Below are 57,671 nucleotides of genomic sequence, written 5' to 3' on the forward strand. Positions count from 1 at the left end.
GGAGTCATGGCGCCCGTCCCGCCGAGCACCAGCAGGGCGGCAACCAGCGTCCAGACCGGATGCTTCTGGGTCTTGCTGAGGATCGGCAGGTACGCGCGCTGGAGCGGGCTCTTTTGTTCCGCTTCGTGGGCTTTGGCCAGGGCAGCGGCGGCCGCTTCACGTGCGGCGGCTGAACCGGGTGCGGCGGTGGCCGGGCTCTTGAGGAACCAGTAGGCGAGCACGGGGACGATGGTCAGGGACACCAGCAGGGAGGCCAGCAGGGCCATGGTGACTGTCAGCGCGAACGGGCGGAACAGTTCGCCGGCCAGCTCGCCAACGAAGGCGATGGGCAGGAAGACTGCCACTGTGGTCAGCGTCGAGGCGGTGATGGCGCCGGCCACTTCGCGGATGGCGGTAAGGATGGCGGCGACCTTCTCCTCGCCGTAGCTCAGGTGCCGCTTGATGTTCTCGATCACCACGATGGAGTCGTCCACCACCCGGCCGATGGCGATGGTGAGCCCGCCCAGGGTCAGAATGTTCAGCGAGTAGCCGGTCGCCGAGAGCCCGATGAAGGTCACCAGGAGCGAGAGCGGAATGGACACCGCCGTCACCAGGGTGGAGCGGGTGGACATCAGGAACACGAGGATGACGGCCACAGCAAAGCCAAGCCCCAGCAGACCCTCGGTGGTGAGGTCCTTGATGGACTTCTCGATGAACGGCGCCTGATCGAACACGGCCGTGAACTTGGCGTTGGATCCCAGCTCGGCCTCAAGGTCGGCCAGCGAGTCGTTCACTGCGTGGGAAATGCCCACCGTGTCGCCTTCGGGCTTTTTGGTGACCGAGACTGCCAGGGTCTCCTCGCCGTTCGTCCGGGTGATGGACGTGCGTTCGTCGTCGCGCAGGCTGACATCCGCCACCGTGCCGATCGTGGCACCGTTTTTCGCGCCGCCCAGTGGCAGCGACTTGATGGTGTCCAGCGAATCCACCGGGCTGCCGATCTGCAGGGACAGGGTTTTGCCCTGCTCCTCGATGGTGCCCGCCGGGATCAGGGAGCCGTTGTTGCCCAACGCATTCCGGATGGACTCAATGGTGGCGCCGGACGCGGCCATTGCCTCGGGCCGGGGGAGGACCTCGATGTGCAGGGTCGCTCCGCCGGTCACATCGGCGCCGCGGACGCCGTCGATTTTCTGGAGCCGGGGAACGGAGAGCCGCTGGAGGTCGGCGTTCAGCTCACTGAGCGGTTTGTCCGAGGACACCGCCAGGAACACGATGGGGAAGTCGCTGATGCTGCCGGCGAACGCCTGCGGCTGCACGTCCTCGGGCAGGGCACGCTTGGCGTTGGAGATGGCCCGGTCAATCTGGTTCCGGGCCCGGTCCAGGTTGGTCCCGTAGGTGAAGACCATGGTGATCTGGGAGGAGCCGTTACGGGATGTCGAGGACGTTGACTCCAGGCCCTCCACCCCGTTCAAGGCGGTCTCCAGCGGTGCGCTGACCTGTTTGTCAACCACTTCCGGCGAGGCGCCGGGCATGGCGGTCAGGACGGTTATCTGCGGAAACTCGATGGACGGAATGAGTTCCTGCTTCAGCGATGACATGGTGATCACGCCGAACACCGATGCGAAGACGGTGATCAGCGCGATCAGCGCCCGGTTTGCCAGTGAAAGTTGTGCCAGCCGGAACATCGCAAGGTCTCCTGTGGGGTTGACGGACTGCTGGGACACGACCTGCCCGCCAGGCCTGATTCGCCCGCCAGACCGGCGCTGCGTCAGTGGTTGGCGGGAACGCTTTCCAGCTGGAGTGACTTGGCGGTAGCCGCCTCGATCGCCGCAGCCAGTTCCGGGTTCTCATCAAGCTTCACACCGTAGCCGGGCATCATGTCCTTGAGCTTGCCCTGCCAGCCCTTGAAGCTCTTGGGGAAGGCCTTCTGCAGCAGTTCAATCATGATGGGCACCGCCGTGGACGCGCCCGGCGAGGCGCCCAGGAGCGCACCGATCGAGCCGTCGCGGCCGGCGATGACTTCAGTGCCGAACTGCAGCACGCCGCCCTTTTTCGGATCCTTCTTGATGATCTGTACACGCTGACCGGCGGTGATCAGTTCCCAATCGCCGTCCTTGGCCTCGGGGTAGTACTCCCGAAGCGCCTCGACCTTGTCGCCGTGGCGCTTGGCCACCTCCTTGACGAGGTACGCGGTGAGGTCCATGTTGTCCTTCGCCACGGCGAGCATCGGAATGATGTTGCCGGGGCGGATGGACAGGGGCAGGTCCAGGTACGAGCCGTTCTTCAGGAAGTTGGTGGAGAAGCCGGCGTAGGGGCCGAACAGGAGGGAGCGCTTCCCGTTGACGTAGCGCGTGTCCAGGTGCGGCACGGACATGGGCGGGGCGCCCACGGAGGCCTGGCCGTAGACCTTGGCGCTGTGCTGGGCCGCGAGGGCCTCGTCGGTGCAGCGGAAGAACTGGCCGGACACGGGGAAGCCGCCGTAGCCCTTGCTCTCCGGAATGCCGGATGCCTGCAGGAGGTGCAGGGCGCCGCCGCCCGCACCAACGAACACAAACTTGGCGTGGATCCTGCCGTGTTCACCGGACCGGGGGTGCTTCAGCGAAAGGTCCCAGCCGCCGTCGGACGCCTTTGAAATGCCGGTCACGTCGTGGCCGTAATTAACCTCGACGCCGTTGTTCCCAAGGTACGTGGTCAGCTCACGGGTCAGTGCCCCGAAGTCGACGTCGGTGCCCTCGGCGGCGCGGGTGGCAGCGATGCGCTGCTTGGGGTCGCGGCCCTTGACGATGAGAGGCGCCCACTTGGCGATCTGTGCGTGGTCCTCGGAGTACTCCATGCTGCGGAACAGCGTATGAGGCTTCAGTGCCTCATAGCGGGTCTTGAGGAACTTGGTGTTGTTTTCGCCGATGACGAAGCTCATGTGCGGCACGGTGTTGATGAAGCCCTTGGGCGAACCGATCAGCTGCTCGTCCACCAAGTGGGACCAGAACTGCCGGGAAAGCTGGAACTGCTCGTTAATCAGCAGGGCCTTGGCGGGGTTGACCGAGCCGTCTTTGGCTGCGGGGGAGTAGTTGAGCTCGCACAATGCGGCATGGCCGGTTCCGGCGTTATTCCAGGGGTCGGAGCTCTCCAATCCCGGCTGGTCAAGGCGCTCGAACAGGGAAATGGTCCAGTTCGGCTCAAGCTGCTTGATGAACGCACCCAGGGTGGCGCTCATGATGCCGCCGCCAATCAGGACGACGTCGGCATGTTGGGTCTTTGATATGAAGGTCACAATCAGTCTCCGATAGCAGCGGCTCTGGCTGTCAAAGAATATCCCTGCCCGGCCCGCATACTGAAATTGGGCCCGGCCGTCAAGGCTTTAGCTGCACCTTCGTGAAAACTTCACTCAGGACCGGCGACGCCGGATAACTGCTGACGCGGTCTGACAATGCAAGTGCCGAGATGGGAAAGGCGATGGGAACGGCCGGGACCGTGGCAGCGATCTGGGCGTTGATGGTGTGGTAGAGCTCGTCGCGTTCTTCGCCGGCGGGCAGGCCGCGGGCCCGGTTGATCTTGGAGAAAACCTGCGGGTCCTGGTAGCCGAACTCACCATTCTTCTCGCCAAAGAGGGGGCCTACAAAGTTTTCGGCGTCGGAGTACGCGCCGTTCCAGCCGAGCAGATGGAGGGCGTGGTCGCCGGGGGACTGCACTTTCTGGAGGTACCCGTCGGCCCAGTCCACCGGGACAGGCTTGACGTTGAAGCCGACGGCGGTCAGTTGCCGGCTGAGCTCGGCATAGATCTTCTCGGGCGTGGGGAGGTAGGGGCGGGTGGCGTTGAGCGGATAGTAGAACCGGAGTTCTTCCCCCGCATAGCCCGCCTCGGCCAGGTAGGCCTTCGCCTTGGCCGGATCGTGGCCCAACGCCGGAGCCTCGTTGTTGAAGCCGCTGATCTTTGGCGGAACAAACTGGGTGGCCTTGGCGGTGTTGTCGATAAAGAACTTGCGGATCAGGGTGTCTTTGTCGATGGCAAGCTCGATGGCCTGCCGGACTTTGGTGTTTTGGAGGATGGGGATTTCCTGGTTGATGCCCAGGTACATCACGGAGAACGGGTCGCGCTGGACAATCTGCATGCCGCGCTTGACGAGCTGATCGAAGTTCCCCACCGTGACGGCGTCGTAACCGTCGATCTTGCCGTCCAGCAGCGCCTGAAGCCGGGTCTGCGGATGATCGTACGTAACGAAGTTAATGGTGGAGATTTGTCCGCGTTCACCCCAGTAGTCCCCATGGGTGATCAGGCGGACGCTCGTTTCGTCCCAGGCCGCCAGTTTGAACGGTCCGGTTCCCACCGGATTGGTGGCGAAGGACGAGACGGCGTTGCTGTGCCGCGTCTGGTCCAGCACGTCGGCTGTGCCCGAGGCCAAAGCTGCCGGGGAGGCCATGGCGAAGGCCGGCAGGGTCAGGGCCTGGAGGAAGGCCGTGAAGGGCTGGGTGAGGTCGATCCGGACGGTGTCCGGAGAGACTGCGGTGCAGCTCTTGAAGATGGAGAGCGCGGCGTCGTCGGAGTGCGCTTTGAACACGCTTTTGAACGTGATGCCCGGCGCCTTCGTCCGCAGTTCCGGGGAGAACGCAAACCAGCGGTTGAAATTCTGGCATACGGCGTCGGCATTAAAGGGTGTGCCGTCCTGGAAGGAGACACCGCTGCGGAGCTTGAAGGTGTAGCTGCGGCCCTCGTCCGATTCGGTCCACTCCGTGGCCAGCAGCGGGGTGGGTTTACCGGTGGTCTGGTCCACACCCACCAGGCCTTCGAGGATTTGCCGGGTGACGCGGTGACTTTCAACATCACTTGAGAGCGCCGGGTCCAGTCCCAGCGGCTGGGAGGCGGTGCCGAAGGTGAAGGTCTGGGTGGGCTCCCCGCCGGCGGCCGCCGTGGAGGGAGAGGTTGATGAAGGTGATGGCGACGGGTTACCGGTACAGGCCGTCAGGCCTAACGCCATAAAAACGGCGCCGGTCTTGATGACCGTTCGCCGCGATGTACTGCTGGGCACTCGTCTATCACCTCTGGGCTGTCACTGGCCGGCGCCGCGGGGTGCGGGCCAGTGACACAGTCTAATTGACCGGTCTTGGTGTTCCCTGTACCCGCGCGAGGGGACAACTGCCCATGGGCCTGAACATCCCGGCGCCCCGTTCCTGCTGGAACCGGCCGCCGGGATGTCATGGTGCTGCCTGGACGTGAGCCCGGGTGACGGGCGGGCCCGGGTTACTTGGGCATCAGGACGGTGTCAACGAGGTAGACCGTAGCGTTCTTGGTCTGCACGCCGCCGCAGATGACGTTGGCGCCGTCGACCTGGAGCGCGTCCCCGCTGCCGGTGACGGTGACCGAGCCGCCCTGGACCGTGGCGTGGGTTCCGGCGATCTTGTCCGGGGCGATCTGGCCGGGCACCACGTGGTACGTCAGGATCTTGCTCAGCAGGGCGTCATCGGTCTTCAGGGTCTCGATGGTGGCTGCATCGATCTTGGCAAACGCGTCGTCCACCGGTGCGAAGACCGTGAATTCCGCTCCGTTGAGCGTGTCCACCAGGTCAACCTTCGGGTTCAGCTTGCCCGAAACAGCTGACGTGAGGGTGGTCAGGAGGGGGTTGTTGGACGCGGCGACTGCTACCGGGTCAAGCGCCATGCCGGAGACGGAACCGGCGCCGGTGGGGACCTGCTCGGCGTAGCCGGCGCAGCCCGGGCCCACGAGGTTTGCGGCCGGATCCATAGTGGAGGCGCTGGCTGACGCTGACGGTGATGGAGCCATGCTGGACGGCGCGGCGGCCGGAGCGGAAGAGCTGGGGGTCGTTGTGGCGGTTCCACCGCAGGCGGTAAGGCCCAAAAGGGCTGCAGCTGCAACGCCTGCGACGGTGAAGGATGTGCGCTTGAATGACTGCATTTCAGTTCTCCTAGGTTGTGCCGATTTCTTGCCTGCCGCGGACGTGGCGCCTGCGGCCTGACCTGTTCCGACTGTGGGCACCTGCCCTTGGCTGGTGTCTCACGGGGTATTCGGGAGGAGCGCCGAAATAGATGGGTGGATCAAAAATTCTTTTTTCGAATCGCTGTTTTTGGGTTAACGGCAGAGATCCCGGGCCGTGGGCCCGGGATCTCTGAATGTTGTGCGCAAGGGGGGACTTGAACCCCCACGCCCGAAGGCACAGGAACCTAAATCCTGCGTGTCTGCCAATTTCACCACTCGCGCTTGGCAGGTGCCGGTGTCCTCTTCTCCTCCTCACGGCCAGCGGCTGGACAAGGAAGGGAAGCGTACGACGGCGTATGCCAGTAACCATTGTAGCCTCGGGGGAGGGCAGCTCCTGTCTGTCCCTGCCGCCTCCGGTTCGCCGGTGGCTGGCTGCCCTACGCGTCCAATTTGAGGTCGCGCCGCAGTTTCGCCACATGCCCGGTGGCCCGCACGTTGTATTGGGCCAATGACACCCGGCCGTCGGGATCGATCACGATGGTGGACCGGATCAGGCCTTCGTAGGTGCGGCCGTAGTTTTTCTTTTCGCCCCAGGCCCCGTAGGCCTCAGCCACCGCATGGTCCTCGTCGGAAAGCAGCGGGAAACCAAGATCCTCCTTGGCGGCAAAAGCGGCCAGCTTTTCCACGGAGTCGGGGGAGACCCCCAGGACGCGGTAACCGGCCGACGCGAAGGACGCCAGGTTGTCGCGGAAGTCACACGCCTCTTTGGTGCAGCCGGGTGTGGACGCAGCCGGGTAGAAGTAGACGATGGTGCTGGTGCCCTGTCCTGAGGCCAGGCTCACGTCCTGACCCGACGAATCCTTCAGGGTGAAACCGGGCGCCACTGCACCGGTCAAAAGTCTTTCAGCCATTGTTTATCTCCTTGTTGCAGGCGTGACACACCAGTCTAGTAAGCATCCGGAAACCGGTGCGAAGCAGCCTTAGCTATACTTGCTTGTATGCCTGACATGGATCGCTGGCCCACGGGGCGCTTACTATCGACTGCGGCGCGCCTTGTGGAACACTCCTGGAACGAAAAGCTCAGTGCTATCGGCCTGACCCATGCCGGCGTCATCGCCATCGAAGTTCTGGCAGCCCAAGGGCCCATGACACAGGCCCAGCTGGCCCAGTTTGTCCGTGTCCAGGCCCAGACGATGGGAAAGACGCTCACGCGGCTGGAAGCCCACGGGCATGTCGTTCGCGTTCGCAGCACTTCTGACCGCCGCAGCCAGGTGGTTTCCCTGACCGACAGCGGCCGGGAAGCAGCGGTAGCAGCTGTGGAAATGGAACGGTCGGTCCTGGCCGCAGCGACCATCGATCCGGACGTCCTGCGCCAGGAGCTCCAGGCAGTGGTTCGTGAGCTGGCCAGCCAGTTCGCGTCGCCTGCTGCCCGTGCCCTCGTGGACGGCGCACCGCTGGGCTAAGAGTTACCCGGCTTTCGGAAAACAAGCACGGCATCACACCTGCAGGCAATGCAGCGGTGGTGCCTCTTTTTTGTCCGTCCCGTCTTAGCTGTGGAGCCAGTGCAGGCATTCGTCGCCCAGGGTCCGGGCGGAACCGGGCATAAACTGGCACAGGCCGTCCGAGCCGCAGACTTTTCTTGGGGGAAAACAATGAAGCGACTGGCCCTCGTGGTCCTGGCTGTACCACTCTTCCTGACCGGCTGTGTTGTGCCCTATGGCGGCGCTGACTCCGTCACCACTCCTACCGCCGCAGCTGACGGCTATGCGCGCCTGGATAAGGCCGGCATTGAACAGATCAAGGCTTCGAAGGCAGTGCGGTTGAATATGTCCTCGGGCCGGCTCACCAAAGAGAGTGTCGGCCTGGAAGACGGCAGCAGCCAGGCGCCGGACGTCCAGACACGCGACGGAGAGATGACACTCGATATCCAGGGGCCCGCCGGTACCGTCAGCGCCCGGACGGACCGGCTCCGGCTCAACGGCCTGAACACCCGATCCGATTTCACTGAGGTCACGTACTTCCTCACAGCCCGGACCCTGGAGGAGTACAAGGCCCTGATTCGCGCGGGCGTCGACCGCTATGGCATCGACAGCGGATCAGCCGAGGGCTGGATTGAGTCAATCTCCAGCCGGCCCGGGAAAGAAAGCGACTTCGCCCTGACCCCGGGCACGTCAACAGGACTTCAGGTCACGTACGATCTCCGCTATGACGGTTCGAAAGATGTTCAGGTCATCATCGTGCACGTCAATCCGGTGCCGGCTGGGAGCTGAACGGTTCCTTCAGCGGTGGCCTGGCCGAACGTCAGGCGCCTGCCGGAAGAAACTAAATGGCCCGGAAATAGTCCGGTCCTGAATTTCAGGGGAAAGCGAAACCCCGCCTTCAGGCTTGTGGCCTATGAAGACGGGGTTTCCGTGGTGCACCCCCCGGGACTTGAACCCGGAACCCATTGATTAAGAGTCAATTGCTCTGCCAATTGAGCTAGAGGTGCATCTCTTCGCGGTGATCTTCGTGGCTTTTTCTTTCCCCGTTGATCTCCGCAACGACATGAAACTCTACACGAACTTTATGCCCATGTGAAATCGACGCCGTCGGCGTTCCTTCGGTCAGGCCGGAGGGGCCAAAACCAGCACAAAATCAGGGTTTTGGTTGTTGCTGAGAAGCCAGAATCCGCCCTCCGGGGTGCGGATGACGTCCCGGATCCTGCCATACTCCCGTGTGAAATGGGCCACAGGCGCGTGGGCTTCTTCGCCGCTGAGGGCGACAGTCCAGAGGCGTTGGCCGCGAAGCGCCCCGAGGAAGGCCGTGGATCCCACGATCTCCAAACCGCTGGGGGAGGATTCCGCCGTCGACGGCCACACGACTTTCGCATCGAGGAACTCCCCGCGGTGCGGTGCGCCGGTCACTGCGGGCCAGCCATAATTGCCGCCCGGCACGATCAGGTTGAGCTCATCATTGACATCCGGGCCGAATTCGCTGGCCCCACAGCCTGCCTTCGCTGTCCCAGGCCAGGCCCTGAACGTTCCTGTGGCCGAGGCTGTACACCGCGTTGCCGAAGGGGTTGCCGGGTGCGGGGCCGCCGTCCGCAGTCAGCCTCAGGATCTTCCCGCCCAGCGCATCCGGATTCTGCGGCTGGTCCCTGCGCTGGGAATCACCCGTGCCCACATAGAGGAAGCCGTCCGGGCCAAACCGGATCCGGCCGCCGTTGTGGGTTCCTGCCTTCGGGATGCCAGTGAAAATAACGTCCGGATCGCCAAGCGTCAGTGACCCGTCAGGTCCTTCGGTCACCGTGACACGGGCAATGCGGTTGTCCTCGGCGGACGTGAAGTACATGTAGAGGTAGCTGTCGGCGGGAAATTGTGGCGAGAGCGCCAGCCCTAGCAGGCCCCCCTCGCCGCCCGGGGTCACACCGGGGACCTGCCCGATAGTGGTGGCCCGGCCGTCCTTGACTGCCTTGAGAAGCGCAGAATCACGCTCGGAAATGATGGCCGTGCCGTTCGGCAGGAACACGGCGGCCCATGGAATATCGAGCTGGAGATCGAGCCGGGTCTGAACCGCCGGAGCGACGGCGGCGCTTGGCCCGGGCCCCGCTGTCCCGGTCCCGGCAGTCCCGGGGGCGGGACGTGCCGGGCCGGGGCCTGTACCCGTCACGCTGCCGGTTGGCGCGTCGTTTCCGCCCCCTGTGCAGCCGGACAAAACCAAGGCCACGCAGAGAGCCAGGGCGCCGGCACGGGGTGCAGCGGCCGCCAGGGACCGGCCAGCTGCACCGGTGCCGTCAGCGGCGGTTTCGGCGGGGAGCCCGGAACCCGGCGGCCTCGGCGTGGGCCGCCGACTCGAACCAGACATCGGCCGTGGTCTGCTCATAGTCCGGGTGCCCCTCCTCGTAGTAGACCATTGCGCTGGCGTCACCCTTGACATCGAAATCGGCCGGGCCACTGCCATCCGGTCCGGGGGACGCGGAGCCGGCGCCGTAGGGCTGGTCAGCGGCAAGATGGCCCATCGGTTCGGCCCCTTGCTCGGAGCGGCCGCCGGCAGCCGCTGCCGGTTCGACCCCCTGCTCGTGCCTGGCGGGAGGCGTTTCGCGGGTATTTCCCCCGGGATATACCGCTGCGTCGTCCGCTGTCAGGGCATCAGCAGCTGCTGTTTCTGCGCCAGGAAGCGTCGGGGCGTGCGGGTCTGTGTACTCCGCGTGATGAACGTAGCCAGTGTCCTGGCCAGCCTGGCGGCCGGTCTCGTTGACTTCCTGCGCATCCGCACCCGGTATGGCGGCGGCACCGGTAGTCGCGGCTCCAGTACTTGCCGCTCCGGTGGCTGCGCCTGTGTGTGCATCGGAGCCAGCCCTGTGGCTGGCCGCCGGAGTTGCCCCGCCGGCTTCAGACCACTGCGTTTCCCACTCGTCTTCCGCTTGCCGCGCCGAATCAGTCCGGCTGCCGCCAGCCTGCGTACCGGCAGCATCCGCGTCGGGCGCCGTGGTCTCTCGGGGTGATGTGGGCCCTGCAGCGGCAGCGGGCCCTGCAGCGGACCGCCCGGCGGCCAGCGGCTCCCCGGCTTCTTCCGGTTCCAATGTCGCCGGCATCCCAGGTGAAGGCAGGGTCTCCTGTCCGGACACGGCATCCGTTCCGGTGCCGGTCTCCGGAGCTGCGTCCATTCTCCGCGCGGCGGCCGGCTCGCCGGCAGCCTCAACGGGGGTGCGGGTTTCCGGGCTTGCCACAAAGTCCTGCTGACCAGCCGCTGTTCCAGTCCGCGCGGGTGTTTCGTCCGCAGTTGTTGGGGGCGCGGGTTCCGCCGCACCGCCGAAACCGGCCGCACCCGGGAGGCCCGCCGTACCGGCGGCCTCCGCAGAGGCAGCCGCGCTCCCACCAGACAGGCCGCCGTCGTGCCGGACTGTGTCTGAGCCGCGGGTATTGCCGGAGCTGTTGCGGTTCAGGAGCCACCACACAACCCCCACAATCAGCACAATTGCAATGATCCAGAAGATAAAATCCATAACAGGCCCTTCAGTCCGGATGGCATGGTTACTGTTCCCTGACGGTACGTCGGGGCCAATGTGGCTGTCTAGGCTCCCGGAGGTCCGGTGCGGGGATCGAAGCAGGTCAAAGCCATGGCTACCAGCGGCGGGACCCCTCGAAAGGTGCCATTCTTACCGGACAGGCCGGGTGTATGGGGCAGCGAAAGCAGTCCGGGAGGGCCTGACCAAACCGATTCCCGGGAGCCGCAAGACCGTGCGTCTCAATATATGAGACGCCAGTCCACTATTTGAACGAAATAATGCCGAAAATGGGCTTCTGCGGCGGTTTCCGGTTCGTTCGCTCCCGCTCGGAGTCATAGACTTTGAGCCATGAGTGCCGACAGCCAAACACCAACTGAGAACAAGCCTGACATCAAGCCCCGCAGCCGGGTTGTCACCGACGGGATTCACGCCGCCCCCGCGCGTGGCATGTTCCGTGCCGTCGGTATGGGCGACGACGACTTCGCGAAGCCGCAGATCGGCGTCGCAAGTTCGTGGAACGAAATCACTCCCTGCAACCTGTCCCTGAACCGGCTTGCCCAGGGTGCCAAGGAAGGCGTCCACGCGGGTGGCGGGTTCCCCATGCAGTTCGGCACCATCTCCGTTTCAGACGGCATTTCGATGGGCCACGAGGGCATGCACTTCTCCCTGGTCTCCCGCGAAGTCATTGCCGACTCCGTGGAAACCGTGATGCAGGCAGAGCGCATCGACGGCTCGGTACTGCTGGCCGGCTGCGATAAGTCCCTGCCCGGCATGCTAATGGCCGCGGCCCGCCTGGACCTGGCCAGCGTTTTCCTCTACGCCGGTTCCATCATGCCGGGCTGGGTCAAGCTGGAGGACGGTTCCGAAAAGGAAGTCACCCTCATTGACGCCTTCGAGGCTGTGGGCGCCTGCGCCGCAGGCAAGATGAGCATGGAGGACCTGACCCGCATCGAAAAGGCCATCTGCCCGGGCGAAGGCGCCTGCGGCGGCATGTACACCGCCAACACCATGGCCTGCATCGGCGAAGCGCTGGGCATGTCACTGCCGGGTTCCGCCGCTCCGCCCTCTGCGGACCGCCGTCGTGACGAATTCGCCCGCAAGTCCGGCGAAGCGGTAGTCAACCTGCTCCGACTGGGCATCACAGCCCGCGACATCATGACCAAGAAGGCCTTCGAGAACGCCATCGCCGTGACCATGGCCTTCGGTGGTTCCACCAACGCGGTCCTGCACCTGCTGGCCATCGCCCGCGAAGCCGAGGTCGAACTGAGCCTCGAAGACTTCAACCGCATCGGTGACAAGATCCCGCACCTGGGCGACCTGAAGCCGTTCGGCCGCTACGTGATGACCGACGTCGACAAGATCGGCGGCGTGCCGGTCATCATGCGCGCACTGCTCGACGCCGGCCTGCTGCACGGGGACTGCCTCACCGTCACCGGCAAAACCGTCGCTGAAAACCTTGCAGCGATCAACCCGCCGGATTTGGACGGCAAGATCCTGCGCGCCCTGGACAACCCGATCCACAAGACCGGCGGTATCACCATCCTGCACGGTTCGATGGCCCCCGAAGGCGCCGTGGTCAAGAGCGCAGGCTTCGACGCCGACGTCTTTGAAGGGACCGCCCGGGTATTCGAGCGCGAGCAGGGCGCACTGGAAGCGTTGGACAACGGCAAAATCCACGCCGGTGACGTCGTGGTGATCCGCTACGAAGGCCCCAAGGGCGGCCCGGGCATGCGCGAGATGCTCGCCATCACCGGAGCCATCAAGGGTGCCGGGCTGGGCAAGGACGTCCTGCTGCTCACTGACGGCCGCTTTTCCGGCGGCACCACCGGGCTGTGCATCGGCCACGTCGCCCCCGAAGCTGTCGACGGCGGCCCCATCGCCTTCGTCCAGGACGGCGACCGGATCCGTGTGGACATCGCCGCCCGCAGCTTCGATCTCCTGGTGGACGACGCCGAACTCGAAGCCCGCAAGGTCGGCTGGGAGCCGCTCCCGGCCCGATACACCAAGGGCGTGCTCGCCAAGTACGCCAAGCTCGTGCACAGCGCCTCCACCGGCGCCTACTGCGGGTAGTACCCGAGTACCTCAAGCCTCCGGCGGCGGCGACGCTACTGCCGGAGGCGGCAGGGCTTAATGAGGGCCGATCCCGGGGCCCCGAGCGGACGGCGCTTGCGCCGGAGGTTCGGGGTAGGATCAGCCCGTGGACAATGAAGTCCATATGGTGAGATCGGATGTCGTCTCGTTGACACCCGTCACACCAGAGGGAAAACTGAACGCATGACTTTCGTTACCGTCGGCACCGTCGTCGTCCTTACCAAGCGCGTGGCACACTAGCCCCGGCAACGAACTGTCACGCGCAAACCCCTCGAAGAGCCGCCAAGGCTGAGGGGTTTTTTTATTCCCCGCAGTTCCAAGAAACACAAGTGATCCACAAGGAAGAGTCCGATGAGCAAAGGATCGCCGATCAGCCCCTCGCTGATGGCTACTAAGTCCGCTGGAGCCCCCAAGGCTCCGGAACGTGCCGATCGAACGGCCGACCACGCCGCCGTCGTCACTGATCTTGCCGCTGTCTCTCCTGTCCTTGGGCCGAACACCGTTGTACCCCCAACGGTGATGACCGGCTCAGAAGCTATTGTCCGCTCGCTCGAAGAACTCGGCGTGGACGATATATTTGGTTTGCCTGGTGGCGCGATCCTGCCTACCTATGACCCCTTGATGGCCTCCAGGATGAATCACGTCCTGGTCCGTCACGAACAGGGAGCCGGCCACGCCGCGCAAGGCTATGCCATGGTTACGGGCCGGGTGGGCGTCTGCATCGCCACCTCGGGTCCTGGTGCCACCAACCTCGTTACCGCCATCATGGACGCCCACATGGACTCCGTGCCGCTGGTGGCCATCACCGGCCAGGTATCCAGCGGTGTGATCGGCACCGACGCGTTCCAGGAAGCCGACATTGTTGGCATCACCATGCCAATCACCAAGCATTCGTTCCTGGTGACGAACCCCAATGACATCCCGCACGTGATGGCCGAGGCCTTCCACCTGGCCTCGACCGGCCGTCCCGGTCCGGTGCTGGTGGACGTGGCGAAAGATGCCCAGCAGGGCCAGATGACGTTCTCCTGGCCGCCGAAAATCGACTTACCCGGCTACCGTCCGGTAACCCGGGGGCACAACAAGCAGGTCCGCGAGGCGGCCAAGCTGATTGCCGCCGCCAGCAAGCCTGTCCTCTATGTGGGCGGCGGTGTGGTGAAAGCCCACGCCGCGGCTGAACTCCGCGAACTGGCGGAGCTGACCGGAGCCCCGGTGGTCACCACCCTCATGGCGCGCGGCGTGTTCCCGGACTCGCATCCGCAGCACGTGGGCATGCCGGGCATGCACGGTACGGTTTCGGCCGTGACCGCCCTGCAGCAGTCCGACCTCCTGATCACCCTCGGCGCACGCTTCGACGACCGTGTGACCGGCGTGCTGAAGACCTTTGCCCCGAACGCCAAGGTCATCCATGCCGACATCGATCCTGCGGAGATTTCCAAGAACCGCACCGCCGATGTGCCCATTGTGGGTTCGGTCAAGGAAATCATCCCCGAGCTCACGGAGGCCATCCGGTCCCAGTTCGACGCGTCCGGCACCCCGGACCTCACCACGTGGTGGGCTTTCCTGAACAACCTCAAGGAAACCTATCCTCTGGGCTGGACGGAACCGGAAGACGGGCTGACCGCCCCGCAGCGCGTCATCGAACGGATCGGCGCGCTGACCGGCCCCGAAGGCATCTACGTTGCCGGCGTCGGCCAGCACCAGATGTGGGCCGCGCAGTTCATCAAGTACGAGCGCCCGCATGCCTGGCTGAACTCGGGCGGTGCCGGCACCATGGGCTACGCCGTGCCGGCTGCAATGGGTGCCAAGGTGGGGGAGCCGGACCGCGTGGTCTGGGCGATCGACGGCGATGGCTGCTTCCAGATGACCAACCAGGAGCTGGCCACCTGCGCCATCAACAAGATCCCCATCAAGGTTGCCGTCATCAACAACTCCTCGCTGGGCATGGTCCGGCAGTGGCAGACCCTCTTCTATGAGGGCCGCTACTCCAACACCGACCTGAACACCGGCCACGAGACCGTCCGGATCCCTGACTTCGTCAAGCTGGGGGAGGCCTACGGCTGCGCTTCGTTCCGCTGTGAGCGGGACGAAGACATCGATGCGACCATCCAGAAGGCCCTCGAGATCAACGACCGTCCCGTGGTCATCGATTTTGTGGTGAGCCCCGACTCCATGGTGTGGCCGATGGTGCCCGCCGGCGTGAGCAACGACCAGATCCAGGTTGCCCGCAACATGACCCCGGAATGGGAAGAGGAGGACTGAGCATGACCCGCCACACACTGTCTGTTCTGGTTGAAGACAAGCCCGGTGTCCTGACGCGCGTCGCGAGCCTTTTCGCCCGCCGCGCCTTCAACATCAACTCCCTGGCCGTCGGCCCGACGGAAGTTCCGGGCATGTCCCGGATGACCGTCGTCGTCGACGCCGATGGTGACCTGATTGAACAGGTCACCAAGCAGCTCAATAAACTGGTCAACGTGATCAAGATTGTTGAGCTCACCTCCGAATCTTCCGTACAGCGAGACCACATCCTGGTCAAGGTACGTGCGGATGCCGCAACTCGTCTGCAGGTGACCCAGGCTGCAGACCTGTTCCGTGCTTCAGTGGTTGACGTCTCCACAGACTCCGTGGTCATTGAAGCAACAGGCCACCCCGAAAAGCTCACCGCACTGCTGTCAGTGCTTGAGCCCTTCGGCATCCGCGAAATTGTGCAGTCCGGCACCCTGGCCGTTGGACGGGGATCCCGCTCCATGAGTGACAGGGCATTGCGCAGCGCTTGATTCCCAAGCGCGGCACAACGCCCGTGCAGTACGCAGCACCACATTTACACCAGAAGAATCCACTCAAAAGGAGTTACGCAAGTGACTGAAATGTTTTACGACGACGACGCCGACCTTTCCATCATCCAGGGCCGCAAAGTCGCCATCGTCGGCTACGGCTCCCAGGGCCACGCCCACGCGCTGAACCTGCGCGACTCCGGCGTTGAAGTTGTCATCGCCCTCAAGGAAGGTTCTTCCTCGATCGCCAAGGCCCAGGATGCAGGCTTCACGGTCAAGACTGTTGCCGACGCTGCCGAATGGGCCGACGTCATCATGATCCTGGCTCCGGACCAGCACCAGCGTGCCATCTTCAACGACTCCATCAAGGACAAGCTGACCGCCGGCAAGGCCCTTGCCTTCGCCCACGGCTTCAACATCCGCTTCGGCTACATCGAAGCTCCCGAAGGCGTTGACGTCATCCTGATCGCGCCGAAGGCTCCGGGCCACACCGTCCGCCGCGAGTTCGAAGCCGGCCGCGGCATCCCGGACATCATCGCCGTCGAGCAGGACGCCACCGGTTCCGCCTGGGACCTGGCCAAGTCCTACGCCAAGGCCATTGGCGGTACCCGTGCAGGCGTCATCAAGACCACCTTCACCGAAGAGACCGAAACCGACCTCTTCGGCGAGCAGTCCGTCCTCTGCGGCGGCGTGTCGCAGCTGGTCCAGTACGGCTTCGAAACCCTGACCGAAGCCGGTTACCAGCCGCAGATTGCCTACTTCGAGGTGCTTCACGAACTGAAGCTCATCGTTGACCTCATGTGGGAAGGCGGCATCGCCAAGCAGCGCTGGAGCGTTTCCGACACGGCCGAATATGGCGACTACGTCTCCGGCCCCCGCGTCATCACCCCCGAGGTGAAGGAAAACATGAAGGCTGTCCTCGCGGACATCCAGAGCGGCGCCTTTGCCAAGCGCTTCATCGACGACCAGGACAACGGCGGCGTAGAGTTCAAGGCCCTGCGCGCCAAGGCCGAGCAGCACCCGATCGAGGAAGTCGGCCGCGAGCTGCGCTCCCTCTTCGCGTGGCAGCAGCAGGACGCGGACTACGTAGAGGGCTCGGCAGCCCGCTAAGGCTGCTGTGCCGGTACCCGTTCGGGGTGCCATGGTGGGGGCCGGGTTCACTTAACAATGTGAGCCCGGCCCTTCCGTCCGCCTAGACTTGTTCCATCCCAAGGACTGCAACGCAGAGGATCACCCGTGTCAAAACCCGTAGTACTGCTCGCCGAAGAACTTTCGCCCGCCACGATCGAGGCCCTGGGCCCGGACTTCGAAATCCGCCAGACCGACGGCGCCGACCGGTCCCAACTGCTTTCCGCCATCGCGGATGTGGACGCCATCCTGGTCCGCTCCGCCACCCAGGTGGACGCCGAAGCCATTGCCGCAGCCAAGAACCTCAAAGTCATCGCCCGCGCAGGAGTTGGCCTGGACAATGTTGACATCAAGGCCGCCACCCAGGCCGGCGTTATGGTTGTCAACGCCCCGACGTCGAACATCATCTCGGCGGCCGAATTGACCGTTGGCCACATCCTCAGCCTCGCCCGCCACATTCCGCAGGCAAGCTCGGCGCTCAAGGACGGCGAGTGGAAGCGCTCCAAGTACACGGGCATCGAACTGTTCGAGAAGAAGATCGGCATCATCGGCCTCGGCAGGATCGGCGCCCTGGTCGCCGCCCGCCTCAAGGGCTTCGACACCAAGATCCTCGCCTACGACCCCTACATCACCTCAGCCCGCGCGGCGCAGCTTGGCGTGCAGCTGGTGACCCTCGACGAGCTTCTCGCCCAGTCGGACTTCATCACCATCCACATGCCCAAGACGCCCGAGACGGTAGGCATGCTCGGCGCTGACGCCTTCAAGAAGATGAAGAGCACCGCATACGTGGTCAACGTTGCCCGTGGCGGTCTGGTGGACGAAGAAGCACTCTTCACAGCCCTCCAGGACCGCGAAATCGCAGGTGCCGGTGTTGACGTCTTCTCCAAGGAGCCCAGCACAGACCTGCCGTTCTTCAAGCTGGACAACGTCGTGGTCACGCCGCACCTTGGAGCGTCCACCGACGAGGCCCAGGAAAAGGCCGGCGTCTCCGTCGCCAAATCGGTACGCTTGGCCCTGGCCGGCGAACTCGTTCCGGATGCGGTGAACGTGGCCGGCGGCGTGATTGCCCCCGACGTCCGCCCGGGCATCCCGCTGATCGAGAAGCTGGGCCGCATCTTCACCGCCCTGACCCACGCGTCGCTCACCCAGTTCGACGTCGAGGTGGCCGGCGAAATCTCGTCCCTTGATGTCAAGGTGCTCGAACTCGCCGCCCTGAAGGGAATCTTCGCGGACGTCGTGACCGAACAGGTTTCCTACGTCAATGCGCCGGTCATCGCCGAACAGCGCGGCATCAACGTCCGCCTGATCACCACGCCGGACACCGAGTCCTACCGCAACCTCCTCACCCTGCGCGGAGCCCTCAGCGACGGCACACAGATTTCCGTCGCCGGTACCCTGACCGGGCCCAAGCAGGTCCAGAAGCTGGTGGGAATCAACGGCTTCGAGCTCGAGATCCCCATCAGCGAGCACCTCGTTGTGGTCTCCTACGCGGACCGCCCGGGCGTGATCGGAACCATCGGACACATCCTGGGCATGAACAACATCAACATCGCCGGCATGCAGGTGGCACGCCAGGACGAGGGCGGCCAGGTGCTCGCCCTGCTCACCATCGACAGCTCCGTGCCCCAGCAGGTGCTGGATGCCATCAAGGCCGGCATCGGTGCCGAGATGGTCCGTGAGGTCGATCTCGAGGACTGAGATCCGCAACACCGAGAATGACGCGCGGCCCGGGTTTTACCCCGGCCGCGTATGATTGGCCGGTCTGCTTACAATGGCTAGGTCCTGATTCAGGACACCGCCGGCAGGCCGGCCAATACTTTTTGCACACCCGGCAGGAATTCCATGATGTCCGCTGTCCGCGGACCGTGGTGTGCGCACGCAATCCAGGTTTCAGGGAGCCCAATGAACGCCGTCCAGAGGTTCATCAGAAGCAAAGTGCTGCTGCTGACCGCGGCCATCTTGATCGCAGCAATGTGCTTGTCGGTCCTCGTCCAAGGTCAATCGCAAGCAGCATTGAAGCGAACGGTTGATGAAAACTCGCGGGGTCTCTACGACGTCCTCGTCCAGGCCAAGGCCGGATCCTCACCGCTGATGCAGCCGGAGATCGCCAACGGCGGGGGAGGCATCAGCTTCGACCAGCTCGAGTCCATCGGCAAACTGTCCGAGACGTCCGTTGCCGCCCCTATCAGCCTCGTGTCACGCGTGACGCAGAACCTTGAAGCTCCCCGCCTCGATGCCATGGACTTCCTGGGCTACAACGCAGGCCTTGCCGGCACGGCCACCACGGACCAGGCGGCCGGAGCCACCGACCCCGCCAAATGGCCGGCGGCGGAGTCCGTGCTGAGTGACACGCCCAAGAAGTACCGTCTGACCGCCAGTGCAGTCAGCTCCGACGGCGTCTCCGAGCAGGTCCTGTTCAAGTCCTCCGCCGAGGGCACACTGGGCAAGGCAAAGCTCGTCGAGGAACAGACGGCCGGCGGCACCAGCATCCGGATCGCACCTCCGGCAGGCGAAACAGGCATCAAGTTCCCCGCCCCGGCCGGCGGTTCCGAACACAACCTGTTCAACCTTTCTGTGTCGCTGCCACTGTCACCTGAGGTGACTGAGTCCGTTGTCGCCGTCGACCCCGTGGCTGAGCGCGCGCTGCTGGGTTCGGCAGGCGATTTCCTGGCTCCGCTGGAGAAGGCACCGCCCGCGGATGCCCGCAATGCCGGTGCCATCGGGCGCCACTTCGAAAGCCTCTTCACCAACGGCATCAGCATGGAAGACCTGGAAGAAGGCCCGGACTTCCTGGGCGTCAAGCTCAAGTACTGGGCGCCGCTGATGACCCAGTACCAGCAGGCCAAGCGGACCGGTCAGCTCACCGCTGACTCCCAGGGCATCCCCCTGATTGTGCGCTCCGGCACCTCCCTGGACCTGAAGTACAACGTCAAGATCGAGGAAGTGGACGCCTCCGGCAAGGTGGTCAAGGAAGTGGGCACGGCGTCGCGCTCACTGGACAAGGACTACCTGCCGTTCGTCTCCAAGGATCCGTTTGCACTGTCCTGGCCGGGTTCCACCGACCATTCCTCGCTTCTCGGCGCCCAGGGCAACTTCAACCAGGGCCTGTACACCCCGGCCACGTGGAGCACCGACTTTGCCGCCGCACCGAAGTACGCCGACGGCGAGGCAGCCGCCAACGGGGCCGTCCAGAAGACGGCCACCCCGGGGGACTGGGTCACGGTCAACCGGCTGCCGGAAAAGGGCGCCAACGGAGCCCCGGTTGACCAGACGCAGCGTGAACCCGTGGATGAAAGGTCCTACCGCGAGGATCTGGCTACGGGGGAGAAACTCGCCGCCCCGCTGGCCATGGTCTACGGAACGTTCGACCCCTCGGCCGTTGAAGCAGCCGCCGGCGACGTCAACCGCCTTCCCCTGGGCGGCTACGATCCGACCCCGCTGACCCTCACCAAGGATGCAGACGGCAACGCCGTGGCCGCCACGGACCTCAAGCCCTCACTCAGCGCCACCGGGCTGGCCAGCCAGTCCGCCGGCGCCATCACCGACTACTACGGCCTTGCTGCGGCCCGCGGCTACAAGGACAACGCGGCCGTGATCGACGCTGTCCGCGTCCGGGCGAAGGCCCCCGGCAGCTGGAAGGAAGCACAGCCCGACGTCGAAAAGCTTGCCTCCGAGATCCGCGCGATGGGCCTGGAAGCCACCGTGGTGGCCGGTTCGGCGCGCGAGGACGCCAGCATCTTCGTCCCCGGATACTCCAAGGATGACGCCGGCAAGGAGTCTGACCTGGGCACCGTCCAGCAGTCCTGGGTCCGGCAGAACGCTGCCGACGCCGTCACGGGGTCACTGACCGGCACCAACGTCACGCTGCTGTTCCTGACCCTGTGCGGCGCCGCGCTGCTCACCGGTGCGTCCACGGTCAGCTACATCCGGAAACGCAAACGCGAAGCCGGGACCCTGCGCGCCATGGGCTGGACCCAGCGGCGGATCCGCAGCTGGGTGCTCGAGGAATTCGGGGTTGGCGCGGCACTGCTTGCGGTAGCCGGGATTGTGCTGAGCCTCGTGAGTTGGAGCCTGACCACGGCAGTTGTGTCCGCCGCCGTCCTGGCCCTCTATGCGGCGGCAGCCTTCTTCGCCGCCCAGCAGCTTCGCCACCGCGACGAAGTGGACCAGGAACCACAGCACGATGAGCGGCTGATCCCGGTGGATTCACCGCTGACCTTTGCCAACCGCCAGCTCAGCACCAACAAGTTCAACACCTTGTCCCTGGCAGTCGCAGTAGGTGTCTTCGGCGCCGCGGTGGGCGGCCTGGTGGCGTTGCTGATCGACATTCCCCGCGCTGCCGGCGCGAGCGCCCTCAGCGGACTTGCTGCGGCCAGCGTCGCCCTGCCGAGTATGATGCTGGCTCTCGCCGGTGTCGCCGTCGGCCTGATACTCACCCTGGTGACGGGCAGGTTTGAGCTGAACGCCAAACGCCAGTACCTGGGGATCCTCGAAGCGATGGGCTGGAACCCGGACATGCTCCGCCAGGTCCGCCTCTTCGAAAATGCGCTGGTGGGGACCGTGGCACTGCCACTGGGCGTCCTCGGCGCGCTGGGCATCGGGCTCCTCCTTGCCCCGTATGCCGCCCTATGGGCCGGCGTCGCCGGCCTCGTGGCTGTACTTTGCTGGATACCGATTGCAACGAAAGTGGTCCAATGACAAACCAGACGAATGTTCACCGGAGCCGGAGGTCCGGCGCTGCTGATGCGCCCCTGCAGACCCGCGCCAACACCATCGTCAAGGCCGCGGACCACGGGACCCCGCTGGAGCTGAGCGATATCACCATCCGCTACGGCGGCGGCAAGGGCGGAGCGGAGGCCGTCAGCGTTGTCGAAGGTTTCGACCTCACCCTGCACGCCGGCGAGATGCACTGCGTCGCCGGCCGAAGCGGCTCGGGCAAGACCAGCATCCTGACCGTCGGCGCAGGACTGACGCTGCCGACGTCGGGGCGTGTCTTCTGGGAAGGCGATTCGCTCGAAAGCATGGGCGACGACGAAATCGCCGACCGCCGTCGGGCCCTGATTGGTTACGTGGACCAGGGCGGTGCCCTGATCGACGGCATGAGCGCACTGGAAAATGTCCTGCTGCCCGCCGTGCCCGACGGCGAGGTGGACCAGCGCCGCGACATGGCCAAGGACCTCCTGGACCTGGTGGGCCTGGGCCGCCGGATGCGCCACCGCCCCGCGCAGCTCTCCGGCGGTGAACGCCAGCGTGTGGCGATCGCGCGTGCGCTGATCCTGGGGACCCGCGTGCTGGTGGTGGATGAGCCCACTGCCAGCCTCGACCGGGCCTCCGCCAACCGCATCATCAGCATCCTCAAGGACACCACCTCGGACGGCATCGCGGTGCTGGTCGCCTCGCACGACCACGAACTGGTCCGCCTGAGCGATACGCTGACAGAACTCATCTAGCCCGTCCCTCCGCACCGAAAGTACCGTCCGCACGTGACTGCTTCAGAGAAATCCCCGTTCTACATCACCACGGCCATCACCTACCCGAACGGCGTGCCGCACATCGGCCACGCCTACGAGTACATCGCCACTGACGCCATGGCCCGCTTCAAGCGGCTGGACGGGCATGAGGTGATGTTCCTGACCGGCACCGATGAGCACGGCATGAAGATTGCGCAGGCGGCCGAGAAAGAAGGCGTTACGCCCAAGGAACTGGTGGACCGCAACGCCGAGGTGTACAAGGCCGCGCACGCAGCCCTTGGCATCACCTACGACCGCTTCATCCGGACCACGGATGCTGACCACTACGCGGCATCGCAGGCCATCTGGAAGAAGATGGAAGCCAACGGGGACATCTACCTGTCCAAATATGAGGGCTGGTACTCGGTCCGTGACGAGGCGTTCTACGGTGAGGATGACACCGTGGTCAAGGACGACGGCGTGCGCTACTCCAAGGAGACGGACACCGAAGTGACGTGGACGGCGGAGGAAAGCTACTTCTTCCGGCTGTCCGCCTACCAGGACAAACTGCTGGCCCTTTACGAGGCCCAGCCGGAATTCGGTGCACCCCAGTCCCGGTTCAACGAGGTGATCAGCTTTGTCCGGCGCGGCCTGGAAGACCTGTCCATCAGCCGCACCACGTTTGACTGGGGCGTCCCCGTGCCCGGCAACGACAAGCACGTGATGTACGTGTGGGTGGACGCGCTCACCAACTACCTGACCGGCGTGGGCTATCCCGACGTCGAGTCGGAGTCGTTCCGCAAGTTCTGGCCGGCCGACGTGCACATCATCGGCAAGGACATCTCGCGGTTCCACGCGATCTACTGGCCTGCGTTCCTCATGAGCGCCGGCATAGAGCTGCCCAAGCGGGTGATGATCCACGGCTTCCTGCACAACAACGGCGTCAAGATGTCCAAGTCCCTGGGCAACGTGGTGGCCCCGGCCGACTTCGTGGCGCAGTACGGCCTGGACCAGGTGCGCTTCTTCTTCCTGCGTGAGGTCCCGTTCGGCGCGGACGGCAGTTACAACCACGAGGCCATAGTGGGCCGGATGAACTCGGACCTGGCCAATAACTTCGGCAACCTCGCGCAACGCTCGCTCTCCATGGTGGCGAAGAACTGCGAAGGCAAGCTCCCTGTCCCTGGCGCCTTCACCGCCGAGGACACCGCAATCCTGTCGCAGGCCAACGGTCTTCTGGAAACCGCCCGGGCGGCCTTTGAAAAGCAGGAGTTCAGCCGCGCGCTCGAAGCGATCTGGGGTGTCCTGGGTGACACCAACGCCTACTTCGCCGAGCAGGCCCCGTGGGTGCTGCGGAAGACCGACGTCGAGCGCATGAACACTGTCCTGTACGTCACCCTGGAAGTGCTGAGGATTGTGTCCATCCTGGCGCAGCCGGTGATGCCCAACGCCGCGGCCGCGCTCCTGGACACGCTGGGTCAGCCGGAGGGTGACGCGCGCCAGTTTGCCGCGCTGACGACGCCGATAGTCGCCGGGACTGCCTTGCCCGTACCTTCGCCGGTGTTCCCCAAGTATGAGGAACCCGCCGAAGGCTAGCGCCGTCCGGCCCGCCTACCTGCCGTCTCATGACTGAGTACGGTTGGCGACAGCCCAGTACTGCTGACCCCGGAAAGCGGGTAACGAGTACTGGAGACACAGGTCAAGCCGCTGCATAGCCTTTTTCTCGTTAGCAAGCTGATGATTCGCATCTGGGAGAACCGTCGCTCCGATGCCAGCTGTTTGCCTTTTTCGCCCTTGCGTCGGGGCGCCGTTCCTCCACACGTCTGATCAGTTTTAACCAGACAATGGATGGAGACGGAAATGAAACGGATCCTTGCCGCCATAGGTGTCACCGGTCTCGTGTTACTCGGTGCCACGGCTCCGGCTGCAGCAACGGACGATGAAGAAAAGGGTGATCACAAGGTCACCATCTGCCACGCCACCGGCTCGGACACAAACCCGTATGTTCAGATTACGGTTGACTGGCACGCCCTGAAGGCCCACCACTCCGAACACTGGGGAGACATCATCCCCGGGGGCCATAAGTGGGGCGGCCAAAACTGGGATGTGGACGGACAGGCAATCTACTACAACGGCTGCGTGCCCTGCCCCCCTGAGGAGGAGCCGGAGCCGGAGCCGGAGGAGCCGCCAGTTGTCGAGGAACCGGAGCCGCCGGTTGTCGAGGAGCCGGAGCCGCCGGTTGTCGAGGAGCCGGAACCCCCGGTCGAACCTGAGGCTCCGCCGGTCGCTCCGGAGGAGCCGCCGGTTGCCCCCGAGGAGCCGACGGTAGTCACTCCGCAATCGCCCATCGGGGCGGTCCAGCGGCCGGTCGTTGCAGCCCCCGTGGTTGTCAACAATCCGGGCTTCAACGTCCAGACAGCGGTAGCACCCTCCGACGGCGGGCTGGCCCCCTGGGCAGCAGGCCTCATCGTGATGGTCCTGGCAGCGGGAGGAGTCGCAGCCCGCAGGCTGATGCCGGCAGACGGTGCAGTGTCCCGGGAGGGCAACGACTGACACCATCTGGCTGTCGCCCGCAGGGCGGTAGATAAACTGATGCAGGCGCCGTGGCCGAAAGGGCACGGCGCCTGCAGCCACATCAGCACATTCCCACCAGCACGTGAGGGGAAACTATGGACAGCGACCACAGGCAGGCGTCCGCCGGCGTGCCGGCCGGCACCGATCCGCCAGTGAACCCGAAGACGCCACCCCACGCCGGTCCGCCCAAGCATGCACTTCCCCGCCGGCGGAGAATGTTCACTCTCAAAAGCACGCTCTTTGTACTTCTCTGTGGAGTACTTGCCTACGTTGCCGTCGCCTTCCTGCCGCAACTGACCGCACCGGGGCCCACGCCGCCACCCGTCATTGCCCGGCAAACGCAGACCGCGCCGGCCGCGCCGGCACCCACGCCCTCTGCAGTTCCGGCGGTGGACGTCCCGACGGCGGCAGTTCCGGCCGGTCCGGCCGCCTCGCCGCCGCAGCGGCTGGTGTATCCCGCGGCGGATATCGACGTGGTGATCCATCCGCTGGAACCCAGCGGTGCGGACCAGGCCAGCCAGACAATTGTTCCCCCGCCCACCATGGACGGCTACTGGCTGACCCCCTACGGCGTTCCCGGCGCAGGCTCCCTTAATACCACCTACGTGGTCGGCCACAGCTGGGTGGACAGGGACGCCCCCTTCAACCGGCTGAGCTCCAGGGCGGCAGCCGGCGACCCGTTCACCGTGACTACTGCCACCGGCGAACTCGCCTACGTGGTGGACTCGGTGACAACATACGAGAAGGAAGGCCTCAAAGACAGCCCTATCTGGCAGGGATCACCCAACCGCCTGGTCCTTATTTCCTGCTACACCGGGGACTTCTGGGGGACAAACGTTGTGGTTGTCGCCTCGCCCGCCGCAGTGGTTCCGGCACGCTGACTGCTACGGACGGCTGTCATCTCAGTAAGTGAGACGGATTGTCCGGCATTCGGATTCAGTTAATATTCTTGGACCATGAGCGCATCCATCAATCTCGCAGTTATTCCCGGTGACGGCATTGGCCCCGAGGTCATTGCCGAGGCCCTGAAAGTCCTCGAGAAGGCGGTAGCCGCTGAGGGCGTGGATCTCCAGCAGACCCACTACAAGCTCGGTGCCGAGCACTGGCTTGCTACCGGTGAAACCCTGCCGGACGAGGTCCTGGCGGACCTGCGCACACGCGACGCCATCCTGTTTGGTGCTGTGGGTGCTGCCCCCGGCGATACAAGGATTCCCTCGGGCATCATCGAGCGCGAGATGCTCCTCAAGCTTCGCTTCAGCCTGGACCACTACGTCAACCTGCGGCCGTCACGTTTGTATGGAACCGTAGGCAGCCCGCTGGCAAACCCCGGAGTCATCGACTTCATCGTGGTTCGCGAGGGAACCGAAGGACCTTACGTCGGCAACGGCGGCACCCTGCGCGGCGGCACGCCGCACGAAGTGGCCACCGAGGTCTCGCTGAACACGGCCCACGGCGTAGAGCGTGTAGTGCGGGATGCCTTCCGCCGTGCCAGCGCCCGCGAACGCAAGCACGTGACCCTGGTGCACAAACACAACGTCCTCGTCTTTGCCGGCCACCTGTGGAAGCGCACCGTCGAAGCCGTAGCCCGGGAGTTCCCCGAGGTCACCCACGATTACCTGCACGTGGATGCTGCCACGATCTTTATGGTCACGGACCCGTCCCGCTTTGATGTCATCGTCACGGACAACCTCTTCGGCGATATCCTGACCGACCTCGCTGCAGCCATCACAGGCGGCATCGGACTGGCCGCTTCCGGCAACATCAACATGGACCGCACCGCCCCGTCCATGTTCGAGCCGGTCCACGGCTCCGCCCCCGATATCGCCGGCCAGCAGAAGGCCGATCCCACCGCCGCCATCCTCTCGGCATCGCTCCTGCTGGACCACCTCGGCTACACCGCGGCGGCCCGGAAGATCGAGGCCGCGGTTGTTGCCGACGTCGAAACCCGCGACGGCGGAGCCCGCAGCACCAGCGCCGTCGGAGACGCCATCGCCGCAGCGCTCTAGGCCGTCCCGCGGGGACTGCCCGCGGGACCCGGTACGCGGGCGTAAGCTTGTTTCGAATTACCAACTGCTGCCCGGCGGTTTCAATGCTGAATCCCGTCCCAAGGCAGCCGATCGTGGAGGAACCATGACTCAGACTGCCCATGGCGTCGAATTCACCCAGCAGCCTTCGGCAACCCCGAAGTCCGCTGAAGAGCGTGCAGCCATCCTGGCCAACCCGGGATTTGGCAACCACTTCACCGACCACACAGCGGTGGTGGACTACAAGGTCGACGAACAAGGCAACGGCGGCTGGCACAGCCCGCGTATTGAGGCATACGGGCCTATCTCCCTGGACCCCTCGGCTGCGGTGCTCCACTATGGCCAGGAGATCTTCGAAGGACTCAAGGCCTACCGCCATGCCGACGGATCCGTGTGGACATTCCGGCCGGAGGCGAATGCCGCGCGGCTGAACAAGTCCGCCCGCCGGCTGGCGCTGCCCGAACTCCCTGTTGAGTACTTCCTGGGCGCCATCCGGGAACTCGTGGTGGCTGACAAGGAATGGGTTCCGGCCGGTGACGGCGAGGCCCTTTACCTGCGCCCGTTCATGATTGCCACGGAAGCGTTCCTGGGAGTCCGCGCCGCACGCGAAGTCACCTTCCGCGTGATTGCCTCGCCCGCCGGCAACTACTTCGGCGGCGAATTGAAGCCGGTCTCCATCTGGATTTCGCGCGAATACGCCCGCGCAGGCCGCGGCGGCACCGGGGCGGCCAAGTGCGGCGGCAACTACGCCGCGTCCCTGATCGCGCAGCAGGAAGCGGAAGCGAACGGCTGCAAGCAGGTGCTCTTCCTGGATCACTTCAACGACGACGCCGTGGAAGAACTCGGCGGCATGAACGTATTTTTTGTGATGAAGGACGGTTCGCTGGTGACACCTGCGCTCACCGGGACCATCCTGGAGGGCGTCACCCGCTCATCAGTGATGCAGGTAGCCACGGACATGGGCCGGGACGTCACCGAGCGCAAAATCACCCTCGCGGAATGGCGCGACGGCGTGGCCTCCGGCGAGATTACCGAGGTCTTTGCCTGCGGGACCGCTGCTGTCATTACCCCCATTGGTGTGCTGAAGGACGCCACTGAGTTCATCGGCTCGGAGGATGCAAAGGCGGGGGAGGCCACCATGGCCATCCGCCAGCAGCTTCTCGGTATCCAGACAGGTACTGTGCCGGACAGGCACGGCTGGCTGACCCGCCTCGCCTGAGCAGGGAGGGCACTGCCGAATTACGACGGCGGCTGACCGGCACGGTGTGATGTTCCACACGGTGCCGGGCGGCCGCCGTCGGCCGTCGACCCGGTCTTTTCCGGCGCCGCCAACCGCGGGTTTTAGCGGCGGGCGGCCTTTCGGGCAGCGTTCTTGAGGGCCTTGCGGGAGACCGGTTTCAGGGCCTTCCGTGCGGCTTCGTCGGCCAGGGCCTGGTTGCGGCGGGCGTCAATGATGTCGTTCCACAGCGTTGTCGCAAAGGCACCGCCGTCCTGGCCGTAGACGTCGTAGGGGTAGTCGGCATAGATGGACGGCGTGCTGCCGCCGGCGGGCAGATCTTTCCCTGTTGCCTTCGCCACGGCGTCGCCGAGAGCCCAGGTTCGGGTCAGGTGGTGGACGAGGTTTTCCTGGACAAAAATGGCGGCGTCGCTGGAGGCAGCAGCGCGTTTCAGCAGGGCGTCGAGGTCATCCGCCAGGATCTTGGCAGCAGATTCTTCGACAGGTGCGGACCCTGCTTTGATGTCTTCGGCCACACCATCCACCGCCTCACTCCAGTCGGTGGTCTCCCGGAACTTTTTCCACGTGGGGAACCAGACAATGCTGCCCGTTGCGTGGTTGTGGATGTGCTGGAGTCCGCTGTTTTTCTCCGTTGCGGCATGATCGTGGCCGGCGGCATCCGCCCCGGCGAGGAGCTCAGACAAGGAGATTGTGGGTGTGGCGCTCATGGTGTGTGTTTCGGCTTCCTGCTGGAGAACGTGTGGTCTTCACTGGTGGTCAACCCGGTCCGGGCTCTGTTCTATTCCGGCAGGACGGCGGCACGCTGCTGCCGATGAAAAGAGTGGCTGTCGGTGCAAAGATAGGACGGTGACTTCAGCCCCCAGCCCCGGCCTGCAGCGCAGCTCGGCCCTGACGCAGTTCTTCCTGGCCCCCAATCCCGGACCGATGAGCCTCGACGGCACCAATTCCTACGTAATTACGGCACCCGATGCCAGTGCTGCAGTGATCGTGGACCCGGGCCCGGAAAATGACGACCATCTCCGGCGGCTGGCAGGCGCGGGCACGGTTGAACTGATCCTGGTGACTCATCGCCACGCAGACCACACGGCGGGCTCGCGACGGCTTCACCAGCTCACCGGGGCACCCGTCCGGGCCGCGGATCCCCGGCACTGCCACGGCGGGGGAGAACCGCTACTGGACGGTGAAAACATTCACGCCGCGGGAGTATCCATCGGGGTCATTGCCACGCCGGGCCACACCTCGGATTCGGTCTGCTTTCATCTTCCCGATGACGGCCCCGCCGGCTCAGTCCTGACCGGCGACACGATCCTCGGCCGGGGGACCACCATGCTGGACTACCCGGATGGCACCTTGGGGGATTATCTGGGTTCGCTGGACCGGCTCGAAGCCCTTGGACCGGCTACCGTCCTGCCCGCCCACGGGCCGGTGCTGACCTCATTGGAAGACATCACCCGTGAATACCGCGCGCACCGCCTGGAGAGGCTGGACCAGATCCGGGCCGCGCTGGAACGGCTGGGCCGGGACGCGTCAGTGGCGGCGGTGGCAGACGCCGTATATGCCGACGTCGGACCTTCCGTCCGGCGGGCCGCCGAAATGTCCGTAGCCGCGCAGCTTCATTACCTGCACGGACGGTCGGGGAGCTGACCTGCGCGAACGGCCTCCGGGCAGGAGGCCCCCGGCCAAGACTGTAGGCTAGGAACCATGCGTATTGCCCGGTTTGTAGTCGATTCTGATCCCCTCTACGGCGTGGTTGAAGGTGAGTCCGGCAGTGAGGTAATCACTGTCATCAACGGCGACCCCTTCTTCAACGGGGTGGAGCGGACCCACGTCAAGCACAAGCTCGAGGATGTCCGCCTGCTTGCCCCCATCATTCCCCGCAGCAAGGTGATTGGCGTCGGCCGCAACTTCGTGGAGCACGCCGCCGAACTGGGCAACGAGGTACCTGCCCAGCCCCTGCTGTTCCTGAAGCCCAACACCGCCGTGGTGGGGCCGAACGATCCCATCGTGCTGCCGGAGTTTTCCGAGGAAGTCTCCTTCGAGGCCGAGCTGTGCGTGGTCATCGGCCGGATCTGCAAGGACGTTCCCGAGGAGCGCGTTGATGACGTGATCTTCGGTTACACCTGCGGCAACGACCTCACGGCCCGCGATGTCCAAAAGACGGATCTGCAGTGGGCCCGTGCCAAGGGATTCGACACCTCGGCGCCGCTGGGCCCGTGGATTGAAACAGAGCTGGACACCGAGGACCTGTCCATCCAGGGCCGGCTCAACGGCGAACTGCGCCAGGACGGCAGCACCAGCCAGATGATCCGCGGCGTGCGGGAACTGGTGTCCATTGTTTCGAGGGCATTCACGCTGCTGCCCGGCGATGTCATCATGACGGGCACCCCGGCGGGCGTGGGACTGGTCCAGGCCGGGGACCGCTACGACGTCGAAATTGAAGGCATCGGACGCCTGTCCAACCCCGTGGTCCGCCGCTGACGTGAAGTGCCGCCGGCAGGACGGGGCACTCAGCGGCAAGCGGTAAAGTTGAAGCCACTATGACTACTGCTTCTGCGCCGAGTGCTGCCTCCGTCCCGTCCGTCACTGCCGATACCCCGGTGCGCGTCCGGTTCTGCCCTTCACCTACTGGAACACCACACGTCGGCCTCATCCGGACAGCCCTGTTCAACTGGGCCCACGCCAAGCACACCAAGGGCACGTTTGTGTTCCGGATCGAGGACACGGACGCTGCACGGGACTCGGAAGAGAGCTACCTGCAGCTGTTGGAGGCCCTGAAATGGCTGGGCATCACATGGGAAGAGGGCGTGGAGGTCGGCGGACCGCACGAGCCGTACCGGCAGTCACAGCGGCTGGACCTCTACAAAGACGTGGTGGCCAGGCTCCTTGAGGCCGGTTACGCCTACGAGTGCTATTCGTCTCCGGAAGAGGTCGAAGCGCGCCACCGCGCCGCAGGCCGTGACCCCAAGCTCGGCTACGACAACTTCGACCGCGAACTCACCGACGAGCAGCTTGCGGCCTTCAAGGCGGAAGGCCGCAAGCCCGTCCTGCGCGTCCGGATGCCGGATGAGGACGTTGTTTTCACCGACCTCGTCCGCGGTGACATCACGTTCAAGGCCGGCAGCATCCCGGACTACGTCATCGTCCGCGCCGACGGTTCACCCCTGTATACCCTGGTCAACCCCGTTGATGACGCCCTGATGCGCATCACGCACGTGCTTCGCGGTGAGGACCTCCTGTCCTCCACACCGCGCCAGGTGGTGCTGATCCGCTACCTCATCGCCATCGGCGTCGCCAGCTACCTGCCGCTCTTCGGCCACCTCCCGTACGTGATGGGGGAGGGCAACAAGAAGCTCTCCAAGCGTGACCCGCAGTCCAACCTGTTCCTGCTGCGCGACCGCGGATTCATTCCCGAAGGCCTGCTGAATTACCTCTCACTGCTGGGCTGGAGCCTTTCCGCCGATGAAGACATCTTCACCGTGGACCAGCTGATTGAATACTTCGATGTCAAGGATGTGCTGGCAAACCCGGCACGGTTCGACATCAAAAAGGCGGAAGCCATCAACGGCACGCACATCCGCATGCTCAACCCCGAGGACTTCCGTGCCCGGCTTATCCCGTACCTGCGGACCGCCGGGTTCGTGGGGGAGGAGCTCACGGCACGCCAGGAGGAAATCCTCACCGAAGCCGCACCCCTCATTCAGGAACGCGTCACCCTGCTGGGCGAAGCACCGGAGATGCTCGGATTCCTGTTCAAGGCAGATGACTCCATCGACATGGCCGATGACGCCAGGAAGGGACTGCCGGCGAACCTGACCGAGGTCCTGGACGCCGCCATCGCAGCCCTGGAACCCGTTCAGGACTGGAACCCGGAAAACATCCAGGCGGCATTGAAGCAGGCGCTCGTGGAGGATCTCGGCATCAAGCCCCGGCTGGCTTTCGGGCCGGTGCGCACCGCCATCTCCGGACGACGCATCTCACCGCCGCTGTTCGAATCCATGGTGATCCTGGGCAAGGACTCGTCCCTGGGCCGGCTCCGCACTTTTCGCGGCTGATCATGGCAGGCACGGCAGTCGACGGCATCCTGAAGACACGCTTCGGGACCATCCGGGGTGTTCTTTTCGACATCGATGACACGCTGGTTGACCTCGAATACGCGATGACCACCGCCCTGCGCGAGGTCAGCGAACACCTCCTGCCGGGGCTGGACCAGCACGGGTGGGAGCGTTTCGGCAGGATCTTCACGCACGAAACCACGCACTACTACGACAGGTACCTGGCGGGCGAGCTGACGTTCAACGATCAGCGCCTGCTCCGGGGCCGCGCCGCCCTGGGCCACTTCGGCGTCGACCTTGCCGACGGCGAGGAGGCGCACCGGTGGCTGACGGCGTACAGCCAGCTGCAGCCGGCCTACGTGCGGGCCTTCGAGGACGTGCTTCCGCTGCTTGATCTCCTGGATGCTGCCGGCATCCCCTACGGTGCCGTGAGCAACAACGTGCACGACTACCAGCGGGCGAAGCTCGACAGCGCCGGGCTGGCCCGCGTGCGCCGCCTCGTCGGCACGGACACCGTTGGCGTCGCCAAGCCGGAACCTGCCATCTACCTCGAGGGCGTCCGCCTCCTGGGGACTTTCCCGGCGGAGACGCTCTACGTGGGTGACAATAGGCTGCTGGACGCTGAAGGCTCGACGGCGGCAGGACTGGTGGGCGTGTGGCTCAACAGGGCGGGGGAGGCTGCCCCGGAGTTTGCAGGCCACGAGGTCGGCTCCCTGGCGCAGCTGCTGCCTTAGCTGCCCTCGCCGGAACGGGGCCGGCAACCCCGTTCCGGCGGCCGATTTGTGCCAACGAAAATCCTCGGGTAGAGTAATTTCTCGTGCTGAGGCGCACGGAGCGCAGGTTGAAGCCTGAAACTCCGGCCCGGAAGTATCATTGGGATATGGTGTAATTGGCAACACTACGGTTTCTGGTACCGTCATTCTAGGTTCGAGTCCTGGTATCCCAGCTCTGGTTCTGACACTGAAAAAGTGTTCGAAATCAGGAGTTTCACACCGGTTCGCCGATTTGAAACACCCGCTCAGTTTATGAAATACTCACTGAGCAAACCGGCCAAAACCGGGTGGAAGTGAGAACTTCCTGGAAGTACGCGGCCCCATCGTATAGCGGCCTAGTACGCTGCCCTCTCACGGCGGTAACGCGGGTTCGAATCCCGCTGGGGTCACAAAATAACGGTCCCGGGCAACAGCCCGGGGCCGTTTTTGTGTTCCGGCCACATCGGCTCCGGTCCGGATCACGGGCTGAACTGGCATGATGATGCTGTGACCTCTTCTGACGGTTTTCCAGCGAAGCCTCCTCCTCCTCCGCCGCTCCGCGCCCCCGGCAGCCAGCCTGCACGTGCGGCAGACCAGGCCGCGTTGGCCGCTGTAGGCCTGCTGGAAGCTGTCCGCGCCGACCTTTCCCTTGTGTCCTTGCCGCTGGCACTTGCAGATGCAGGGCCCGCCCAGACAGAGGTCCGAAACGCCGTTGCCCAGCTGGACGACTACATCCTGCCCCGGTACCGCAGCCTGGATGCCCCGCTGCTCGCCGTCGTCGGGGGTTCAACAGGTGCCGGCAAGTCCACGCTGGTCAACGCACTGGTGGGGCACCCCGTCACGCGTTCCGGGGCGATCAGGCCCACCACCCGGCAACCCATCCTCCTGCACCATCCGGCGGATGCCGGCTGGTTCGAAGGCCAACGCGTGCTACCTACCCTGAGCCGGATCCGGGGCACCGTGTCCACTGAACCGGTTCCGGCCAGCCGCGCGGGCGCAACACCGGACGCGGAGGCCATCTCGTCACTTGTCCTTGTGGCAGACCAGGCGGTCCCCCAGGGGATCGCGCTGCTGGACGCACCCGACGTCGATTCCATCTCCGATGACAACCGCAGGCTGGCCGGGCAGCTGCTGGCCGCCGCAGACCTGTGGGTCTTCGTCACCACGGCCAACCGGTACGCGGACGCGGTTCCCTGGAAGCTGCTCCTGGACGCGGCTTCCCGGGACATCATGGTGGCCGTGGTCCTGGACCGCGTGCCGGCCGAGGCGGAAGCCGAAGTCAGCGCCGATCTCCGCGCCTTGCTGCAGAAGGAAGGCCTCGGCGCCGCGGAACTGTTCATCGTGCCCGAGACGGACCTCAACGCCCTGGGTATGTTGCCGCCCCGAGCCGTTGAACCGCTGCGCCTCTGGCTGCAGGAACTGGCCACCAATGCCGCAGGGCGGTCGGAGATTGCCCGCCGGACGCTCAACGGGACGGTCAAGGCGCTGGCCGGACGGGTGGGTGCCGTCTCGGTTGCCGTCCATGCGCAGGAGCGTGCCGCCGCGTCGCTCCGGTCCGATGCCGAGGCCGCCTACCGCGACGCGGTGGTCCGGATCCTGGACGCCACGAAGGACGGGGCCCTGCTCCGCGGCGAAGTGCTGGCGCGCTGGCAGGACTTTGTGGGGACCGGGGAGTTCTTCCGGACCCTGGAACAGAACATCGGGCGGTTCCGGGACCGGTTGGGAGCCTTTTTCAGGGGCGAGCCCACGCCTGCTGTCCGGGTTGAGGTGGCCATCGAAACGGGCCTGCAGGCCGTGATCCTGGATGAAGCCGCCAATGCCAGCGAAGACACAGACAAAAGGTGGCGCGCAGACCCCGCCGGCCGGGAGCTGCTGGGCACCGATGATTTGTCCGGAACCACCCCCGGGTTTGCCGAGGTGACCGCTGCCGAGATCAGGGCGTGGCAGGCGGGCCTGATGGAGCTGATCCGCACGGAAGGACAGGGTAAGCGCACCCAAGCCAGGTGGCTCTCCTTCGGCATCAACGGACTGGGCGCAGCCTTGATGATCGTGGTGTTTTCCATGACCGCGGGACTCACGGGCCTCGAGATCGGCGTGGCAGGAGGCACCGCCGTCGTAGGCCAGAAGCTGCTTGAGGCAGTCTTCGGTGAGGACGCGGTCCGCAGGCTCGCCCAGACAGCCCGGGACGACCTCCATGCGCGGTGCCAGCGACTGTTGCAGGCGGAGCAGCAGAAGTTCCTCGAGCGGCTCCCGGAGGGCGCCCCCGATACCTCCCGTGTCCTGGCTGACCATGCCGCCGCCCTCGCCGGCCTGGCGGACCGCACGTGAGCCGCCACGGGGCTGCCCGGGAAGCGTCGCAGCTGGACCGAAGGCTGGCCGCGCTCAACGACGCCCGTGAGCTGGCAGAAGGCGTCCTCCCGGATGCTGCCCTGGAGGACGTGTTCCAGCTCCTCCAACGTGCCAGCTCCCGGCGATCCCTCTCCGCCGATCACACTGTGGTTGGCTTTTTTGGTGCCACCGGCAGCGGGAAATCGTCACTGTTCAACGCGGTCAGTGGCACTGAAATCGCGACGGCGGCGGCCCGGCGGCCCACCACATCGGAACCTTTGGCCGGTGTCTGGGGCACTGACGGCAGCGAACCGCTGCTGGACTGGCTGGAGGTACGCAACCGGCACCATGCCGATCCGGTCGCGGGCTTTGCGGACGAGGGTACCGGCCTGATCCTGCTGGACCTGCCGGACTTCGACTCCACCAGGGCTGCCAACCGGGCCATCGTGGAGCGCATGGTCGGACTGGTCGATGTCCTGGTCTGGGTGCTCGATCCGCAGAAATACGCAGACGCGGCAGTGCACAACGACTTCCTCGCGCCCATGGCCGCGCACGGTGCAGTGACCCTGGTGGTGCTGAACCAGATTGACCGGCTGCCCGAGCGGGACGTCCAGCCGGTGCTTGAGTCCCTCAGGGGCATCCTTGCCCGCGACGGACTGGGCACGGTGCAGGTCCTGGGCGCGTCCGCCCTCACCGGCGCGGGCGTGGACAAGGTCCGCAGCGCCATCCGGAGTGTGGTGACGCAGCGGCAGGCCCTCTCGCAACGGCTTGCTGCGGACGTTTCACGGGCCTCACAACAGCTCAAGGACGTCTCCGGCGCAGGGGAAGCAGCAGGAGTCAGGCAGGGGTCAACGTCGCGGCTTACGGACGAGCTGGCCAAGGCGGCCAACGTTCCCTTGGTGGTGGAAGCCGTCGCCTCGTCCTACAGGCTGGAATCGACGCGCCGCACCGGCTGGCCGGCCACCCGGTGGCTTCTGCGGTTCAAGTCCGATCCGCTGCGCCGGCTCAACCTGAAAAGTTCCGCCCCGTCCCGGCTCAACCGCACATCGCTGCCGCCCGCAGGCGCCCCCGAACGTGCCCGGACGGATGCTGCAGTCAGGGAATTTGCCGACGCCGCCAGTGACGGTGCTCCGGGGCCGTGGCGGGCTGCGATCCGCGGCGCCGCCCGTGAGGGACGGGAAGCACTGCCTGACGCGCTGGACCAGGCCATTGCGGGGACAGACCTTATGACGTTCCGGAAGTCGTGGTGGTGGGGTGTGTTCAACGTGGTCCAGTGGCTCGCGCTGGCCGTGGTGGTGGGCGGCCTGGGCTGGCTGGGCGTGCTGGCCGGGCTGGCTTACCTCCAGCTGCCGGTCCCGGAGGCGCCGCGGGTGGAGGGCTGGCCTGTACCCACCCTGATGATCGCCGGGGGAGTGGCGCTGGGGATCCTCCTGGCGCTTGCGGGGAAAATCATCGGAGCGGGGGCGGCGAGAGCCCGGGCGGCCAGGGCGCGGAAACGGCTCAGGGCAGCCGTAAGCGACGTGGCGCAAGCGTTGGTGGTGGAGCCGGTGGAAGTGGAAATCAGCCGGCACCGGTCCTTCAATACGGCGCTGAAGGCCGCCGGCGGCGGCTAGGTACCCGGGGCTGCCTACGCCACCGCGGCAGCGGCGTCGCGGACCTTGATCAGCGTCCGGAGGTTCCGGGTGGTGGTGCTGGCCTTGAATTTCGGCTTGGCCGAGACTTTGCTGAAGGGGCTGTCCAGGGTTCCACCCACCGGAGCCAGCCACGCCAGGGCCTCCGGACCCAGGCGCGTCTGGTCCGTGCCGTCCAGCGCTGCTCCGGCCGCGTCCAGCTCATCAAGCCTGGCGGTGTCCGAAGCCAGGGTGATGTACGTGTGCGTTGTTTTGTCGTCCTCCGGATACGGGCAGGCCTCCACCAGTTCGGCCACGCGTTGTGCGGTCAGGACAACCACCCAGGCGTCATAGCCAAAAGTATCGCGCAGGCATTTTTCGAACTTCTGTTTGACCGCTGCCGGCCCGTCGTCGCTGACTAGCACCACATTGCCGCTGGCGAGCAGGGTCCTGACGTCTTCAAATCCGGCAGCGGCGAGTGCGGCTTTGAGCTCCGCCATTTTGATGTTGATCCCGCCCACGTTGATGCCGCGAAGAAAGACTGCGTAGCTGTTCATGCCGCCAGCTTAGACACTGCGTGCCGGTTTCCGGCGGCCGCAGCCGCGTATGGCAGTGTGTCAGTCGTTGTTCTTGCGCAGTGCCTCGGTCAGGAGCCGTCCGGCGTTGCAGACCACCTCAGCGTGGAGCCGGCCGGGCTGGCGGGTCAGGCGTTCGATCGGCCCGGAGATCGAGACTGCGGCAATGACGCGGCCGGACGGACCGCGGACGGGGGCCGAGACGGACGCAACCCCGGGCTCCCGTTCGCCGAGGCTCTGTCCCCAGCCCCGGCGTCGTACGCCCGCCAGGACGGTGGGCGTAAAGCGGGCGGCCTGCAGGCCCTCAAGGAGCCGGTCATGGTCTTCCCAGGCCAGCAGAACCTGGGCGGCGGAGCCGGCCTTCATGGACAGCTGGGTGCCTACCGGGATGGTGTCCCGCAGGCCTATGGGGCGTTCGGCGGAGGCGACGCAGACGCGCCACTCGCCCTGCCGGCGGAAGATCTGGGAGCTTTCACCGGTGGCATCACGCAACTGCATCAGGATGGGGCCGGCGGAGGCTATGAGCCGGTCCTCGCCGGCAGCGGAAGCCAGTTCCACCAGGCGGCTGCCCAGGACGAACCTGCCCTGGATATCGCGGCTGACCAGGCGGTGGTGGATCAGGGCCAGGGCAAGCCGGTGGACGGTAGGCCGGGCCAGTCCTGTAGCCGCCACCAGCTGCGCCAGGGTGGTGGGCCCGGCCTCCAATGCGTCCAGCACATGGGCCGCTTTATCAATGACGCCGACTCCACTAGAATTGTCCATGTAATGATATTGCCGTCTCATTATCTGAGATGCAAATCTTTTGAGTGGCATATTCCACAGCCCTGCTGGTTCAGTGGAGCGTAACAGCCAAAAACATGCAGTGAAGGGAGCTGGCCGTGGCAAAAACACTGGCCGAGAAAGTCTGGGACGCACACGTGGTGCGCAAAGGCGACGGCGAGGGAGCCAATGCCCAGCCCGATCTTCTCTTCATCGATCTCCACCTCGTCCATGAGGTGACCTCCCCGCAGGCATTCGAGGGCCTCCGCCTCGCCGGCCGGCAGCTGCGCCGCCCTGATCTCACCATCGCCACGGAGGACCACAACACTCCGACGCTGGACATCGACAAGCCCATTGCCGATCTCACCAGCCGCACCCAGATCCAGACGCTGCGCAACAACTGCGCGGAGTTCGGCGTCCGGCTGCATTCGCTCGGTGATGCCGAGCAGGGCATCGTGCATGTCGTGGGCCCTCAGCTTGGCCTGACCCAGCCCGGCATGACCGTGGTCTGCGGCGACTCCCACACCTCCACGCACGGCGCCTTCGGGGCGCTGGCCATGGGCATCGGCACCTCCGAGGTGGAGCACGTCATGGCCACCCAGACGCTGTCCCTGAAGCCGTTCAAGACCATGGCCATCAACGTTGAAGGCACCCTGCGTCCGGGTGTCACCGCCAAGGACATCATCCTTGCGGTGATTGCCAAGATCGGCACCGGCGGCGGGCAGGGTTACGTCCTGGAATACCGCGGCTCCGCCATCCGTGCGCTGTCCATGGAAGCCCGGATGACCATCTGCAACATGTCCATCGAGGCTGGCGCCCGCGCCGGCCTCGTGGCCCCGGACCAGACCACCTACGACTACATGTTCGGCCGTCCGCACGCTCCGCAGGGAGCGGACTGGGATGCCGCCGTCGAGTACTGGAACACGCTGCGTACCGACGACGAGGCGACGTTCGACGTCGAAGTGGACCTGGATGCCGACACACTGGAGCCGTTCGTCACCTGGGGGACCAACCCCGGCCAGGGCGTGTCGCTCTCTGCGTCGGTGCCGTCACCGGAAGATTTTGGCGACGAAAACGCCAAGGCTGCCGCCGAGCGTGCCCTGCAGTACATGGGACTGACTGCGGGCACGCCCATGAAGGACATCCGGGTGGACACCGTCTTCCTGGGTTCCTGCACCAACTCGCGCATGGAGGACCTGCGGGCCGCTGCGGACATCATCCGCGGCCGGCAAAAGGATCCGAACATCCGGATGCTGGTGGTTCCCGGTTCGGCCCGAGTACGGCTCGAAGCCGAAGCTGAGGGCCTGGACAAGGTCTTCAAGGACTTCGGTGCGGAGTGGCGTTTTGCTGGCTGCTCCATGTGCCTGGGCATGAACCCGGACCAGCTGGAAGTGGGGGAGCGCTGCGCGTCCACCTCGAACCGCAACTTCGAAGGCCGGCAGGGCAAGGGCGGCCGCACGCACCTCGTGTCGCCGGTGGTGGCAGCCGCCACAGCCATCCGCGGAACCCTGAGCTCGCCGTCGGACCTTGATCCGGCACCCCAGTCCGCCGCCATCCGCACCGACGCCGCCTAGGAGACCGTTATGGAAAAGTTCACCACCCACACCGGCATCGGCGTCCCGCTGCGCCAGAGCAACGTCGACACGGACCAGATCATCCCCGCCGTTTACCTGAAGCGGATCACCCGGACGGGCTTTGAAGACGCGCTCTTCTCGGCCTGGCGCAAGGACCCGTCCTTTATCCTCAACCAGGCCCCGTTCAATGCCGGTTCCGTCCTGGTGGCCGGCCCGGACTTCGGCACCGGCTCCTCCCGCGAGCACGCCGTCTGGGCCCTGAAGGACTACGGCTTCAAGACGGTCCTGTCGTCCCGGTTTGCGGATATTTTCCGCGGCAACTCCGGCAAGCAGGGCCTGCTGGCCGCCGAACTCGCCCAGGACGATATCGAGCTCATCTGGAAAGAACTCGAGAACGCCCCGGGCACCGAGGTAACCGTTGACCTGGTGTCCAAGACGGTCAGCTGCGGCACCATCGTGGCACCGTTCGACATCGATGATTACACGCGCTGGCGGCTCCTCGAAGGCCTCGACGATATCGGCCTCACGCTCCAGCACGAAGAGGACATCACCGCCTTTGAAGCCACACGTCCGGCCTTTATGCCCAAGACGCTTCCGGCCCGGCTGTCCTAAGCGCCAGCCAGGGCAACGCGGGGTCACGTAAGGGCCGATAACGTCGAATTATCGGGCGTGGAGTGACCCCGCGTTGCTTCCGTCGTTAACGGGCACGACGGCGGAAAAACGACCACGCCGGGCATGCCGTATTTCGGTTCGGTAACGCGACCTCCTATGCTTAGCTGGAGCCTTTGCAAGTATTTGGGGGCGAGAAATCGTAAGGAAACCGGTATATGAGTAGTGTTCTGACAATCCGCGGCGGAGTCCCGCTTACAGGCCGCGTCAGCGTCCGGGGGGCCAAGAACCTGGTCCCGAAGGCGATGGTGGCAGCGTTGCTGGGCAACGAACCGTCGGTGTTGCGGAACGTTCCGGAAATCAAGGACGTGGAGGTTGTCACCTCCCTGCTGCAACTGCACGGGGTGACAGTGGATAAGGATCCGGTCACCGGTGACCTGACCCTGGACCCCAAGGCGGCCAAGACGGCCCCGAGTACCGCGATCGACGCCCATGCAGGCGATTCGCGGATCCCGATCCTGCTGTGCGGACCGCTGATCCACGCGATCGGTGAGGCCTTCATTCCGGACCTTGGCGGCTGCAAGATCGGCGACAGGCCCATCGATTACCACCTCAACGTGCTGCGCCAGTTCGGCGCCGTCGTCGAGAAGCGCCCGGGCGGCATCCACATTTCCGCGCCAAGGGGCCTGCAGGGCGCCAAGATCTCCCTGCCGTATCCGTCGGTGGGTGCCACGGAGCAGGTGCTGCTGAGCGCCACGCGCGCCGAGGGCATCACCGAACTTTCCGGCGCCGCAACCGAGCCCGAGATTATTGACCTCATCGCCGTGCTGCAGAAGATGGGCGCCATCATCAGCGTCCAGACGGACCGCACCATCCGCATCGAAGGCGTCAAGGACCTGGGCGGCTACAACCACCGTGCCCTCTCGGACCGCAACGAATCGGCGTCGTGGGCCTCGGCTGCCCTCGTCACCAAGGGCGACATCTTCGTTGAGGGTGCCTCGCAGCGGGACATGATGACGTTCCTGAACACCTACCGCAAAGTGGGCGGCGGCATGGACATCGGCGAGGACGGCATCCGTTTCTACCACCGCGGCGGCAAGCTCAACCCGCTCGTCCTGGAAACAGATGTGCACCCGGGATTCATGACCGACTGGCAGCAGCCCCTGGTTGTGGCCCTGACGCAGGCCGAGGGCGTCTCGATCGTGCACGAAACCGTGTACGAAAACAGGTTCGGCTTCACCGACGCCCTCATCCGGATGGGCGCCAGCATCCAGGTGCACCGTGAGTGCCTGGGCAGCGTTCCGTGCCGCTTCGGCCAGCGGAACTTCCTCCACTCTGCCGTCATCTCAGGCCCCACCCAGCTCAAGGGCACCGACATCGACGTTCCCGACCTGCGTGGCGGCTTCAGCCACCTCATTGCCGCGCTTGCAGCCACTGGTACATCGCGTGTGACCGGGATCGACATCATCAACCGCGGATATGAGCGGTTCACCGAAAAGCTGGCCGGCCTCGGCGCCGATTTCGACATCTCCTCAACAAAGTAGCGGGGGGGGGGGGGCACGTGAAGGAAACGGCCAAGAGCCAGGCCACGTTCGTGGTGGTGGCAGCCATAGTGCGCACGCTGCTTAACGGCATGATGAACAAAAAGTGGGACGGCCTGGAAAACCTTCCGGCCGGCGGCTTCATTGCCGCGCCCAACCATTGCACCGAAATTGACCCGCTTATTGTGGGCCACCTGCTGTACAACCAGAAGCGCGCTCCGCATTTCCTGGCCAAGGCCGGGCTTTTCAAGGTGCCCGTCCTGGGTGCCATCCTGCGGGCCACCCGCCAGATCCCGGTGGAACGCTCGACGGCGGGAGCGAACCGCTCGCTGCAGCTCGCCCAGGAAATCGTGGCCGACGGGGGGGCCATCATTATCTATCCGGAGGGAACACTCACCCGGGATCCTGACCTCTGGCCGATGAAGGGCCACACGGGGGCGGCACGCCTTGCCCTCGAAGGGGGTATTCCGGTGGTGCCCATCGCCCACTGGGGGGCCCACGAGGTGTTCCCGCGCTATGCCAAACGGTTCCACCTTTTCCCGCGCAAAACGTCGCGCGTGGTGGTGGGCAAACCCGTGGACCTCACTCCTTTTATGGGCGGAAACCTGGACAAGGCGACCCTCACAGCCGCCACAGAGGTCATCATGGACGCCGTCACAGAGCTGCTGGCCGGAATCCGGGGCGAGGAGCCGCCGGCTGAGCGCTGGGATCCGTCAAAACACAACCAGGCCACGCATGGCCGGTTCGTTGACCGGGAACGGCCCGACAACGCGGCGGATCCCACGTGACCGCTGACCGCAGCCGTCCCGGCTCGGCCCGTTCTGTTGCCGTTCTGGGGGCCGGTTCCTGGGGAACGACGTTCGCCAAGATCCTCGCTGACGCCGCATCTGCCGCCGGAGTGGAGCGCACCATCCGGCTCTGGGGCCGGCGCAGCGAAGTGGTTGAGCAGATCAACGCCACCCACCGCAATGTCCAGTACCTGAAGGACACTGTGCTGCCACCCAGCATCACATCGTCGGTGGACGTTGGCAGTGTCCTGTCCGGCGCGGACCTGGTTGTGCTCGCAGTGCCCGCGCAGTCACTGCGCCTCCAGCTCCGTGAATGGAAAGCGCTCATCGCCCCGGACGCGGTGGTGGTCTCTCTGATGAAGGGACTGGAACTCGGCACGGATGCCCGGATGAGCGAGGTCATCGGCGAGGAACTGGGAATTCCGGCCGACCGGATCGCGGTGGTGTCCGGTCCCAACCTCGCCATGGAGATTGCCCGTGAGGAACCCACGGCCTCCGTGGTGGCCTGTGCCGATGAGGCAACTGCGGGCTGGATCGCCCGGAGTTGCACGGCCCCGTACTTCCGCCCCTACACGACCGGGGACGTGGTGGGTGTCGAGATCGGCGGCATCGTCAAGAACGTCATTGCACTGGCCGTGGGTATTTGTGAGGGCAAACAGATGGGGGACAACACCAAAGCCTCCGTCATCACCCGGGGCCTGGCAGAGACCTCCAGGCTGGCTCTCGCCCTCGGCGGTGAAGCCCGGACCATGGCCGGACTGGCCGGCCTCGGCGATCTTGTTGCCACCTGCTCCTCGCCGCTGTCCCGGAACCATACCGCCGGCCGGCTGCTGGGCCAGGGCCTCACCCTGGACGAGCTGGCGCTTAAGATGACGCAGACCGCCGAAGGAATCAAATCGGGCCAGGCCGTGCATGAACTCGCGGGGAAGCTGGGCGTGGAAATGCCCATCACCGCTGCCGTCGTTGCCGTCCTCGCCGGCAAACTGTCCGTTGACCAACTGGGACCCCTGCTGCTGTCCCGGGACCTGAAACCCGAAGGCGATTACTGACGATGTCTGACCACTACCTGGCCACGCCGGAATCCGCCCCCCATGCCAAGCCCCGGGTGGCGGTGCTGTTTGGCGGCCGCTCCAGCGAACACGCGGTGAGCTGCGTAACGGCTGCCGGTGTACTGGGGGCCATCAACAAAGACAAGTACGACGTGATCCCCATCGGCATCGCAAAGTCCGGGCAGTGGGTGCTCGCGTCGGCGGACACGGCCCAGTGGTCCTTGTCGGCAGCCTCGCTGCCCGAAGTACCGGCGTCGTCCGAAACTGTGACACTGGCCGAAATCGGCGGGGAGCACCAGTTGATCGTGGCGTCCCCGGATGCCGTTCCCCGCGAATTGGGCACCGTTGATGTCGTGTTCCCGCTGCTTCACGGGCCGTTCGGCGAGGACGGAACCATCCAGGGCCTGCTGGAACTGTCCGACACCCGCTACGTGGGCGCTGGCGTGCTGGCATCGGCAGTCGGAATGGACAAGCACTACATGAAGGTGGTGTTCGAGGCCGCCGGCCTTCGGGTGGGGCCTTACGTTGCAGTCACGGACCGGCAGTGGCTTAACGACGCCGAAGCGGTCCGCAAACAGGTGGACCGGCTCGGCTTCCCCGTGTTCGTAAAGCCGGCACGGGCCGGTTCCTCCATGGGCATCTCCAAGGTGGATTCGATGGAGGACCTGGATGCCGCCATCGAGGAAGCCCGCCGCCACGACCGCAAACTGGTCATCGAGGCCGGCATCATCGGACGGGAAATCGAGTGCGCCGTCCTCGAAGGCCGGGGAACCTCGGCACCCCGCACCTCCATGCCCGGGGAGATCTCCGTGGCGGGGGGCGGGCACGAATTCTACGATTTCAACGCGAAGTACGTCGAAGACGATGCCGCGTCGCTCAGCTGCCCAGCCGACCTCCCCGAGGATGCCATTGCCCGGGTGCGTGAACTCGCAGCTGCCGCGTTCGACGCCGTCGGCGCCGAAGGCCTGAGCCGGGTGGACTTCTTCTACACGCCCGACGGCGAGCTCATCATCAACGAGATCAACACCATGCCGGGGTTCACGCCCAAAAGCATGTACCCGCAGATGTGGGCAGCCTCCGGCCTGGACTACGCGGACCTCATTGACGAGCTGATCTACCTCGCCCTGAACCGGAAGACCGGACTGCGCTGACCAAATTCCCGCTGACCAAATTCCCGCAAACCAGAGCCAGTTGAGATTCAGCTCGTCGGCAGGTTCTGCAGGTCTTCCTGGCCCACGCACCGTCCGGTGGCGGGGATCTTTGCCGCGGCCGCCGCGAGGTCTGCGAGGACAGTGGCGGAGCTGATGCTCTCCTGGTCCTTGGTCAGGAGGACCTCGGTGGCCGGTTCGCGGCCGAAGGTGGTCAGGGTCCAGGCGGAGTCGCCCTCCTTGATGACCCAATCCACGCCGTTGACGCTCACGCAGCGGTCCGTCGTGGGGCCCGGGACATTGACACCGCACCGCAGGATCACCTGGGACGGATTTCCCCAGGCTGCCGTGGCCTGGCTGTTGGTCTTCCGCAGGGCCGCTTCGCCGATAGCGTCCGGCAGCGCCACCATCATCGGCGCGCAGGCCGGGTTGGCAGCGTCAGTGGCGGGCGCGACATCCACGGCGGCGGCGCAGCCGGACAGGGCAACACCGCCCAGCGTGGCGGCCAAAAGACCCACGGACACACGGACAGGCAAAGGCAAACGGGGATGGTGCATCCTTCAAGCCTAGCGCCGCCGCGAGGTGCGGCGGGACGCGAAGCGGCACCTCAGGACCAGCATTGTCAGTGCATCGCTGTAGCGTAGTGGCGTGCCTGAAATTCCCTTGACTGAAGAAGCCCTGACCGTCGCAGCGCTGTCCGAATCCGAGCTCCTGGCCCGGATTTTTCCCCGGCTGGAAATGGGCGGTGCCCACGGATCGGCCACCTTGCTGGGACCGGGAGACGACGCCGCCCTCGTGGCGTCCCCCGACGGCAGGACCCTGGTCAGCATCGATACCCAGGTGCAGGATCAGGACTTCCGGATCCAGTGGGCAAACGGCTACCGGACCACTGGCTTCGACGTGGGGTGGAAGGCGGCCGCCCAGAACCTCAGCGACATCAACGCCATGGGCGGCAAGGCCACCTCGCTGGTGGTCAGCCTGACGCTGCCGCCGGAGACCCCCGTCAGCTGGGTTGAGGACCTGGCGGACGGACTGACTGCGGGAATCACGGAGCTGGGGGCCGCTGACTGCTCGGTGGCCGGCGGCGACCTGGGCCGCGGTACGGAGATCTCCGTGACAGTGGCGGTCCTCGGAACCCTCGACGGCGGACGTGCGGTGTTGCGCTCCGGTGCGGGCGGCGGAGAAGTCCTGGCGCTGGCAGGAACCGTGGGCAGGGCAGCTGCCGGGCTCGCACTTCTGGAATCAAGGACTCCCGTGCACTCCCTGGACGCGGCGCAGCGCGCCCTCGTGGATACGCAATGCCGCCCGCTGCCGCCCCTGTCCGCCGGTCCGCTGGCCAGGGAAGCCGGTGCCACCGCCATGATGGATATCTCGGACGGGCTGGTGCGCGACGCCGGTCGGCTGGCAGCCGCCAGCGGCGTGGTGCTGGACCTCGACCCCCTGAAACTGAAGCGCCATGCGGAAGGACTCCGTCCGGCGTCGGACGTCCTCGCCGGCGATCCCATGGAATGGGTGCTGGGCGGGGGAGAGGACCACGGGCTGCTGGCCACATTCCCTGCCGGCATTCAGCTGCCTGCCGGATTCACTGCGATAGGCTCAGTACAGGCCCCCGGAACTGACACTGGACCGGGCGTCACAATTGCAGGCCGCGTCGCTGGCGCAACGGGATGGGATCACTTTGCAGACTAAGGTTGCCGCCAATGCCCAAGCGATGAAGCGGTGGTTGGACAAGGCTGAGACGGCCATCGGCAACCACAGCGACCGCATCAATGCCATCAATATTTTCCCGGTGGCAGACGGCGACACCGGCACGAACCTCTACCTCACGGTCCGTGCAGCAGCGCGTGCCCTGCAGGGCACCTTCACAGGACACGCGGAGGCTGGCCAGGCCGATGTGGGAGGCTGCCTGACGGCAGCCGGCCAGGCCGCCATGGAGCAGGCACGGGGCAACTCGGGCACCCTGTTTTCCGTTTTCCTGTGCGCCGCGGCCGAGCCCCTGACCGGTCATACCCGGCTGACGTCCGCGCTCCTGGCAACCGCCCTGAACCGGGCACAGATCCGGGCCTGGTCCGCCCTGAGCGACCCCGTCCCGGGAACCATGCTCTCGGTTATGGAAGGGGCGGCCCGCGCCGCCGCAGCCGTGGACGCCGGCCGGAACGGCGACGACAGCAATCACGCCCTGGGCCTTGCCCTGGACGCCATGGTTGAGGGCGCGTTGGCGGCGGTGATCCGCACCGAGGGCCAACTTGACGCCCTCCAAACGGCGCACGTGGTGGACGCGGGAGGTGTCGGAATGCTCCTGATCCTCGATTGCCTCCGCTCCGCAGTCCTGGGCGTAGAGCTCCAAAGCGAACTCCTGGACGGTCTTCACGGCTACGACGTCCAGGACCCGCACATCCACACCAGCCTGCCAGACGACGAGGGCGTCGAAGTGATGTGCACCATCAGCCTGTCGCCCCTGAACGCAGCCACCCTTCGTCAACGGCTGGATGAGATCGGGGATTCGGTCATCCTGAGCCAGGTGGGCAACGCCGCAGATCCGGACGGCAACTACCGGTGGCGCGTCCATGTGCACGTCGCTGACGCCGGGCCGGCCGTCAGGCTGATCCGCTCCCTCGGCGAACCCGTGCACATTACGGTCAGCCAGTTGGCCCTGCCGCGCGATCCTGAAGCGGACCCAGTGGGCTCCAACGGACATGAGTACTGACCTTGAAGCGGGCCTGGAACGCCTGATCGGAAAACGGTCGGCTTCGGCCATTGAGAAGCACCTGAAGATCAGTACCGTCGGCGGCCTGCTGAACTATTTCCCCCGCCGGTACCTGAACCGTGGCGAGCTGACACCCATCGGCGAGCTGCCGGTGGACGAGGAAGTCACCCTCATTGCGCGCGTCCTCTCCAACAGCACCCGCAAGATGCATTCGCGCCGCGGGTCCATTACCGATGTCATCATTACCGACGACGCCGCATCCCACGGCCGTCCTCGTCTCGCTTCCGTAGGCCCCGGCAGCGGGCACGGCACCCTGAAGATCACTTTCTTCAGCGGCTACCGGGCACAGGCCGAGCTCCTGCCCGGCCGTCGTGTTATGTTCTCCGGCAAAGTGACCCGTTACGGCCCCTCCCTGGGGCTGACAAATCCGGACTTCAACCTGCTGGATGAGGACCCGGACATGCCCGGCATGGATCCGGAAAAGCTCGCAGCCATGCCGGTCCCCGTGTATCCGGCAACTGCCAAACTCACCAGCTGGTCAATCCAGAAGGTGATCGGCACGCTCCTTCAGACAGTCGATCTGGATGCACTGCCCGATCCATTGCCGGACGCCGTGGCCCGCCGGGAAATGTTCCTCCCGGTAGCCGAGGCCTACCGGCTCATCCACCGGCCCGAAACACAGGACGACTGGAAGCGGGCCCAGGACCGCCTCCGCTACCAGGAGGCCCTGGTCCTGCAGGCGGCGCTGGCCCGGCGCCGCGCCCAGCTCGCGGCTGAGGAGGCTACGGCCAGGCGCCCTGCCACCGATGGGCTGCTGACGGCTTTCGACCGTCAGTTGCCCTTCACTCTGACTGCCGGACAGGCGGCCGTTGGAAAAACCCTTGCCGCCGAACTTGCGCAGGACAGCCCCATGAACAGGCTCCTGCAGGGCGAAGTGGGTTCCGGCAAAACCATCGTGGCCCTACGCGCCATGCTGCAGGTGGTGGACGCCGGCGGGCAGGCGGCACTGCTGGCACCCACCGAGGTCCTCGCCGCCCAGCATTTCGAGTCCATCCGCCGTACGCTCGGCGCGCTGTCCCGGGATCCCATGCTGTCCCCGGACGGGCTGCTGGGCGGCCTCGCGGAAAATGCCGTGCAGGTTTCGCTTCTCACCGGTTCCATGCCCGCTGCCGCGCGCAAGCGTGCGTTGCTGGACGCAGCCTCCGGCACGGCCGGGATCGTGATCGGCACGCACGCCCTGCTCAGCGGCAATGTGGCGTTTTACGACCTTGGCCTGATCGTGGTGGACGAACAGCACCGGTTTGGCGTGGAGCAGCGGGATGTCCTCCGGTCAAAGGCCAACAAGCCGCCGCATCTGCTGGTCATGACGGCCACGCCGATTCCCCGGACTGTGGCCATGACCGTGTTCGGTGATCTCGAAACCTCCATCCTGGACGAGCTGCCCGCAGGCCGTGCGCCCATTTCCACCCACGTGGTGGGCCTGGCCGAAAACCCGGGGTGGGCCGGGCGCATCTGGTCCCGTTCCCGTGAGGAAATCGACGCCGGGCACCAGGTGTTTGTGGTGTGCCCCAGGATCGGGACGGACGACGACGGCGATTTCAGTCCGGGGGAAGCGGAACCTTCCGCGGCGGACGTGGCGGGCAACGGCGGTGAGCGTGAGCTCGCGTCCGTCACCGCCGTCGTCGAACAGCTCCAGCAGGAACCCGCCCTTGCCGGTGTGCCGCTGGGGCCCATGCACGGCAGGCTGGACACCGCGGTGAAGTCCGCGGCGATGGAGGACTTCACGGCCAACCGGACCAAGCTCCTGGTCTCCACCACCGTCATCGAAGTGGGCGTCGATGTCCACAATGCAACGCTGATGGTGATCCTCGACGCCGACCGCTTCGGCATTTCACAGCTGCACCAGTTGCGCGGGCGGGTGGGCCGTGGCGGCCTGCCCGGAACGTGCCTGCTGGTCACCAGCCTGGAACCCGGGCACCCGAGCCGGCGCAGGCTGGACGCCGTTGCCTCCACCACGGACGGTTTCGAACTTTCCCAGGAGGACCTCAAGCTGCGGCGCGAGGGCGACATCCTGGGCGCGTCGCAGTCAGGCGGCCGCTCCACGCTGAAACTCCTGCGCGTGCTGGAGCATGAGGACATCATTGCCCGCGCCAGGCAGGACGCCCAGGCACTGGTGGGCAAAGACCCCTCGCTGGCGCGGCACCCCCGGTTGGCTGCGGCTATCGACGAATACCTGAACCCCGAGAAGGAGGCGTTCCTTGAACGCGGATAGAAGGCGGGCATGAGCCGCATCATTGCGGGTGCCGCAGGCGGGACGCCCTTGGCCAGCGTCCCCGGTTCCCTGACCCGGCCCACGACGGACCGTGTCAAGGAAGCGTTGTTCTCCCGGCTTGATGCCTTCGGGATCATTGCCGGTTCCCGTGTCCTGGACCTCTACGCGGGGTCCGGAGCGCTGGGCGTGGAGAGCGGCAGCAGGGGCGCCGAAACCGTTGACCTCGTGGAATTCGATGCCAAGGCAACTTCCGTGTGCCAGCGCAACGCCGACCTCATCAATGGTGTGCTGGCACGCAAGGCCGTGACGGTCCACCGCTCCAAAGTGGAATCCTTCCTGGAGCGCACCCCGGGGGAGGTCAGCTGGGACCTCGTCTTCATGGACCCGCCTTATCCTTTGGACGAGGCTGCAGTGTCCGCGGTGCTGGCCAAACTTGCAGACCATCTGACGCCCGCCGCGCTGGTGGTGGTGGAGAGGTCCTCACGTTCCCCCGAACCAGGCTGGCCGGAAGGCCTGGAACGGTTTGCGGAAAAGAAGTACGGGGAGACCCGGCTCTGGTTCGCGGAGCCCGCAGTGCCGGACGCCATCAGTCCGGACGTTGTGATCGACGGGCAGGCGGCGGGCGAGGCCTGAAGCAGGCCGTGATGCCGGTGGCCGTCAGCCGGCCAGGACGTCCAGGTCCACACCGGCAAGCACCTTCGCCGGGTGCGGGCCGCGTGCTGTCAGCTCGGCGGTCCAGCCCTCGGGCCACGGAGCCTGCGTGCCGGTCAGGATGATGTTGCCTGGGTAGCGGCCGGCGAACATGCCGGTTTCCGCGAACGCAGCCACGTCCGTCATGGCACGGCGCATCGCGGTTATCTGGCTGCGGACCAGCGTGAGGCCTGGCTCGTCGCCGACGTTGACTATCAGGACGCCCCGGGGACTGAGCCGTGCAGCGGCTTCCTGGTAAAACTCCGCACAGGCGATGTGGGCCGGGGCGTCCGGTCCGGAGAAAATATCCAGGATAACGACGTCGAATTTAAGGTCCGGAGCCAGCTCCGCCAGGGCGTCGCGGGCATCGCCGATGACGGTGTGCAGTACGGTTCCTTCGGGCAGCGGGAGTTGCTGGAGGACAAAATCGAGGAGCTCGCGCTCCAGCTCCACGGCGTACTGGACAGAACCGGGCCGTGTCGCCTGGATGTACCGCGCCAGGGTGAGGGCACCGGCGCCAAGATGCAGCGCTGTGATCGGCTGTCCCGGGGGAGCGGCAAGGTCCACCACGTGGCCGATCCGGCGCAGGTACTCGTAGAAGATCTCCTCCGGGTGGGCAACGTTCACGTGGGACTGCTCGGCGCCGCCGATCCTCAGGACATAGGCGCCCGCTGTGAAGGCATCCGGCTCAATTGCCGCGTGTTGCCCGGTGGTCCGGAGGAACCGGGCTGACCGTGCACTGCGGGCGTCGGCCATCACAGCCTTCCGCTGAGGGTGGCCAGGCGGTCGGCGGCTTCCTCAAGGACCTCAATCTTCTTGCAGAATGCGAACCTGAGCAGGCTGCGCGTCCGTTCCGCCCCTTCCGGATGGCAGAACACCGGGACGGGGATGGCTGCCACTCCCACCAGCGCGGGAAGCCGGCGAGCAAGGTCCACGGAGTCGGCAATGCCAAGGGGAGCGGTATCCACGTTGACGAAATAGGTGCCCTGCGGGGTGAAGACGCCGAAGCCGGCCGCACGGAGGCCTTCGCTCAGAATGTCCCGCTTGTTCCGCAGCGTGGCTGAAATGCCCTCGTAGAACTCATCCGGCAGCGCCAGCCCCGACGCGATCGCGGCCTGGAACGGCGTGCCGGAGCTGTAGGTAAGGAACTGCTTGACCGTGCGGACGGCGGCCACAAGGTGTTCGGGGCCGGTCAGCCAGCCGATCTTCCAGCCGGTAAAGGAAAAGGTCTTGCCTGCCGAGGAGATGGTGAGCGTCCTGTCGGAGGCTCCGGGCAGGGTGGCTACCGGTATGTGCCCGGTGCCGAAGGTCAGGTGCTCGTACACCTCATCGGTGATGATCAGGCAGTCATGTTTGCGGGCGAGCTCGACGACGCGCTCGAGTATCTGGCGCGGGAAGACGGCGCCGGTGGGATTATGGGGGTTGTTCAAAAGCACCACCCGCGTCCGGTCGGTGAAGGCAGCCTCCAGGGCTGCCAGGTCCGGGTGAAAGTCGGGAGCCAGCAGCGGTGCCGTGGTGTGGGTGGCGCCGGCCAGTCCGATGACAGCGCCGTACGAGTCGTAGAACGGCTCGAACGTCAGCACCTCATCGCCCGGCCCGACGAAGGCCAGCAGGGCAGCCGCGATGGCCTCGGTAGCACCAGTGGTGATGATAATCCCGGTCTGCGGGTCCGGGGTCAAGCCGTAAAACCGGGCCTGGTGGACAGCAACAGCTTCGCGCAGTTCCAGGATGCCCTTGCCGGGCGCGTACTGGTTGGCCCCCGCCGCGATGGCGGCCATGGCTGCGGCCTTGATTTCCGCGGGGCCGTCCTCATCCGGGAAGCCCTGCCCCAGGTTGATGGCGCCGGTCTGCACGGCCAGGGTGGTCATCTCTTCGAAGATGGTGACGCCCAGTTGGCCGGCAGGGCCCAGGAGGTTGGCGCCGGCCGCGGTGCGCTGCCAGGGAGCCCGTGCGGCGGGCAGCGAAAGTTCCCGTGGTGGATGCATCCAGTCATGGTATCCCGGCGGCCGCATGGGGTAGGTTCGGTGCATGAGACGCGCTGTCTGCCCCGGTTCCTTTGACCCTATCCACAACGGTCATCTTGAGGTTATTGCCCGTGCTGCGGGCCTGTTTGACGAAGTGATTGTGGCTGTTTCCACCAACTACGCCAAGCAGTACAGGTTCAGCCTGGGAGACCGCATCGATATGGCGCGGGAGACCCTGGCATCCCTGAAAGGGATCGTGGTGGAACCCGTAGGGGAAGGCCTCCTGGCCGAATACTGCCGCCAGCGCGGAGTCTCTGCCATTGTCAAAGGCCTCCGCTCGTCGTCGGACTTCGATTACGAACTTCCGATGGCCACCATGAACCGCCAGCTCAGCGGGGTGGAAACGGTGTTCCTGCCCGCGGAGGCGCATTACCTCCACTTGTCATCGACGCTCATCAAGGAAGTGGCCGGCCTGGGCGGCAGCGTCTCCGATTACGTGCCGCGTTCAGTGCAAAAGCGGATGTTCCCGGGCGAGCCTTCGTCGGGTCAGTCCCCAAGGGGGTAGGCTAGTCCGGTACTTCGACGTCCGCTGCCGTGTGGCGGCAGGCCTGGTTTGAGTCCCCGCGGCTCTTCAGGCTAAGATGGTACGTCGGTCATATGTTCAACAGGAGTTCTCATTAAACGAGATGCTAGTTCGCCCTTGGCGTTCGACGTCAAGGATCTCGGGCGCAGCCCGGGCAGCATGCGGACACTGAAGGAACATGTACCCGCACCAAGTGACCTTGGTGTGGCACTTATTGGCGTTCAGGAAGGCTCGGATATCGAGCTGGATCTGAGGCTTGAGGCCGTACACGAAGGAATTCTGGTATCAGGAACCGCGGTCGCCGAAGTTACTGGCGAATGCGGCCGATGCCTGGATCCCCTTGCGTATGACCTTGAGGTCAATGTGCAAGAACTTTTCTTCTACGAGGGCGTTGTGCTTTCGGATGAGGAAGACGAAGAAGAGCAACGTCGAGTCGAGCACGATCTGATCGATCTTGAGCCGGTGTTGCGGGACGCAGTCATAACCATGCTGCCGTTCCAGCCGGTGTGCCGGGAAGACTGCCAGGGCCTTTGCTCCGAATGCGGAGTTCGCCTGGAAGACGAGCCGGGGCATCACCACGAGGTCGTTGATCCTCGCTGGGCTGCCCTAGCTGACTTGGCTAAGCCTGACCGGCAAAACTGATTTGTACGTGTTTGTCTAGAGAGAAATGAGTTAGCCGTGGCTGTCCCGAAGCGGAAAATGTCTCGCTCGAATACCCGCGCCCGCCGCTCCCAGTGGAAGGCAACCGCCCCCCACCTGGTGAAGACCGTAGAGAACGGCCAGGTTGTTTACAGCCTGCCGCACCAGGCAAAGGTCGTTACCGACTCCGCTGGCACTGCGCTGTTCCTTGAGTACAAGGGCCGCAAGGTCGCAGACGTCTAATTGGCCCTTAGGCTGACATGATGTCTTCAACTGAAGAGCTTCTGAAGCGTCTCGGTGTCTCTATTGACGCCGGGACGCTTCGTCTTGCTCTGACACACCGTTCCTACGCCTACGAAAACGGCGGCATTCCCACGAACGAGCGCCTCGAGTTCCTCGGTGATTCCATCCTGGGCTTCTCTGTCACGGACGCCCTGTACCGGGACAATCCCACGTTGCCCGAAGGTGATCTGGCCAAGCGCCGTTCCGCGGTGGTCAGTACGCGTGCCCTTGCCGGTATCGGCCGGAGCCTCGGCATCGGGGACTACATCTACCTTGGGCAGGGTGAAAAGCTCACCGAGGGCAAGAACAAGGCCTCCATTCTGGCGGACACCATGGAAGCGCTCATCGGGGCCACCTATGTGTCCAACGATATCGAGACCGCCCGCCAGCTGGTCATGCGCCTGGTTGGCCCGCTCCTGAAGGACGCGGCAGCTTTGGGCGCCGGGACCGACTGGAAGACCAGCATCCAGGAACTGGCCGCCAGCCGGCAGCTCGGCACTATTTTCTATGCTGTCGAGGGAGCCGGTCCGGACCACGCCCGTACGTTCAAAGCTGTCCTGAATATCGGCGGCAAGCCTTACGGCAATGGCTCCGGCCACTCCAAGAAGGAAGCCGAGCAGGAAGCTGCCGCGGACGCCTGGCGTGCTCTTTCCGAAACCAGGACATCAGCTGCGGCGGCCGGACCGGCTGAGTCCGCTCCCGGCGCCTAGGACAGGCGTTGCCCGAACTGCCTGAAGTCGAAGTGGTCCGCCGCGGCCTGGTGAGCTGGCTCCGCGGCCGGACCATCACGTCCGTGGACGTCCTGGACCCGCGTTCCCTCCGCCGCCATGCCCTGGGGGTTGAGGACTTCATCGGCAACCTCGAAGGCACCACGGTGGCGGATGTGGTGCGTCGCGGAAAATTCCTGTGGATGCCGCTGCGCGAGGGCCTTTCGTCGTCGCCGGCCGGAAGCACCCCGGGAGGAACTGCGCCTGCCGTGGCCCTCATGGCGCACCTGGGCATGAGCGGACAGCTGCTGATGCAGGATCCGTCGGTACCGGACGAAAAGCACCTGAAAGTGCGGCTGCGGCTCAGCCCGAGTGAGGGCATGCCGGACCAGCTCCGTTTTGTGGACCAGCGCATCTTCGGCGGGCTGTTCGTGACGGCCATGATCCCCACGGACGACGGCGGCCCCGGCGGCCTCGCTGAGTCGCCGCTGCCCCTCATTGCCGAAGAGGCAGCCCACATTGCCCGCGACCCCCTGGATCCGGCGTTTTCCTTCGACCTCTTTTACGCCCGCCTCCGGAAGCGCAGGACGGGTCTCAAACGGGCCCTCCTGGATCAGGGGCTGGTCTCCGGGATCGGCAATATCTACGCCGACGAGGCCCTCTGGCGCGCCGGCCTGCATTACGCCCGGCCCACCGACAAACTCCGCCGTGCCGATGCCGAACGCGTTCTCGCCAGCGCCCGCGAGGTCATGCTGGATGCACTGGCGGCCGGCGGAACCAGCTTCGACTCACTGTACGTGAACGTCAACGGAGCCTCCGGCTACTTCGACCGCTCCCTGAACGCCTACGGCAGGGAAGGTCAGCCCTGCCACCGCTGCGCCGCCGTCGGAATCACTTCCCTCATCCGGCGCGAACAGTTCATGAACCGCTCGTCCTACACCTGCCCCGTCTGCCAGCCGCGGCCGCGGAACGGCCGCTGGTAGGAACGTAGCGGCTACGGCGAACCGTAGTGTTCGGCCAGCCGCGCCAGGCCTTCGTCCAGGGACACGGCGGGCGTCCAGTCAAGGAGTTCGCGGGTCCCGCGCTGGTCGAACCAGTGCGCGGTGGAGAGCTGCTCGGCGAGGAACCTGGTCATGGGCGGTTCCTCTTCCCGGCCGGCCCGGAGCCATGCCTTTTCCACCACTGATCCTGCCGCCCGCGCGAGTTTGCCCGGCACTCGCCACGATGGCGCCGGCACTCCGCCCGCGGCGCAGATGCCCGCCAGCAGTTCACCGACCGGCCGGGGTTCGCCGTTGCTGACGACCACCGCCCGGCCATGGACGTGCTCCATGCGGTGCAGCGCGGCGACGATGGCCGAGGCGGCATTATCCACGTACGTGGTGTCGATCAGGGCAGCACCGGCGTCGAGCAGCGGCAGGCGGCCGCGGGCTGCACGTGCCAGCACGCGTTCCACCAGCTGCGTGTCACCGGGGCCCCAGACGATGTGCGGGCGCACCGCCGCGACCCGAAGGTCCGGTGAGTCCGCTGCCAGGGCGAGCAGCTCGGCTTCAGCTTTGGTGCGGGAGTAGTCGCCGTGGGCCCGGGCCGGGTCTGCAGGCTCGGCCCCGAGCCCGGCGATGGCGTGTCCTGAGTTTGCCACGGACGGGGACGAAACGAACACCAGTTTCCGCACGCCGGCCTCACGGGCGGCCCGCAGCAGGCGGCGCGTCCCCTCCACATTGACCTCATCGAAGTCGGCAGGGCGGCCGGTGAAGGAAACCTTCGCGGCCAGGTGGATGACTCCGTCGTTGCCGGCTACTGCCCGGCGGACGGCGTCGTCGTCCGACACGGACCCGGTGAGGTCCGTTACGCCGTCCACACCCGAAGGCCGGCGCTGGAATGTGGTGACGCTGTGTCCCTGCAGCACCAGCAGACGCGCCACCTCTCCTCCGAGCAGGCCGCTTGCACCGGTAACAAGGACCCTCATGGCCTGCCTGGCCGGCCGCCGGCCAGCACTTTCGACGCCCAGCGGGACAGGCGGGTCCGGTCAATTTTGGCGTTGTGGCGGATATCGGTGGGCTGGGAAGGCACAGTGAGCACGGCAGCCACAGCAACCCCGGCCTGGCGGGCTGCCTCCCGGACCCGCCCGGCGAGCTGCGGGGCGGCCGGGCCCGCCCGGCGGACAGGAGGCACAGTCTCGACGACGGCGACGACGGCCTGTGTCCCTGCGGGACCGACCCCCACCACTGCGGCCAGCCCGACGTCGTCCAGCTGTTCAATGGCCTGCTCGGCGCCCACGGGCGTCACCACAGAACCCGGCGCCGTGACGAGGTGAGCCAGGCGCCCTTCCACCCAGAGCCGGCCCGCGGCATCGAAGTGCCCAACGTCGCCGGTGCGGTGCCAGCCGGCCGTGCGGACGCTTTCGCTTTGCGTAAGCCAAAGCCTGTCATAGGCGTCCTTCACATGCGGAGCGCTGACGAGGATTTCCCCGGTCACGCCAGCTTCTGTGGCCGGGTGGTTCCCGGGGGCGCTGCCGTCCGCGGCGAGCGGGATGACGGCTACGCTGGCGCCGTGCACCGGCCGGCCCACACACACCCCGTTGCCGGCTCCTGCCATGGTCCCTCTTGCGGCGTCAGCTTCGGCAACGCGGATCTCTTCGAGGCTGATGTCCGTGACGGGCAGCGCCTCGGTCATGCCGTAGGGGGTGTGCAGCGAGGCCTGCGGCAGCAGCTTTTGCACCTGCGCGAGGAGGGGCTCAGGGACGGGAGCGCCGGCGGAGAGCAGAAGTTCCACGCGTCCCAGTGCTTCGTGCCCGGCAGGGCTCAGGCCGTCCTTTGTAGCCAGGACGTTGCGCAGGGCGGCGGGCGAGGCGAAGACTACGGTGGCGTCAATAGCCGCG

General features: G+C 65.5%; 49 protein-coding genes, 4 tRNA genes and 1 pseudogene (2 of these 54 running past the window's edge). 37 read left to right on the forward strand and 17 right to left on the reverse strand.

The window, feature by feature from the left end; translation table 11 throughout:
* The 6 genes from GUV69_RS01575 to bcp form a co-directional block, all read right to left on the reverse strand.
* On the reverse strand, positions 1 to 1,661 hold the 5' portion of the coding sequence (locus GUV69_RS01575; protein ID WP_164206113.1) for an efflux RND transporter permease subunit. 1,552 nt of this gene lie to the left of the window's left edge; only the first 1,661 of its 3,213 coding nucleotides appear in the window; it begins with the start codon at positions 1,659 to 1,661; the stop codon falls past the left edge of the window.
* 83 nt (positions 1,662 to 1,744) lie between these two features.
* Positions 1,745 to 3,247 (reverse strand): malate:quinone oxidoreductase, encoded by a 1,503-nt coding sequence (locus tag GUV69_RS01580; protein ID WP_164199123.1) that lies wholly within the window; start codon positions 3,245 to 3,247, stop codon positions 1,745 to 1,747.
* Positions 3,248 to 3,326: 79 nt separating this feature from the next.
* Positions 3,327 to 4,949: an ABC transporter substrate-binding protein gene (locus GUV69_RS01585; RefSeq protein ID WP_208786691.1), complete on the reverse strand. Its 1,623-nt coding sequence runs from the start codon at positions 4,947 to 4,949 to the stop codon at positions 3,327 to 3,329.
* Between the two features lie 263 nt (positions 4,950 to 5,212).
* Positions 5,213 to 5,884: a fasciclin domain-containing protein gene (locus GUV69_RS01590; RefSeq protein ID WP_164199125.1), complete on the reverse strand. Its 672-nt coding sequence runs from the start codon at positions 5,882 to 5,884 to the stop codon at positions 5,213 to 5,215.
* 221 nt (positions 5,885 to 6,105) lie between these two features.
* A tRNA-Leu gene (locus GUV69_RS01595) sits at positions 6,106 to 6,187 on the reverse strand.
* Positions 6,188 to 6,342: 155 nt separating this feature from the next.
* A complete protein-coding gene (gene bcp / locus GUV69_RS01600; protein ID WP_164199127.1) occupies positions 6,343 to 6,816 on the reverse strand; it encodes a thioredoxin-dependent thiol peroxidase in 474 nt (157 codons plus the stop codon).
* Positions 6,817 to 6,912: 96 nt separating this feature from the next.
* On the opposite strand from bcp, the gene GUV69_RS01605 reads away from it, so the two are divergent.
* Together GUV69_RS01605 and GUV69_RS01610 are read left to right on the forward strand one after the other, a co-directional pair.
* The gene (locus GUV69_RS01605; protein WP_164206117.1) at positions 6,913 to 7,368 is read left to right on the forward strand and encodes a MarR family winged helix-turn-helix transcriptional regulator; all 456 of its coding nucleotides are present in this window, start codon (positions 6,913 to 6,915) and stop codon (positions 7,366 to 7,368) included.
* A 189-nt stretch (positions 7,369 to 7,557) separates the two neighbouring features.
* Complete coding sequence (locus tag GUV69_RS01610) at positions 7,558 to 8,175, forward strand: hypothetical protein (RefSeq protein WP_164199129.1); 618 nt, start codon at positions 7,558 to 7,560, stop codon at positions 8,173 to 8,175.
* A gap of 142 nt (positions 8,176 to 8,317) precedes the next feature.
* Here GUV69_RS01610 and GUV69_RS01615 read toward each other — a convergent pair.
* From GUV69_RS01615 to GUV69_RS01625, 3 genes and pseudogenes are all read right to left on the reverse strand, one after another.
* Positions 8,318 to 8,393, reverse strand: a tRNA-Lys gene (locus GUV69_RS01615).
* Between the two features lie 115 nt (positions 8,394 to 8,508).
* Positions 8,509 to 9,748, reverse strand: a pseudogene (locus GUV69_RS01620) (PQQ-dependent sugar dehydrogenase).
* The gene (locus GUV69_RS01625; RefSeq protein ID WP_164199131.1) at positions 9,678 to 10,889 is read right to left on the reverse strand and encodes a sunset domain-containing protein; all 1,212 of its coding nucleotides are present in this window, start codon (positions 10,887 to 10,889) and stop codon (positions 9,678 to 9,680) included. The pseudogene GUV69_RS01620 and the gene GUV69_RS01625 overlap by 71 nt, the downstream one beginning before the upstream one ends.
* A 351-nt stretch (positions 10,890 to 11,240) precedes the next feature.
* On the opposite strand from GUV69_RS01625, the gene ilvD reads away from it, so the two are divergent.
* From ilvD to GUV69_RS01685, 12 genes are all read left to right on the forward strand, one after another.
* On the forward strand, positions 11,241 to 12,962 hold the full coding sequence (gene ilvD / locus GUV69_RS01630) for a dihydroxy-acid dehydratase (RefSeq protein ID WP_164199134.1): 1,722 nt from the start codon (positions 11,241 to 11,243) through the stop codon (positions 12,960 to 12,962).
* Positions 12,963 to 13,334: 372 nt separating this feature from the next.
* Positions 13,335 to 15,242: an acetolactate synthase large subunit gene (locus tag GUV69_RS01635; protein WP_164199135.1), complete on the forward strand. Its 1,908-nt coding sequence runs from the start codon at positions 13,335 to 13,337 to the stop codon at positions 15,240 to 15,242.
* Positions 15,243 to 15,244: 2 nt separating this feature from the next.
* Entirely contained in the window at positions 15,245 to 15,757 is a 513-nt protein-coding gene (gene ilvN / locus GUV69_RS01640) for an acetolactate synthase small subunit (RefSeq protein WP_028271611.1), read from the forward strand.
* Between the two features lie 81 nt (positions 15,758 to 15,838).
* On the forward strand, positions 15,839 to 16,864 hold the full coding sequence (gene ilvC, locus GUV69_RS01645) for a ketol-acid reductoisomerase (protein ID WP_164199137.1): 1,026 nt from the start codon (positions 15,839 to 15,841) through the stop codon (positions 16,862 to 16,864).
* A 126-nt stretch (positions 16,865 to 16,990) separates the two neighbouring features.
* Positions 16,991 to 18,580: a phosphoglycerate dehydrogenase gene (serA, locus tag GUV69_RS01650; protein WP_164199139.1), complete on the forward strand. Its 1,590-nt coding sequence runs from the start codon at positions 16,991 to 16,993 to the stop codon at positions 18,578 to 18,580.
* A 204-nt stretch (positions 18,581 to 18,784) separates the two neighbouring features.
* On the forward strand, positions 18,785 to 21,580 hold the full coding sequence (locus tag GUV69_RS01655; RefSeq protein WP_164199141.1) for an FtsX-like permease family protein: 2,796 nt from the start codon (positions 18,785 to 18,787) through the stop codon (positions 21,578 to 21,580).
* Positions 21,577 to 22,332: an ABC transporter ATP-binding protein gene (locus GUV69_RS01660; RefSeq protein WP_164199142.1), complete on the forward strand. Its 756-nt coding sequence runs from the start codon at positions 21,577 to 21,579 to the stop codon at positions 22,330 to 22,332. The genes GUV69_RS01655 and GUV69_RS01660 overlap by 4 nt, the downstream gene beginning before the upstream one ends.
* 33 nt (positions 22,333 to 22,365) lie before the next feature.
* Complete coding sequence (gene metG / locus GUV69_RS01665; protein WP_164199144.1) at positions 22,366 to 23,925, forward strand: methionine--tRNA ligase; 1,560 nt, start codon at positions 22,366 to 22,368, stop codon at positions 23,923 to 23,925.
* Between the two features lie 264 nt (positions 23,926 to 24,189).
* A complete protein-coding gene (locus GUV69_RS01670) occupies positions 24,190 to 24,882 on the forward strand; it encodes a hypothetical protein (RefSeq protein WP_164199146.1) in 693 nt (230 codons plus the stop codon).
* Between the two features lie 236 nt (positions 24,883 to 25,118).
* The gene (locus GUV69_RS01675; RefSeq protein ID WP_164206119.1) at positions 25,119 to 25,784 is read left to right on the forward strand and encodes a class F sortase; all 666 of its coding nucleotides are present in this window, start codon (positions 25,119 to 25,121) and stop codon (positions 25,782 to 25,784) included.
* 75 nt (positions 25,785 to 25,859) lie between these two features.
* A complete protein-coding gene (locus tag GUV69_RS01680; protein ID WP_164199148.1) occupies positions 25,860 to 26,909 on the forward strand; it encodes a 3-isopropylmalate dehydrogenase in 1,050 nt (349 codons plus the stop codon).
* A 124-nt stretch (positions 26,910 to 27,033) separates the two neighbouring features.
* On the forward strand, positions 27,034 to 28,146 hold the full coding sequence (locus GUV69_RS01685; RefSeq protein WP_164199150.1) for a branched-chain amino acid aminotransferase: 1,113 nt from the start codon (positions 27,034 to 27,036) through the stop codon (positions 28,144 to 28,146).
* 122 nt (positions 28,147 to 28,268) lie between these two features.
* On the opposite strand, the gene GUV69_RS01690 is transcribed toward GUV69_RS01685, so the two are convergent.
* Positions 28,269 to 28,871, reverse strand: coding sequence for a hypothetical protein (locus tag GUV69_RS01690; RefSeq protein ID WP_164199152.1), 603 nt, complete (start codon positions 28,869 to 28,871; stop codon positions 28,269 to 28,271).
* A 139-nt stretch (positions 28,872 to 29,010) separates the two neighbouring features.
* Between GUV69_RS01690 and GUV69_RS01695 the strand changes: the two genes are divergently transcribed.
* The 8 genes from GUV69_RS01695 (at position 29,011) to GUV69_RS01730 (ending at position 36,909) form a co-directional block, all read left to right on the forward strand.
* Positions 29,011 to 29,808, forward strand: a complete 798-nt coding sequence (locus GUV69_RS01695; RefSeq protein ID WP_244292588.1) for an MBL fold metallo-hydrolase — start codon at positions 29,011 to 29,013, stop codon at positions 29,806 to 29,808.
* 57 nt (positions 29,809 to 29,865) lie between these two features.
* Positions 29,866 to 30,642: a fumarylacetoacetate hydrolase family protein gene (locus tag GUV69_RS01700; RefSeq protein ID WP_164199154.1), complete on the forward strand. Its 777-nt coding sequence runs from the start codon at positions 29,866 to 29,868 to the stop codon at positions 30,640 to 30,642.
* Positions 30,643 to 30,701: 59 nt separating this feature from the next.
* Positions 30,702 to 32,216: a glutamate--tRNA ligase gene (gltX, locus tag GUV69_RS01705; RefSeq protein WP_164199156.1), complete on the forward strand. Its 1,515-nt coding sequence runs from the start codon at positions 30,702 to 30,704 to the stop codon at positions 32,214 to 32,216.
* Between the two features lie 2 nt (positions 32,217 to 32,218).
* The gene (locus GUV69_RS01710) at positions 32,219 to 32,950 is read left to right on the forward strand and encodes an HAD family hydrolase (RefSeq protein WP_164199158.1); all 732 of its coding nucleotides are present in this window, start codon (positions 32,219 to 32,221) and stop codon (positions 32,948 to 32,950) included.
* A gap of 140 nt (positions 32,951 to 33,090) precedes the next feature.
* Positions 33,091 to 33,162: transfer RNA gene (locus tag GUV69_RS01715), tRNA-Gln, on the forward strand.
* 143 nt (positions 33,163 to 33,305) lie between these two features.
* Positions 33,306 to 33,378, forward strand: a tRNA-Glu gene (locus tag GUV69_RS01720).
* 193 nt (positions 33,379 to 33,571) lie between these two features.
* Positions 33,572 to 35,296 carry a dynamin family protein gene (locus GUV69_RS01725; RefSeq protein WP_244292823.1) on the forward strand — a complete coding sequence of 575 codons (1,725 nt, stop codon included), beginning with the start codon at positions 33,572 to 33,574 and terminating at the stop codon, positions 35,294 to 35,296.
* Positions 35,293 to 36,909, forward strand: coding sequence for a GTPase (locus GUV69_RS01730; RefSeq protein WP_164199162.1), 1,617 nt, complete (start codon positions 35,293 to 35,295; stop codon positions 36,907 to 36,909). Before GUV69_RS01725 ends, GUV69_RS01730 begins: the two co-directional genes overlap by 4 nt.
* 14 nt (positions 36,910 to 36,923) lie before the next feature.
* Here GUV69_RS01730 and GUV69_RS01735 read toward each other — a convergent pair whose 3' ends face one another.
* Both GUV69_RS01735 and GUV69_RS01740 read right to left on the reverse strand, forming a co-directional pair.
* On the reverse strand, positions 36,924 to 37,463 hold the full coding sequence (locus GUV69_RS01735; protein WP_164199164.1) for a DUF1697 domain-containing protein: 540 nt from the start codon (positions 37,461 to 37,463) through the stop codon (positions 36,924 to 36,926).
* A gap of 60 nt (positions 37,464 to 37,523) precedes the next feature.
* A complete protein-coding gene (locus GUV69_RS01740; protein WP_164199166.1) occupies positions 37,524 to 38,243 on the reverse strand; it encodes an IclR family transcriptional regulator in 720 nt (239 codons plus the stop codon).
* 116 nt (positions 38,244 to 38,359) lie between these two features.
* Here GUV69_RS01740 and leuC point away from each other — a divergent pair, with 116 nt between their 5' ends.
* The 6 genes from leuC (at position 38,360) to GUV69_RS01770 (ending at position 44,952) form a co-directional block, all read left to right on the forward strand.
* A complete protein-coding gene (gene leuC, locus GUV69_RS01745) occupies positions 38,360 to 39,814 on the forward strand; it encodes a 3-isopropylmalate dehydratase large subunit (protein WP_164199168.1) in 1,455 nt (484 codons plus the stop codon).
* Positions 39,815 to 39,823: 9 nt separating this feature from the next.
* Complete coding sequence (gene leuD, locus GUV69_RS01750) at positions 39,824 to 40,426, forward strand: 3-isopropylmalate dehydratase small subunit (RefSeq protein WP_164199170.1); 603 nt, start codon at positions 39,824 to 39,826, stop codon at positions 40,424 to 40,426.
* A gap of 215 nt (positions 40,427 to 40,641) precedes the next feature.
* Positions 40,642 to 41,967 carry a UDP-N-acetylglucosamine 1-carboxyvinyltransferase gene (gene murA / locus GUV69_RS01755; RefSeq protein ID WP_164199172.1) on the forward strand — a complete coding sequence of 442 codons (1,326 nt, stop codon included), beginning with the start codon at positions 40,642 to 40,644 and terminating at the stop codon, positions 41,965 to 41,967.
* Between the two features lie 17 nt (positions 41,968 to 41,984).
* Positions 41,985 to 42,752, forward strand: coding sequence for a lysophospholipid acyltransferase family protein (locus GUV69_RS01760; RefSeq protein WP_164199174.1), 768 nt, complete (start codon positions 41,985 to 41,987; stop codon positions 42,750 to 42,752).
* The gene (locus GUV69_RS01765) at positions 42,749 to 43,801 is read left to right on the forward strand and encodes an NAD(P)H-dependent glycerol-3-phosphate dehydrogenase (protein ID WP_164199176.1); all 1,053 of its coding nucleotides are present in this window, start codon (positions 42,749 to 42,751) and stop codon (positions 43,799 to 43,801) included. Before GUV69_RS01760 ends, GUV69_RS01765 begins: the two co-directional genes overlap by 4 nt.
* Before the next feature lie 2 nt (positions 43,802 to 43,803).
* Positions 43,804 to 44,952, forward strand: coding sequence for a D-alanine--D-alanine ligase family protein (locus tag GUV69_RS01770; RefSeq protein ID WP_164199178.1), 1,149 nt, complete (start codon positions 43,804 to 43,806; stop codon positions 44,950 to 44,952).
* 47 nt (positions 44,953 to 44,999) lie between these two features.
* Here GUV69_RS01770 and GUV69_RS01775 read toward each other — a convergent pair whose 3' ends face one another.
* Positions 45,000 to 45,506 (reverse strand): DUF3515 domain-containing protein, encoded by a 507-nt coding sequence (locus GUV69_RS01775; RefSeq protein WP_164199180.1) that lies wholly within the window; start codon positions 45,504 to 45,506, stop codon positions 45,000 to 45,002.
* A 181-nt stretch (positions 45,507 to 45,687) separates the two neighbouring features.
* Here GUV69_RS01775 and thiL point away from each other — a divergent pair, with 181 nt between their 5' ends.
* From thiL to rsmD, 4 genes are read left to right on the forward strand one after another with little or no spacing between them, the layout of a single operon-like run.
* Complete coding sequence (thiL, locus tag GUV69_RS01780; RefSeq protein WP_244292824.1) at positions 45,688 to 46,638, forward strand: thiamine-phosphate kinase; 951 nt, start codon at positions 45,688 to 45,690, stop codon at positions 46,636 to 46,638.
* A gap of 22 nt (positions 46,639 to 46,660) precedes the next feature.
* The gene (locus tag GUV69_RS01785) at positions 46,661 to 47,656 is read left to right on the forward strand and encodes a DAK2 domain-containing protein (RefSeq protein ID WP_164199182.1); all 996 of its coding nucleotides are present in this window, start codon (positions 46,661 to 46,663) and stop codon (positions 47,654 to 47,656) included.
* Positions 47,646 to 49,928 carry an ATP-dependent DNA helicase RecG gene (locus GUV69_RS01790; RefSeq protein WP_164199184.1) on the forward strand — a complete coding sequence of 761 codons (2,283 nt, stop codon included), beginning with the start codon at positions 47,646 to 47,648 and terminating at the stop codon, positions 49,926 to 49,928. The genes GUV69_RS01785 and GUV69_RS01790 overlap by 11 nt, the downstream gene beginning before the upstream one ends.
* 9 nt (positions 49,929 to 49,937) lie before the next feature.
* A complete protein-coding gene (gene rsmD, locus GUV69_RS01795) occupies positions 49,938 to 50,561 on the forward strand; it encodes a 16S rRNA (guanine(966)-N(2))-methyltransferase RsmD (RefSeq protein WP_164199185.1) in 624 nt (207 codons plus the stop codon).
* A gap of 24 nt (positions 50,562 to 50,585) precedes the next feature.
* Here the strand turns inward: rsmD and GUV69_RS01800 are convergent, their stop codons facing one another.
* Both GUV69_RS01800 and GUV69_RS01805 read right to left on the reverse strand, forming a co-directional pair.
* A complete protein-coding gene (locus GUV69_RS01800; RefSeq protein WP_208786567.1) occupies positions 50,586 to 51,374 on the reverse strand; it encodes a spermidine synthase in 789 nt (262 codons plus the stop codon).
* Complete coding sequence (locus GUV69_RS01805) at positions 51,374 to 52,603, reverse strand: aminotransferase class I/II-fold pyridoxal phosphate-dependent enzyme (protein WP_244292589.1); 1,230 nt, start codon at positions 52,601 to 52,603, stop codon at positions 51,374 to 51,376. The genes GUV69_RS01800 and GUV69_RS01805 overlap by 1 nt, the downstream gene beginning before the upstream one ends.
* Positions 52,604 to 52,646: 43 nt before the next feature.
* Here GUV69_RS01805 and coaD point away from each other — a divergent pair, with 43 nt between their 5' ends.
* The 5 genes from coaD (at position 52,647) to mutM (ending at position 55,776) form a co-directional block, all read left to right on the forward strand.
* Positions 52,647 to 53,147, forward strand: a complete 501-nt coding sequence (gene coaD, locus GUV69_RS01810; protein WP_164199189.1) for a pantetheine-phosphate adenylyltransferase — start codon at positions 52,647 to 52,649, stop codon at positions 53,145 to 53,147.
* A 135-nt stretch (positions 53,148 to 53,282) separates the two neighbouring features.
* The gene (locus GUV69_RS01815) at positions 53,283 to 53,807 is read left to right on the forward strand and encodes a YceD family protein (protein WP_164199191.1); all 525 of its coding nucleotides are present in this window, start codon (positions 53,283 to 53,285) and stop codon (positions 53,805 to 53,807) included.
* A 36-nt stretch (positions 53,808 to 53,843) separates the two neighbouring features.
* Positions 53,844 to 54,047, forward strand: a complete 204-nt coding sequence (gene rpmF, locus GUV69_RS01820) for a 50S ribosomal protein L32 (RefSeq protein ID WP_056738282.1) — start codon at positions 53,844 to 53,846, stop codon at positions 54,045 to 54,047.
* Between the two features lie 20 nt (positions 54,048 to 54,067).
* Positions 54,068 to 54,796 (forward strand): ribonuclease III, encoded by a 729-nt coding sequence (rnc, locus tag GUV69_RS01825; protein ID WP_164206127.1) that lies wholly within the window; start codon positions 54,068 to 54,070, stop codon positions 54,794 to 54,796.
* An 8-nt stretch (positions 54,797 to 54,804) separates the two neighbouring features.
* Positions 54,805 to 55,776, forward strand: coding sequence for a bifunctional DNA-formamidopyrimidine glycosylase/DNA-(apurinic or apyrimidinic site) lyase (gene mutM, locus GUV69_RS01830; RefSeq protein WP_164199193.1), 972 nt, complete (start codon positions 54,805 to 54,807; stop codon positions 55,774 to 55,776).
* Between the two features lie 11 nt (positions 55,777 to 55,787).
* On the opposite strand, the gene GUV69_RS01835 is transcribed toward mutM, so the two are convergent.
* Both GUV69_RS01835 and GUV69_RS01840 read right to left on the reverse strand, forming a co-directional pair.
* A complete protein-coding gene (locus GUV69_RS01835; protein ID WP_164199195.1) occupies positions 55,788 to 56,759 on the reverse strand; it encodes an NAD-dependent epimerase/dehydratase family protein in 972 nt (323 codons plus the stop codon).
* On the reverse strand, positions 56,756 to 57,671 hold the 3' end of the coding sequence (locus GUV69_RS01840) for an alpha/beta fold hydrolase (protein ID WP_164199197.1). The gene runs 1,877 nt beyond the window's last position; 916 of the gene's 2,793 nt are visible here — the last part of the coding sequence; its start codon lies beyond the right edge, outside the window; the stop codon is at positions 56,756 to 56,758. Before GUV69_RS01840 ends, GUV69_RS01835 begins: the two co-directional genes overlap by 4 nt.

This window comes from [Micrococcus luteus] ATCC 49442 (assembly GCF_010367585.1).
Classification (GTDB): Bacteria; Actinomycetota; Actinomycetes; order Actinomycetales; family Micrococcaceae; genus Arthrobacter; species Arthrobacter luteus_A.

Coding starts and splice junctions, on each gene's coding strand:
- GUV69_RS01585 (WP_208786691.1), bottom strand. CDS start 4,949: ATGGCGTTAGGCCTGACGGCCTGTACCGGTAACCCGTCGCCATCACCT.
- GUV69_RS01590 (WP_164199125.1), bottom strand. CDS start 5,884: ATGCAGTCATTCAAGCGCACATCCTTCACCGTCGCAGGCGTTGCAGCT.
- bcp (WP_164199127.1), bottom strand. CDS start 6,816: ATGGCTGAAAGACTTTTGACCGGTGCAGTGGCGCCCGGTTTCACCCTG.
- GUV69_RS01605 (WP_164206117.1), top strand. CDS start 6,913: ATGGATCGCTGGCCCACGGGGCGCTTACTATCGACTGCGGCGCGCCTT.
- GUV69_RS01610 (WP_164199129.1), top strand. CDS start 7,558: ATGAAGCGACTGGCCCTCGTGGTCCTGGCTGTACCACTCTTCCTGACC.
- GUV69_RS01625 (WP_164199131.1), bottom strand. CDS start 10,889: ATGGATTTTATCTTCTGGATCATTGCAATTGTGCTGATTGTGGGGGTT.
- ilvD (WP_164199134.1), top strand. CDS start 11,241: ATGAGTGCCGACAGCCAAACACCAACTGAGAACAAGCCTGACATCAAG.
- GUV69_RS01635 (WP_164199135.1), top strand. CDS start 13,335: ATGAGCAAAGGATCGCCGATCAGCCCCTCGCTGATGGCTACTAAGTCC.
- ilvN (WP_028271611.1), top strand. CDS start 15,245: ATGACCCGCCACACACTGTCTGTTCTGGTTGAAGACAAGCCCGGTGTC.
- GUV69_RS01655 (WP_164199141.1), top strand. CDS start 18,785: ATGAACGCCGTCCAGAGGTTCATCAGAAGCAAAGTGCTGCTGCTGACC.
- GUV69_RS01660 (WP_164199142.1), top strand. CDS start 21,577: ATGACAAACCAGACGAATGTTCACCGGAGCCGGAGGTCCGGCGCTGCT.
- GUV69_RS01670 (WP_164199146.1), top strand. CDS start 24,190: ATGAAACGGATCCTTGCCGCCATAGGTGTCACCGGTCTCGTGTTACTC.
- GUV69_RS01675 (WP_164206119.1), top strand. CDS start 25,119: ATGTTCACTCTCAAAAGCACGCTCTTTGTACTTCTCTGTGGAGTACTT.
- GUV69_RS01680 (WP_164199148.1), top strand. CDS start 25,860: ATGAGCGCATCCATCAATCTCGCAGTTATTCCCGGTGACGGCATTGGC.
- GUV69_RS01685 (WP_164199150.1), top strand. CDS start 27,034: ATGACTCAGACTGCCCATGGCGTCGAATTCACCCAGCAGCCTTCGGCA.
- GUV69_RS01690 (WP_164199152.1), bottom strand. CDS start 28,871: ATGAGCGCCACACCCACAATCTCCTTGTCTGAGCTCCTCGCCGGGGCG.
- GUV69_RS01700 (WP_164199154.1), top strand. CDS start 29,866: ATGCGTATTGCCCGGTTTGTAGTCGATTCTGATCCCCTCTACGGCGTG.
- gltX (WP_164199156.1), top strand. CDS start 30,702: ATGACTACTGCTTCTGCGCCGAGTGCTGCCTCCGTCCCGTCCGTCACT.
- GUV69_RS01710 (WP_164199158.1), top strand. CDS start 32,219: ATGGCAGGCACGGCAGTCGACGGCATCCTGAAGACACGCTTCGGGACC.
- GUV69_RS01735 (WP_164199164.1), bottom strand. CDS start 37,463: ATGAACAGCTACGCAGTCTTTCTTCGCGGCATCAACGTGGGCGGGATC.
- GUV69_RS01740 (WP_164199166.1), bottom strand. CDS start 38,243: ATGGACAATTCTAGTGGAGTCGGCGTCATTGATAAAGCGGCCCATGTG.
- leuD (WP_164199170.1), top strand. CDS start 39,824: ATGGAAAAGTTCACCACCCACACCGGCATCGGCGTCCCGCTGCGCCAG.
- murA (WP_164199172.1), top strand. CDS start 40,642: ATGAGTAGTGTTCTGACAATCCGCGGCGGAGTCCCGCTTACAGGCCGC.
- GUV69_RS01770 (WP_164199178.1), top strand. CDS start 43,804: ATGTCTGACCACTACCTGGCCACGCCGGAATCCGCCCCCCATGCCAAG.
- GUV69_RS01775 (WP_164199180.1), bottom strand. CDS start 45,506: ATGCACCATCCCCGTTTGCCTTTGCCTGTCCGTGTGTCCGTGGGTCTT.
- thiL (WP_244292824.1), top strand. CDS start 45,688: ATGGGCGGTGCCCACGGATCGGCCACCTTGCTGGGACCGGGAGACGAC.
- GUV69_RS01785 (WP_164199182.1), top strand. CDS start 46,661: ATGAAGCGGTGGTTGGACAAGGCTGAGACGGCCATCGGCAACCACAGC.
- GUV69_RS01790 (WP_164199184.1), top strand. CDS start 47,646: ATGAGTACTGACCTTGAAGCGGGCCTGGAACGCCTGATCGGAAAACGG.
- rsmD (WP_164199185.1), top strand. CDS start 49,938: ATGAGCCGCATCATTGCGGGTGCCGCAGGCGGGACGCCCTTGGCCAGC.
- GUV69_RS01800 (WP_208786567.1), bottom strand. CDS start 51,374: ATGGCCGACGCCCGCAGTGCACGGTCAGCCCGGTTCCTCCGGACCACC.
- GUV69_RS01805 (WP_244292589.1), bottom strand. CDS start 52,603: ATGCATCCACCACGGGAACTTTCGCTGCCCGCCGCACGGGCTCCCTGG.
- coaD (WP_164199189.1), top strand. CDS start 52,647: ATGAGACGCGCTGTCTGCCCCGGTTCCTTTGACCCTATCCACAACGGT.
- rnc (WP_164206127.1), top strand. CDS start 54,068: ATGTCTTCAACTGAAGAGCTTCTGAAGCGTCTCGGTGTCTCTATTGAC.
- GUV69_RS01835 (WP_164199195.1), bottom strand. CDS start 56,759: ATGAGGGTCCTTGTTACCGGTGCAAGCGGCCTGCTCGGAGGAGAGGTG.